Annotated in this window: 48 protein-coding genes (2 of these 48 only partly in view); 11 read left to right on the top strand and 37 right to left on the bottom strand. The window is 70.4% G+C overall.

Translation table 11 applies throughout. The features are described from left to right. The 30 genes from ACKI2N_RS24575 to ACKI2N_RS24430 all read right to left on the bottom strand — a co-directional run. Positions 1-1109 carry the 5' portion of an ABC transporter ATP-binding protein gene (locus ACKI2N_RS24575; protein ID WP_420997388.1) on the bottom strand. The gene continues 505 nt to the left of window position 1, outside the view, so only the first 1109 of its 1614 coding nucleotides appear in the window; its start codon is at positions 1107-1109; the stop codon falls past the left edge of the window. A 2-nt stretch (positions 1110-1111) separates the two neighbouring features. Beyond that, the gene (gene biuH / locus ACKI2N_RS24570) at positions 1112-1804 is read right to left on the bottom strand and encodes a biuret amidohydrolase (protein ID WP_420997387.1); all 693 of its coding nucleotides are present in this window, start codon (positions 1802-1804) and stop codon (positions 1112-1114) included. 46 nt (positions 1805-1850) lie between these two features. Continuing rightward, complete coding sequence (locus tag ACKI2N_RS24565) at positions 1851-2777, bottom strand: ABC transporter permease (protein WP_420997386.1); 927 nt, start codon at positions 2775-2777, stop codon at positions 1851-1853. After that, positions 2770-3891 carry an ABC transporter permease gene (locus tag ACKI2N_RS24560; RefSeq protein ID WP_420997436.1) on the bottom strand — a complete coding sequence of 374 codons (1122 nt, stop codon included), beginning with the start codon at positions 3889-3891 and terminating at the stop codon, positions 2770-2772. Before ACKI2N_RS24560 ends, ACKI2N_RS24565 begins: the two co-directional genes overlap by 8 nt. Before the next feature lie 67 nt (positions 3892-3958). Further along, on the bottom strand, positions 3959-5056 hold the full coding sequence (locus ACKI2N_RS24555) for a BMP family ABC transporter substrate-binding protein (protein ID WP_420997384.1): 1098 nt from the start codon (positions 5054-5056) through the stop codon (positions 3959-3961). Between the two features lie 85 nt (positions 5057-5141). Next, a complete protein-coding gene (atzF, locus tag ACKI2N_RS24550) occupies positions 5142-6986 on the bottom strand; it encodes an allophanate hydrolase (protein WP_420997383.1) in 1845 nt (614 codons plus the stop codon). A 261-nt stretch (positions 6987-7247) separates the two neighbouring features. After that, the gene (locus ACKI2N_RS24545; RefSeq protein ID WP_420997382.1) at positions 7248-8258 is read right to left on the bottom strand and encodes a cytochrome-c peroxidase; all 1011 of its coding nucleotides are present in this window, start codon (positions 8256-8258) and stop codon (positions 7248-7250) included. Positions 8259-8424: 166 nt separating this feature from the next. After that, positions 8425-9417 (bottom strand): Bug family tripartite tricarboxylate transporter substrate binding protein, encoded by a 993-nt coding sequence (locus ACKI2N_RS24540; RefSeq protein WP_420997381.1) that lies wholly within the window; start codon positions 9415-9417, stop codon positions 8425-8427. A 71-nt stretch (positions 9418-9488) separates the two neighbouring features. Continuing rightward, entirely contained in the window at positions 9489-10298 is an 810-nt protein-coding gene (locus tag ACKI2N_RS24535) for a GntR family transcriptional regulator (RefSeq protein WP_420997380.1), read from the bottom strand. Then, complete coding sequence (locus tag ACKI2N_RS24530) at positions 10295-12106, bottom strand: acyclic terpene utilization AtuA family protein (RefSeq protein ID WP_420997378.1); 1812 nt, start codon at positions 12104-12106, stop codon at positions 10295-10297. The genes ACKI2N_RS24535 and ACKI2N_RS24530 overlap by 4 nt, the downstream gene beginning before the upstream one ends. 35 nt (positions 12107-12141) lie before the next feature. Next, the gene (locus ACKI2N_RS24525) at positions 12142-13359 is read right to left on the bottom strand and encodes a CaiB/BaiF CoA transferase family protein (RefSeq protein ID WP_420997376.1); all 1218 of its coding nucleotides are present in this window, start codon (positions 13357-13359) and stop codon (positions 12142-12144) included. A gap of 354 nt (positions 13360-13713) precedes the next feature. Continuing rightward, positions 13714-14508 carry an ABC transporter permease gene (locus ACKI2N_RS24520; RefSeq protein ID WP_420997434.1) on the bottom strand — a complete coding sequence of 265 codons (795 nt, stop codon included), beginning with the start codon at positions 14506-14508 and terminating at the stop codon, positions 13714-13716. 2 nt (positions 14509-14510) lie between these two features. After that, positions 14511-15701: an ABC transporter substrate-binding protein gene (locus ACKI2N_RS24515; RefSeq protein WP_420997374.1), complete on the bottom strand. Its 1191-nt coding sequence runs from the start codon at positions 15699-15701 to the stop codon at positions 14511-14513. 100 nt (positions 15702-15801) lie between these two features. Continuing rightward, positions 15802-16644 carry an ABC transporter ATP-binding protein gene (locus ACKI2N_RS24510; protein WP_420997373.1) on the bottom strand — a complete coding sequence of 281 codons (843 nt, stop codon included), beginning with the start codon at positions 16642-16644 and terminating at the stop codon, positions 15802-15804. Then, positions 16641-17759 carry an acyl-CoA dehydrogenase family protein gene (locus ACKI2N_RS24505; RefSeq protein ID WP_420997371.1) on the bottom strand — a complete coding sequence of 373 codons (1119 nt, stop codon included), beginning with the start codon at positions 17757-17759 and terminating at the stop codon, positions 16641-16643. The genes ACKI2N_RS24510 and ACKI2N_RS24505 overlap by 4 nt, the downstream gene beginning before the upstream one ends. A gap of 30 nt (positions 17760-17789) precedes the next feature. After that, entirely contained in the window at positions 17790-18350 is a 561-nt protein-coding gene (locus ACKI2N_RS24500; RefSeq protein WP_420997370.1) for a carboxymuconolactone decarboxylase family protein, read from the bottom strand. A 178-nt stretch (positions 18351-18528) separates the two neighbouring features. After that, positions 18529-19464: a cupin domain-containing protein gene (locus ACKI2N_RS24495; RefSeq protein WP_420997368.1), complete on the bottom strand. Its 936-nt coding sequence runs from the start codon at positions 19462-19464 to the stop codon at positions 18529-18531. Between the two features lie 207 nt (positions 19465-19671). Continuing rightward, the gene (locus ACKI2N_RS24490; protein WP_420997366.1) at positions 19672-20901 is read right to left on the bottom strand and encodes an acyl-CoA dehydrogenase family protein; all 1230 of its coding nucleotides are present in this window, start codon (positions 20899-20901) and stop codon (positions 19672-19674) included. A gap of 103 nt (positions 20902-21004) precedes the next feature. Continuing rightward, positions 21005-22363, bottom strand: a complete 1359-nt coding sequence (locus ACKI2N_RS24485; RefSeq protein WP_420997364.1) for an NtaA/DmoA family FMN-dependent monooxygenase — start codon at positions 22361-22363, stop codon at positions 21005-21007. Positions 22364-22404: 41 nt separating this feature from the next. Further along, positions 22405-24114, bottom strand: a complete 1710-nt coding sequence (locus ACKI2N_RS24480) for a dipeptide ABC transporter ATP-binding protein (RefSeq protein WP_420997363.1) — start codon at positions 24112-24114, stop codon at positions 22405-22407. A 30-nt stretch (positions 24115-24144) separates the two neighbouring features. Then, positions 24145-25038 carry an ABC transporter permease gene (locus tag ACKI2N_RS24475; RefSeq protein WP_420997361.1) on the bottom strand — a complete coding sequence of 298 codons (894 nt, stop codon included), beginning with the start codon at positions 25036-25038 and terminating at the stop codon, positions 24145-24147. Then, a complete protein-coding gene (locus tag ACKI2N_RS24470; protein ID WP_420997359.1) occupies positions 25035-25997 on the bottom strand; it encodes an ABC transporter permease in 963 nt (320 codons plus the stop codon). The genes ACKI2N_RS24475 and ACKI2N_RS24470 overlap by 4 nt, the downstream gene beginning before the upstream one ends. Next, positions 25994-27628, bottom strand: a complete 1635-nt coding sequence (locus tag ACKI2N_RS24465) for an ABC transporter substrate-binding protein (protein ID WP_420997357.1) — start codon at positions 27626-27628, stop codon at positions 25994-25996. The genes ACKI2N_RS24470 and ACKI2N_RS24465 overlap by 4 nt, the downstream gene beginning before the upstream one ends. A 151-nt stretch (positions 27629-27779) precedes the next feature. Then, positions 27780-28532, bottom strand: coding sequence for an ABC transporter ATP-binding protein (locus tag ACKI2N_RS24460; RefSeq protein WP_420997355.1), 753 nt, complete (start codon positions 28530-28532; stop codon positions 27780-27782). After that, complete coding sequence (locus tag ACKI2N_RS24455) at positions 28519-29265, bottom strand: ABC transporter ATP-binding protein (RefSeq protein ID WP_420997354.1); 747 nt, start codon at positions 29263-29265, stop codon at positions 28519-28521. The genes ACKI2N_RS24460 and ACKI2N_RS24455 overlap by 14 nt, the downstream gene beginning before the upstream one ends. Then, the gene (locus tag ACKI2N_RS24450) at positions 29262-30140 is read right to left on the bottom strand and encodes a branched-chain amino acid ABC transporter permease (protein WP_420997352.1); all 879 of its coding nucleotides are present in this window, start codon (positions 30138-30140) and stop codon (positions 29262-29264) included. The genes ACKI2N_RS24455 and ACKI2N_RS24450 overlap by 4 nt, the downstream gene beginning before the upstream one ends. Continuing rightward, positions 30137-31024 carry a branched-chain amino acid ABC transporter permease gene (locus ACKI2N_RS24445; protein WP_420997350.1) on the bottom strand — a complete coding sequence of 296 codons (888 nt, stop codon included), beginning with the start codon at positions 31022-31024 and terminating at the stop codon, positions 30137-30139. Before ACKI2N_RS24445 ends, ACKI2N_RS24450 begins: the two co-directional genes overlap by 4 nt. Positions 31025-31037: 13 nt before the next feature. Further along, positions 31038-32180, bottom strand: coding sequence for an ABC transporter substrate-binding protein (locus tag ACKI2N_RS24440; RefSeq protein ID WP_420997348.1), 1143 nt, complete (start codon positions 32178-32180; stop codon positions 31038-31040). A 95-nt stretch (positions 32181-32275) separates the two neighbouring features. After that, positions 32276-33403, bottom strand: a complete 1128-nt coding sequence (locus tag ACKI2N_RS24435) for an LLM class flavin-dependent oxidoreductase (protein ID WP_420997347.1) — start codon at positions 33401-33403, stop codon at positions 32276-32278. Positions 33404-33420: 17 nt separating this feature from the next. Then, positions 33421-34296 carry an ABC transporter substrate-binding protein gene (locus tag ACKI2N_RS24430; protein WP_420997346.1) on the bottom strand — a complete coding sequence of 292 codons (876 nt, stop codon included), beginning with the start codon at positions 34294-34296 and terminating at the stop codon, positions 33421-33423. Between the two features lie 303 nt (positions 34297-34599). On the opposite strand from ACKI2N_RS24430, the gene ACKI2N_RS24425 reads away from it, so the two are divergent. Next, positions 34600-35262, top strand: coding sequence for a CGNR zinc finger domain-containing protein (locus ACKI2N_RS24425; RefSeq protein WP_420997344.1), 663 nt, complete (start codon positions 34600-34602; stop codon positions 35260-35262). A gap of 25 nt (positions 35263-35287) precedes the next feature. Here the strand turns inward: ACKI2N_RS24425 and ACKI2N_RS24420 are convergent, their stop codons facing one another. From ACKI2N_RS24420 to ACKI2N_RS24410, 3 genes are all read right to left on the bottom strand, one after another. Then, complete coding sequence (locus ACKI2N_RS24420) at positions 35288-36805, bottom strand: PLP-dependent aminotransferase family protein (RefSeq protein ID WP_420997342.1); 1518 nt, start codon at positions 36803-36805, stop codon at positions 35288-35290. 93 nt (positions 36806-36898) lie between these two features. Further along, positions 36899-37954 carry a threonine aldolase family protein gene (locus ACKI2N_RS24415; protein WP_420997341.1) on the bottom strand — a complete coding sequence of 352 codons (1056 nt, stop codon included), beginning with the start codon at positions 37952-37954 and terminating at the stop codon, positions 36899-36901. After that, entirely contained in the window at positions 37951-38994 is a 1044-nt protein-coding gene (locus tag ACKI2N_RS24410; protein ID WP_420997339.1) for a carbon-nitrogen hydrolase family protein, read from the bottom strand. The genes ACKI2N_RS24415 and ACKI2N_RS24410 overlap by 4 nt, the downstream gene beginning before the upstream one ends. Before the next feature lie 266 nt (positions 38995-39260). Here ACKI2N_RS24410 and ACKI2N_RS24405 point away from each other — a divergent pair, with 266 nt between their 5' ends. Both ACKI2N_RS24405 and ACKI2N_RS24400 read left to right on the top strand, forming a co-directional pair. After that, positions 39261-41369 carry a hydantoinase/oxoprolinase family protein gene (locus ACKI2N_RS24405; protein WP_420997338.1) on the top strand — a complete coding sequence of 703 codons (2109 nt, stop codon included), beginning with the start codon at positions 39261-39263 and terminating at the stop codon, positions 41367-41369. After that, positions 41366-42994 carry a hydantoinase B/oxoprolinase family protein gene (locus ACKI2N_RS24400; protein ID WP_420997337.1) on the top strand — a complete coding sequence of 543 codons (1629 nt, stop codon included), beginning with the start codon at positions 41366-41368 and terminating at the stop codon, positions 42992-42994. Before ACKI2N_RS24405 ends, ACKI2N_RS24400 begins: the two co-directional genes overlap by 4 nt. 12 nt (positions 42995-43006) lie before the next feature. Here the strand turns inward: ACKI2N_RS24400 and ACKI2N_RS24395 are convergent, their stop codons facing one another. Next, entirely contained in the window at positions 43007-43984 is a 978-nt protein-coding gene (locus tag ACKI2N_RS24395) for a LysR family transcriptional regulator (RefSeq protein ID WP_420997336.1), read from the bottom strand. Positions 43985-44173: 189 nt separating this feature from the next. Between ACKI2N_RS24395 and ACKI2N_RS24390 the strand changes: the two genes are divergently transcribed. Beyond that, the gene (locus ACKI2N_RS24390) at positions 44174-45376 is read left to right on the top strand and encodes a pyridoxal phosphate-dependent aminotransferase (RefSeq protein WP_420997335.1); all 1203 of its coding nucleotides are present in this window, start codon (positions 44174-44176) and stop codon (positions 45374-45376) included. 297 nt (positions 45377-45673) lie between these two features. Continuing rightward, positions 45674-46663: a Bug family tripartite tricarboxylate transporter substrate binding protein gene (locus ACKI2N_RS24385; protein ID WP_420997333.1), complete on the top strand. Its 990-nt coding sequence runs from the start codon at positions 45674-45676 to the stop codon at positions 46661-46663. A gap of 182 nt (positions 46664-46845) precedes the next feature. On the opposite strand, the gene ACKI2N_RS24380 is transcribed toward ACKI2N_RS24385, so the two are convergent. Next, a protein-coding gene (locus tag ACKI2N_RS24380) for an IS3 family transposase (RefSeq protein WP_420998560.1) occupies positions 46846-48014 on the bottom strand; the annotation gives its coding sequence in 2 pieces (ribosomal slippage) (positions 46846-47756 and positions 47756-48014; 1170 coding nt in all). A gap of 207 nt (positions 48015-48221) precedes the next feature. Then, the gene (locus ACKI2N_RS24375) at positions 48222-48917 is read right to left on the bottom strand and encodes a GntR family transcriptional regulator (protein ID WP_420997622.1); all 696 of its coding nucleotides are present in this window, start codon (positions 48915-48917) and stop codon (positions 48222-48224) included. Between the two features lie 268 nt (positions 48918-49185). Here ACKI2N_RS24375 and araD point away from each other — a divergent pair, with 268 nt between their 5' ends. The 6 genes from araD (at position 49186) to ACKI2N_RS24345 (ending at position 56527) form a co-directional block, all read left to right on the top strand. Next, positions 49186-50925 (top strand): L-arabinonate dehydratase, encoded by a 1740-nt coding sequence (araD, locus tag ACKI2N_RS24370; protein WP_420997623.1) that lies wholly within the window; start codon positions 49186-49188, stop codon positions 50923-50925. Positions 50926-50929: 4 nt separating this feature from the next. Further along, the gene (locus ACKI2N_RS24365; RefSeq protein WP_420997624.1) at positions 50930-51658 is read left to right on the top strand and encodes a ribonuclease activity regulator RraA; all 729 of its coding nucleotides are present in this window, start codon (positions 50930-50932) and stop codon (positions 51656-51658) included. A 412-nt stretch (positions 51659-52070) separates the two neighbouring features. Beyond that, positions 52071-53042: a tripartite tricarboxylate transporter substrate binding protein gene (locus ACKI2N_RS24360; RefSeq protein ID WP_420997625.1), complete on the top strand. Its 972-nt coding sequence runs from the start codon at positions 52071-52073 to the stop codon at positions 53040-53042. Between the two features lie 94 nt (positions 53043-53136). Continuing rightward, positions 53137-54141, top strand: a complete 1005-nt coding sequence (locus ACKI2N_RS24355) for a tripartite tricarboxylate transporter substrate binding protein (protein ID WP_420997626.1) — start codon at positions 53137-53139, stop codon at positions 54139-54141. A 101-nt stretch (positions 54142-54242) separates the two neighbouring features. Then, positions 54243-55181 carry a 2-hydroxyacid dehydrogenase gene (locus tag ACKI2N_RS24350; protein WP_420997627.1) on the top strand — a complete coding sequence of 313 codons (939 nt, stop codon included), beginning with the start codon at positions 54243-54245 and terminating at the stop codon, positions 55179-55181. A 320-nt stretch (positions 55182-55501) separates the two neighbouring features. Then, a complete protein-coding gene (locus ACKI2N_RS24345; RefSeq protein WP_420997628.1) occupies positions 55502-56527 on the top strand; it encodes a zinc-dependent alcohol dehydrogenase family protein in 1026 nt (341 codons plus the stop codon). Between the two features lie 34 nt (positions 56528-56561). On the opposite strand, the gene ACKI2N_RS24340 is transcribed toward ACKI2N_RS24345, so the two are convergent. Then, a protein-coding gene (locus tag ACKI2N_RS24340) for a LysR family transcriptional regulator (protein ID WP_420997629.1) crosses the window boundary here: on the bottom strand, positions 56562-56657 show its final stretch. It continues 819 nt past the right edge of the window; the window shows 96 of its 915 coding nt (coding positions 820-915); its start codon lies off the right edge, out of view — the gene reads right to left on this strand; it ends in the stop codon at positions 56562-56564.

Below are 56657 nucleotides of genomic sequence, written 5' to 3'. Positions count from 1 at the left end.
CTCATGCCGGCCACGCAGGCATTCCTGAGCGGCTCCTCGGGAATCGCGAACACGCGCCTGGCCGTCATCTCGGCGCGCGTGGCATGGTACGGCTGGCCGCCGACCCGCATCTCGCCGCGCGGCAGCGGCCGCTGGCCCACCAGGGCCTCGACCAGCTCGCGCTGGCCGTTGCCGGAAACGCCGGCCAGGCCGAGGATCTCCCCCGCGCGCACGGCAAGGCTGACGTCGCGCACCGCCATGTGGCCGCGCTCGTCGGCAATGCTCGCGCCGCTGACCTGCAGCCTGACCGGCGCGCCGGCGGCGACCGGCTTGCGCGCGGCGCGCGCGGCTTCGGCTTGCGGCCGCATGGCCGGCGCCGCGGCGCCCATCATCCAGCCCGCCAGCTGCGCGGGACCGGTGGCGGCCACCGCGCTGGTGCCGGCCTGCCGGCCCTTGCGCAGCACCGTCACGTCGTCCGCGTAGGCCATGACCTCGCGGAACTTGTGCGTGATCATCAGCACGGTCAGCTCGCCGGCGGCGGTCAGCGCGCGCATCAGCCCCAGCACCTCGTCGGCCTCCTGCGGCGTCAGCACCGAGGTCGGCTCGTCGAGGATCAGGAAGCGCTGGCGCAGGTAGAGCTGCTTGAGGATCTCCAGCTTCTGCTTCTCGCCGGCCGCCAGCGCGGATACCGGGCGGTCGAGCGGCAGGCGGAACGGCATGCGCTGCATGAACTCGGCGAAGGCCGCCCGCTCGCGCGCCCAGCTGATGCGCCAGGGCAGGCTGCCGCGCGCGAGCAGCAGGTTCTCTTCCACCGACAGCCCCTCGGCCAGCGTGAAATGCTGGTACACCATGCCGATGCCGAGCGCCTGCGCGTCGCGCGGCGAGGCGATGCGGACCTCGCGCCCGTGCGCCAGTATCTGGCCGGCATCGAGCACGCCGTAGCCCGCCAGCCCCTTGACCAGCGTGCTCTTGCCGGCGCCGTTCTCGCCGAGCAGCGCGTGGATGGTGCCCGGCGCGACCTTGACCGAGGCGTCGTCGAGCGCGCGGAACGCGCCGAAGGACTTGCAGGCGCCGATCACTTCGAGGCCGAGCGCGCGCTGCCCGCCCGATGAGGAGGAAAGGGCCGCCATGGTCAGCCGCCCAGCGTGGCCAGCAACGCGCGCGAGTCGGAGACGGTGCCGAACACGCCGCCCTGCATGGTGACCATGTGCAGCGCCGCGTCGTGGTTGCCGCGGTCGGTGGCGCCGCAGCAGTCGGCCAGCACGGTGCATTCGAAGCCGCGGTCGTTGGCTTCGCGCATGGTGGTGTGCACGCATACGTCGGTGGTGATGCCGGTCAGCACCAGGTTGGCGATGCCGCGCGTGCGCAGGATCAGCTCCAGGTCGGTGGCGCAGAACGAGCCCTTGCCGGGCTTGTCGATGACGATCTCGCCGGGCAGCGGCGCGAGTTCGTCGATGATCTCCCAGCCGCGCTCGCCGCGCACCAGGATCTTGCCGCAGGGGCCGTCGTCGCCGATGCCCACGCCGCCCTCGCCCGCCCGGCGGCTGCGCCAGCGCTTGTTGGCCGGCAGGTCGGACAGGTCCGGGCGGTGGCCCTCGCGCGTGTGGATGATGGTGAAGCCCTGCGCGCGCATGGTGTCCAGCACGCGGCGGATCGGCCCGATCGGCGCGCGCGTGAGCGACAGGTCGTAGCCCATGCGGTCCACGTAGCCGCCGTAGCCGCAGAAGTCGGTCTGCATGTCGATGATCACCAGCGCCGTGTTGTCCGCGCGCAGGTTGCCGTCGTAGGGCCAGGGGTAAGGTCTGGCGTCGATGGTTCGGGTCATGGTGTCGGCTCCGGGTTGGCTGGGATCTCGGTTCGGTTCGGCGCGCTCAGCGCGTGAGGCTCAGTTCGCCGGGCGCGCCCGCCAGGGCGCGGTCGGGGCGGCAGTTGACGGCCATGACGACGAGCGTCAGCACGTAGGGCGCCGCGTTGTACAGGTAATAGCCGCCGGTCACGCCCACCGCCTGCAGCGCCGGGCCCAGCGCGCCGGCCGCGCCGAACAGCAGCGCCGCCCACAGGCAGCGCAGCGGCTGCCAGCGCGCGAAGATCACCAGCGCCACGGCCATCAGCCCCTGCCCGCTGGACAGCCCCTCGTTCCAGCTGCCCGGATAGACCAGCGACAGGTAGGCGCCGCCGATGCCGGCGAACAGCCCGCCGAGCGCGGTGGCGGCGATGCGGATGCGGGTGAGCGGATAGCCCATCGCGCGCGCGGTCTCGGCATGGTCGCCGACCATGCGCAGCATCAGCCCCCAGCGCGTCGCGCGCAGGCCCCACTGCAGCACGAAGGCCAGCGCCACGCCGGCCAGGAACAGCACGTTGATGCGCAGCACGTGCTGCAACTGCGCCGACGCCACCCACTTGCCCAGTTCCAGCCAGGGCAGCATCGGCGCCTGCGGCGCGATGAAGGGCTTGCCGAGGAAAAAGGCCAGCCCGGTGCCCAGCAGCATCAGCGCGATGCCGAAGGCGATGTCCGACACCCGCGGCAGCGAGCACACCAGCCCGTGCAGGCCGCCGAGCAGCAGGCCGGCCAGCGCGGCGGCCAGCACGCCCGTCCACGGCGAGCCGGAAAGGCAGGAGACCGCGTAGCCGCTCATGGCGCCCGACACCAGGATGCCTTCCAGCCCGAGGTTGACGCGGCCGCCCTTCTCCGTCAGGCACTCGCCCAGGCTGACGAACAGGTAGGGCGTGCTCACGCGGATGGCGCCGCTGGCCAGCGACAGCAGCAGGATCATCCATGGCGATTGCAGGTCAGGCATGGTGCGCCTCCACTTCCGGCGAGGCCGGGCGCGCGGCCGCGGCGGCCGCCTGCAGGCGCAGGCGCCACGCGGCCAGGCGCCCGCCCAGCGCTTCCCAGGCCAGCAGGTTGGCGAACAGCAGCCCCTGCAACACCAGCGTGGTGGCATCCGGCAGGTCCAGGCGGCGCTGCAGCAGGCTGCCGCTGCTTTCGATGCCGCCGACCAGCAGCGCGCAGCCGACGATGGCAAGCGGATTCTGGCGCGCCGCGAAGGCCACCAGGATGCCGCTGTAGCCATAGCCGGCCAGCAGCGCCGCGTTGGCGCTGCCCTGCACCGCCGCCACCTCGAACATGCCCGCCAGCCCGGCGGCCGCGCCGCCGAGGATGCAGGCGATCAGGGCCAAACGCCCCACCGGCAGGCCGACCAGGCGCGCCGCGCGCAGGTTGCCGCCGGTCAAGCGCAAGGCAAACCCCAAGGTGCTGTGCCGCACCAGCACCCAGGCCGCGACGCAGGCCAGCACGCCCCACAGCAGGCCCCAGTGCACGTCCAGCCCCGGCAGCGCGCCCACCATCAGCGCGTCCGGCACGGGCGGCGTGGACGGCTTGTTCAGGCTGGCCGGGTCCCGCAGCGGCCCTTCGACCAGATGCTTGAACACCGCCACGGCAATGTACGACAGCAGCAGGCTGCCGATGGTCTCGTTGACGCCGCGCCAGTGGCGCAGCGCGCCGGCCAGGCCGATCCAGGCGCCGCCGGCCAGCATGGCCGCCGCGGCCATGGCCGGCGCCGCCGCCAGCCACGGTGCGCCGGCCGGCAGCCATTGCGGCACCACCGCCGCGGCCAGCCCGCCCAGCGCGAGCGCGCCCTCGCCGCCGATCACCACCAGCCCGGCCTGCGCCGGCAGGGCCACGCACAGCGCGGTCAGCATCAGCGGAGCGGCCCGCATCAGCGTGCTTTGCCAGGCGAAGGCGCTGCCGAACGCGCCCTGGAAGATCAGTTGCAGGGCATCCAGCGCGGGCGCGCCCTGCACCAGGAGGAACAGCGAGAACAGCGCCAGCGTGCCCGCGACCGCCAGCGCGGTGGGCAGCGCGGGCAGGACGCCGAGCATCAGGGCCGCCGGGCCGGCATGAAGGCGCATGGGCGTGCTCATGGAAGTGCTCCTTGAAGACCCGTTGACGAAGCCACGTCGACGCGCAGGTACGCCGTCAGCCCTGGCCGGCCACGCCGGCGACCAGGTAGTTCATGCTCTCGAGCACGTAGTCGGTCTGCGCGAGGCTGGTGCCGGCGGGCACGGCCACGCCGCCCTTGTTGTCCTTCAGCGGGCCCTTGAAGATGACGAAGTCGCCGGCCGTCATCCGGGCCTTGACGGCGTCGGCCTGCTGGCGCGCGGCCGCGGAGACCCGCGCGCCGTACGGCGACGTCTTCACGAAGCCGTCCTTGAGCCCGCCGCGCAGCACGTTGGGCGGCGCCTTGCCGGCCTGGGCGTCGCCCACCAGCGTCTGGTAGGGCGTGGCCCAGTCCCACTCGGCGCCGGTCAGGTAGCCCCTGGGCGCCAGCGCCGCCTGGCTGGCGTGGTAGCCGCAGCTCATCGCGCCGCGCTTCTCGGCGGTCTCGATCACCACCTTGGGGCCGTCCACGTGGCAGGTCAGCACGTCGCAGCCCTGGTCGACCAGGCCGTTGGCGGCCTCGGCCTCCTTGACCGGCATCGACCAGTCGCCGGTGAAGATCACGTGGGTGGTGATGGCCGGATCGACCGACTGCGCGCCCAGCGTGAAGGCGTTGATGTTGCGCAGCACCTGCGGGATCGGCTTGGCCGCCACGAAGCCGAGCTTCTTGCTCTTGCTCATGTGGCCGGCCACCACGCCGTCCAGGTACTGGCACTCGTCGATGTAGCCGAAGTAGCTGGAGATGTTGGCCGGGTTGCCCGGCTTCCACAGCCCGCCGCAATGCGCGAAGCGCACCTTGGGGTATCTGGCCGCGACCTTGAGCACGTGCGGGTCGAAGTAGCCGAACGAGGTGGCGAAGATCAGCGTGGCGCCGTCCTGCTGGATCATCGCCTCCATGGTCTTCTGCGCGGCGATGGTCTCGGGCACGTTCTCTTCCTCCACCACCTTCACGTTGGGCAGCTTGCGGACGATGGCGGTGGCGGCGGCCTGGGCCTGGTTGTAGCCGAAGTCGGAGCGCGCGCCGACGTAGAGCACGCCCACGGTGAGCTTGTCGGCGGCCAGCAGGGTTTCGAGGGGCAGCGCGCTGCCGAGCGCGAAGAGGCTGGCATGCTTGAGGAAGTCGCGGCGATCGGTCATGGCAGTGTGCAGTCGCAGGTCGGGTGGATCGGGGTGGGGAACGGAGATGGAGCGCGGAGGGAACGGGTGGTGCCGTGCCGGCGCGTCAGCCGCCCGGCTGCGGCGCGTGCGCCGTGCCCTGCAGGTAGGCGCGCCAGCCGCCGAAGGCGGTGATGTCGCGCGCGCCGCCGTCCTCGGCCAGCGCGCGCGGCTCGCAGATGAAACCCTTGACCTGGCGGCCGTCGGCAAGCGTCACGGTGCCGATGCCCAGCGGCGCCGGCACCTCGGCCACGAACTTGCCGAACAGGCGCAGCGGCAGCTCCCACAGCTCGAGCCCGATCGCCGCGCCCTGCCCCGGCGCCACGCGCGCCAGCCCCGGCTTGGGCGGCGTGGTGCCCGCCAGCGCGTAGAGCCGGTAGGCGGGCGCGGTATGCGCATCCTCCAGCCAGCGCGCGCCGGCTTCGCGCAGTTGCCAGTTAAGCGGCTGCCCGCGCAGGTGGGCGCCCACCACCGCCAGCGTGACGGTGGGTTCGGCGAAGGGCAGCGGCGTGTCCTCGAGGCCCGGCGCGGCCGTCGCGTCGTCGAACAGCGACTGGATCTGCGCGCCCAGCACGGCCAGCCGGTGGTCCGCGCCGCGCGGGCCGATCAGCGTGATGCCCGCCGGCAGGCCGTCGGCGCGGCGCGCGCACGGCACGGCCAGCGCGCACAGGTCGAGCAGGTTGACGAAGTTGGTGTAGCGGCCCAGCTTGCTGTTCAGCCCGATGGGATCGGCCTGCAGCGCGGCGATGGTGGGATGGGTGGGCGCGGTCGGCACGATCAGCACGTCGATCTCGTCGAACAGCGCGCGCGCCTGCCGCTTGAGGTCGGCGAGCCGGTATTGCGCGTCGAACGCGTCCACCGCGCTATAGCGGTCCGCCTTCTCGATCACCGCGGCGACCACCGGGTCGATGGCGGCGCGGTGCGTGTCGAAGAAGCCGCCGAGCGCGGCGCGCCGCTCGGCCACCCAGGGGCCGTCGTACAGCAGCAGCGAAACCTGGCGCAGCGGCTCGAAGTCCACCGCCGCGGGCGCCAGCGACAAGTGGGTGCGCAGCATGGCGAGCGTCTCGGCGAAGGCTTGCGCCGCCTGCGCGTCGCCCTCGAATTCGAGCGCGTCGGGCACCCCGGCCCGCGGCGCGCCGCGCAGCAGGCCCAGCGCCGGCACGCGGCGCGAATAGCTGTCCAGCGCATCGGGCTGCGCCATCTGCGCGAGCACGCGCCAGGCATCGGCCACGTCGTGCGCGAACACGGAAATGGTGTCCAGCGTGCGGCAGGCCGGCACCACGCCGCGCTTGCTCACCAGGCCCAGCGTGGGCTTGAGCCCCACCAGGCCGTTGAAGCCGGCCGGCACCCGGCCGGAGCCGGCGGTGTCGGTGCCCAGCGAAAACGCCACGCAGCCCGCCGCCACCGCCACCGCCGAACCCGAGCTGGAGCCGCCGGAGATGCGCCCGGGCGCCTCGAAGTGCCGCACGGCCCCGTATGGCGAGCGGGTGCCCACCAGCCCGGTGGCGAACTGGTCCAGGTTGGTCTTGCCGACCAGGATGGCGCCGGCGGCCAGCAGCCGCTCCACCGCGAACGCGGACACCGCCGGCACATAGGCGAATTCCGGGCAGGCGGCGGTGGTCGGCATGCCCGCCACGTCGATGTTGTCCTTGACCGCGAACGGCACGCCGAACAGCGGCATGCGGGCCAGCGCGCCGGCGCCTTCCCCGGCCAGGCACGCTTCGAGCTGCGCGGCGCGCGCCCGCAGGTCGGCCGCGCCGACGCGGTGCGTCCAGATCTCCGGGCGGTCGATCTCGTCGATGCGGCGCAGGACTTCCGCCACGCACGCGGAGGGCGAAAACGTGCCGCGCGCGTATCGGCCGATCAGCGTGCCGATCGGGTGCAAGGGGGTGGCTGGGCTCTGGATTTCCATGCGTTCAATCTTGTATCCAAGTTTGAACGCATTAACGCAAACGTCATGCCAAGGCCGCCCGGCCGGCCTGCGCCGCGGGCCGGAAAGCCTTGCCTGTCAATGCCTGGAGGGTAATCCACCGGTGCCGCGCACCCGGCATGCGGCGCCGCCCGGGAGGACATCCCGGGCTTCGCCATGGTGCGACAGGCCCCACGAAAGGGCATGCCGCAGCGGTTGCCGTGCACGCTGGTGCGGCGCCCGGAGGGAGCGCCGCCGCGCGCCTTACTCGAACGGCTGGGGCCGGCGGGTGCTGTCGCTCGAGGGCGGCAATATCGGCAGCACGAGCTTCGGCTGGTCGCCGGTCAGCGTCTTGAGAAAGGCCACGATATCCGCGTTCTCCGCCTCGGTGAACTTCCGGCCGAGCTGCAGGCGGCCCATCGTGTCGACCGCCTGGCCGAGCGTGTCCGCCGCGCCGTCATGGAAATACGGGTAGGTCAGCGCGACGTTGCGCAGCGTGGGCACCTTGAAGTTGAAGCGGTCGGCGTCGCGCCCGGTCACCGCGTAGCGGCCCTCGGCCGGGTTCGAGGTCTTGTACGGCTCCACGATCCCCATCTTCTGGAACGAGTTGCCGCCCAGATTGGGGCCGTTGTGGCAGGCCACGCAGCCCGCGCTCTTGAACAGCTGGTAGCCGCGCAGCTCTTGCGCGTCGATGGCGTGCTTGTCTGCCTTGAGCCATTTGTCGAAACGGGCATTGGGGGTGACCAGCGTGGCCTCGAACGCCGCGATGGCGGTGGTCACTTCATCGATGGTGAGATTGTCGTTGCCGAAGACCTGGCGGAACTCCGTGACGTACTGCGGAATGGACTTCAGCATGTCCACGGCGAGCTCGTGCGAGAACGCCATCTCGCCGGGATTGGCGATGGGCCCGCCGGCCTGCGCGCGCAGGTCCTTGGCGCGGCCGTCCCAGAACTGCGCCAGGTTCAGGCTGGAGTTCAGCACCGTGGGCGAGTTGATCGGCCCCTTCTGCCATTTGTCGCCGATCGAGGTCTTGAGATTGTCCGAGCCGCCCATGCTCAGGTTGTGGCAGGAGTTGCACGAAATGAATCCCGAGCGCGACAGCCGGGGATCGAACCAGAGCCGCTCGCCCAGCCGCACCCGCGCCGGATCGGTGACCTTGGCCGGAGCGATGGGCTGCACGGGTTCCTGCGGCGCGGCCGGCGCCGCGCCAGACAGCAGGACAAACGCCAGGCCGAGAATATCCCGGACGAGCGGACTCGGGAAAAGCCGTTTCATGGAGGACTCCGTTTTCTTGTTTGACTGGCCGGCATGCGCCGGGCGGCGCTGCGGCAAGACGCTGTGGCAAAGCGCTTCGATTAGGCGCCCGCGGCCAGCGCGGGGCTTTGACGTCAATCAAGAAAAGGGGTGGGGTCCGGGCGGGATTCGCGGCGCCGCCTCCCCCTCACTCCGGCTCGATCCCCGCCGCCTTGATCACCCGCGCCCACTTCAGGGTTTCGCTGCGCACGAACGCGGCCAGCTCTTCCGGCGACGACGGCGCGGGCTCGCCGCCCGAGCGGCCGAAATAACCGGCTGCCTTCGGGTCCGCCAGTCCCTTGCGCACCAGCGCGTTCATGCGCTCGACCACCGCCTTCGGCGTGGCGGCGGGGAAGAAGGCCGCCGACCATGCCACCATCTCGTAGCCGGGCAGGCCGCTTTCGGCCATGGTGGGCACGTCCTTGAGCACGGGATGGCGCTGCGCGGTGGTGACGGCGATGGCGCGCAGCTTGCCGCCCTGGATCAGGGTCATGGCGGGCGACACGTCGGAGATCATGAAGTCGACCTGGTGCCCCATCAGGTCGGTCAGCGCGGCGGGCACGCCTTTGTAGGGCACATGCAGCGCCTGCACGCCGGCCATCATCTTGTACAGCTCGCTGGCGATGCGGGTGGAGGAACTGCCGCTGGCGAAGGTGAGCTTGCCAGGCCTGGCGCGAGCCAGCGCGGTCAGGTCGGCCACGGTATGGACGGGGCTGTCGGGCGGCACCACCAGCACCAGCCCGCTGCGGGCGACCAGCGAGACCGGCGCGAAATCCTTGACGGGGTCGTAGGGCAGCGTCCTGAACAGCGATGCGTTGGCGGCGTGCGTGGTGTTGGTGGTGACCAGCATGGTGTAGCCGTCGGCGGGCGCGGTGGCCACGGCCTGGGCGGCGATGAAGCCGTTGGCGCCGGGCCGGTTGTCCACCAGCACGGCCTTGCCGGTCTGGCCGGCGACGGCTTCGGCCACGTAGCGCGCGCTGCTGTCGGTGCCGCTGCCGGCCGGGAACGGCACCACCACGCGCACGGGCCTGGCGGGGTAGTCGGTGGCGGCGCCGTCGGCTTGCGCGGACGGCGCGCCGGCCAGCATGAGAAACGGCAGCAGCAGGCCGGCGAGCCCGCGCGAAGGGTAAGGCTGGTGCATGTTGTCTCCTTGCGTGCCTTTGCGGCATCTGTTGGCGTTGCCTGCCGTGCCCGCGCTGGCTACCGTGCCTGTCAGCTGCGGCTGTCGGGCACGGCCAGCGCCGGATAGCGCTCGGTGAGCCGGGCCGGGAATTCCACGTCGAGGATGAAGCGGTCGCCGCGATACCAGAAGCAGCCGGCCGTGAGCACGTTGCCGTCGACGTCGAGCGTGGTGCGCACGATCTTGGCGATGGGCGCGGCAAAGCCGCAGGCCAGTTCGCGCGCGAGCGCGTAGTCGGCCGGTTCCACCGTCATGCTCTGGTGCAGCATGCCGAGGCGCTCGCCCACGGCCTCGCGCAGCAGGCGGGCGATCTTGCGGTGCTTCTCGGCGCCGCGCGGGAAGCGGTTGAAGACGGCGGAGGCCACGTACAGCTCGATCAGGCAGAACGGCTCGCCGTCGTGCAGGTGCAGCTTGCGCAGCAGCACGTACTGGTCGAGCGGCTTGCCGCGCGTGGGCAGGCCATCGGGCAGGCGCACGTCCTTGTGCTTTTCCAGGATGCGGATTTCCAGCTCGCTGCCGCCGACCAGTTCGTCGTTGATGACGGAGCGCATGCCTTCGCTGGGGCCGGGCGGCTGGCCGGTCACGTGCGTGCCGCGCCCGCGCTGGCTGCTGACCAGGCCTTCCTCGGCCAGCACGGCGAAGGCCTGGCGCACCGTGACGCGGGCAATGCCATAACTTTGCGCGAGCTGCTCCACGGTGGGCAGCTGGTGGCCCAGCGGCCATTCGCCGCAGACGATGCGATGGCGCAGCACGCTGGCCAGCTGGCGGTAGCGCGCCACGCCGCCGCCGTCCTCGGGCAGTTGCGCCGGCGGCGGCGCCGGCTGTGGCGCGGCCCGGGTCATGGCAGCAGGCCGCGCGGCACGCGCACGGGCATGGCCAGCAGGATCTGCGCCATGCCCTTGCCGAGCGGGTCGTTGCGCAGCGAGGCCATGCCGCCGCCGTCGAGCGCTTGCTCGCAGACCAGGTTGACGGCGTGGATGCCGGGCAGGTCATGGCGCGCGACGGGGCCTTTCACCAGATGGCCGAGCCATTGCGCCACGCGCTCCGGGGTGGCGCCCGCGCGCAGCCACGGCAGGTATTCGGGCCGGCGCGCCATCAGGCCGATGTTGGAGATATCGCCCTTGTCGCCGCTGCGGCCGTAGGCCAGGCGGATCAGCGGGACTTGCTCGAAGTCGGCGGCGCCCGGCGGCGCATCGGGAGCCGGCGCGGGCGCGGGCGCCGGCGCGGGCGCGGGAGCAGCGGCGGCAGGCACCGCCGCGGGCATCGCCACCGGGCGGTGCTCGCCGTCGATCAGCACGGTGGGCGACAGCTTGTCCTTTTCCAGCAGGAAGGCGTACTGCCGGATCGACGGCGAGGGGCTGGGCCGGCCGCCGCCCGAGCCGGTGGTGCCGGGCGACCAGCTGGTGCCGGCCGCGGAGATCTCGCGCGCGAACAGTTCGAGTGCGGCTTTTTCCGGGTGCATCACGGCCAGCCGCATGATGGCCTCGCGCGTGTGGCGCGTTTGCGCGTGGGGGCCGTAGCACGACTCGGCGCCCAGCACTTCGACGTGCGTGCGGCTGTAATCGCCGAAGCCGTGCGCGGCGAACAGCGCGCGCGTGCGCGCGAGGATGGCCTGCGCGGTGCGTTCGGCCTTGGCCACCGCGTCGAAGCCCACGATGGAGAGCTGCGCGTTGCAGCGAAAGCCGTCGACATAGGTGGCCGAGACCTTGTAGCGGTCGCCCGGCGCGCGCCCGCGCGCGCCTTTGACTTCGACCAGGTCCGGGCCGGCCTGCGCCAGCGTCACGGCGGTGAAGTCGCAGGTCACGTCGGGCAGCAGGTAGGCGGCGGGGTCGCCGATCTCGTAGAGGATCTGCTCGCCCACCGTGGCGGTACTGACCAGCCCGCCGGTGCCGGGCGGCTTGCCCACCAGGAAGCTGCCGTCGGCGCGGCACGCCACCACCGGGTAGCCGATATTGGGCCAGTCCGGCACGCTTTCCCAGTCGGTATGCAGGCCGCCGGTGGCCTGGCAGCCGCACTCGATGATGTGGCCGGCCAGGCTGCCCTGCGCCAGCAGGTCGTAGTCGCCGGGCTGCCAGCCGAACTCGTGCATCAGCACGCCAAGCGTGACCGCGCTGTCCACGCAGCGGCCGGTGATGACGATCTGCGCGCCCGCGTCGAGCGCCTGCCGGATCGGCAGCGCGCCGAGGTAGGCGTTGGCGCTGACCAGCTTGTCCGGCAGTGGCCGGCCCTTCTGCATGTCCTGCACGCCGGACTCGCGCAGCGCGGGCAGCAGCGGCATGACGTCGTCGCCCTCCACCACGGCGATGCGCACGTCCACGCCCTGCTCCGCGGCGATCGCGGCCAGCGCCTGCGCGCAGCCTTTCGGGTTGATGCCGCCGGCATTGCTGACCACGCGGATGTTGCGCTGCGCGATTTCCTTGAGCAGGCTTTTCATCGTCACGGTGACGAAGTCGGTGGCGTAGCCCAGTTCCGGCTTGCGCAGGCGCGCGGCGGCCAGCACCGACATGGTCAGCTCGGCCAGGTAGTCGAATACCAGGTAATCGATCTCGCCATGGCGCACCAGCTGCGGCGCGCCCACGCTGCTGTCGCCCCAGAAGCCGGAAGCGCCGCCGATGCGCACGGCGCGGCCGGCCTTTGTCCTTGCATCCATTTCGCCTGTCTCCTTTGTCGTGTTTTGCATTGCGCTCAGGCCCCGGCCGGCCCGCGCGTGCTGCCGGCGGCCATCATGCGGTCGATCCGCGCCTCGTCGTAGCCGGCCTCGCGCAGCACCTCGCGGCTGTGCTCGCCCAGCGCGGGCGCGTGGCGCCGGCTGGTGGGCGGCGTGCCCGACCATTCGCTCGGCACGGCCATCTCGCGGATGCGGCCCACGGCGGGGTGCTCGCTCTCGCGGAAGAAGCCGATGTCGCCCAGGTGCGGGTCGTCGAGCAGCGACTCGAAGGTATGCATGGGGAATACCGGGATGTCGGCCTCCTTGAGCAATTCGCGCCACTCGGCGGTGGTGCGCGTGGCCATCTCGTCGCTGACCATGCCGTACAGCTCGGTGATGTGCGCGGTGCGCGTGGCGATGGTGGCGAAGCGCGGGTCGGTGTCGAACAGGTCCGGCTTGCCGATGGCCTTGAGGAAGGTGCGCCAGTGGCGGTCGTGATAGATCAGGCAGCAGACGTGGCCGTCGCGCGTCTTGTACGGCCGCCGCTGCGGCGACAGCAGGCGCGGGTAGCCGAAGCCGCCGCGCGCCGGCACGAAGGTCTCGCCGTAGAGGTGGTCGCCCAGCACGTAGGGCACCATGGTCTCGAACATGGGCACGTCCACGCGCTGGCCGCGGCCGGTGCGCGCCTGCGCGTACAGCGCGGCGCAGATCACGCCGAACGCGTACAGCCCCACCGAGCGGTCGGCGATGGTGATGGGCAGGTAGCGCGGGATGTCGCCGCTGCCCATCGCCACTGCCTGGGGCAGCCCGCTGGCAGCCTGGATCAGGTCGTCGAAGGCGGCCTGCGGCGCGTAGCGCCCGCGCTGCGAGAAGCCGAACATGCCGACGTAGACCAGGCGCGGGTTGAGCGCGGCCAGCGTCTCGTAGTCCAGCCCCAGGCGCTGCATGGCCTGCGGCCTGACGTTGTAGGCCAGCACGTCGGCGTCCTTGACCAGCCGCAGCAGCGCTTCGCGCCCGTCGGGGCTTTTCAGGTCCAGCACCACGCTGCGCTTGTTGCGGTTCAGGCCGAGGTAGAGCGGGCCCATCTTCTGGTCGCCGGCCGGGCCGATGCCGCGCGTGACGTCGCCCTCGGGCGGCTCCACCTTGATCACGTCGGCACCCAGGTCGCCCAGCATCTGGGTGGCCGACGGGCCCATGAACACGGCGGTGATGTCCACCACCTTGACGCCGCTCAGGGCGCCCGCGGTCATCTCCATTGTCTCGCTCCGGTCGTTGCTTTAGTTCTATTAATGGAACTATAGGCGAATAAACCTGGAGCGGACAAGAAATGGAACCGCGGCGAACGCCGGACACGATGCTTGACAGGCCCGCCGGCCCTGTGCAGCGCGCCGTTTTTTTGGGTCGCGTTATCCACAATTACTGTGGATAACAGCCCCTTCGGAACCCGCAAACCCGCTTGCCGACGCCAAACCGTTCGGACTGCCTAATGTTTCAGCAAATTGACGATTCAATGTCATGGCCAAGACAGCGCGGGCCAGTCCGGGGGCGCCGCGCGCCGGCCGCGTCACGCCCGCCGGCGGCTTCCGGGGGCCCGCCGCCGCCAGCGCGCCCTATGCCGGCGCCCACCAGCGCTGCAGCCAGCGCGCGCCGCTGTCGAGCAGGAAACCCAGCAGCCCGATCACCAGCACCGTGGCCAGCAGCTCGGAGTAGGCGAGCCGGTCGCGCGTGTCGAGGATGAAGTACCCCAGCCCCGCGTTGACGCCCAGCATCTCCGCCGGCACCAGCACGATCCACACGATGCCGATCGACAGCCGCAGCCCCGTCAGCACGTTGCCGACCACGCCCGGCAGCACCACGCGCGTCAGCAGCTCCCAGCGCGTGGCGGCCAGGCTGCGGGCCAGCATGACCCAGCGCGGGTCGAGCTGGCGCACGCCGGCGGCGGTGTTGAGCAAGATCGGCCAGACCCCGGCGAAGGCCAGCAGGAACAGCACCGGCCGGTCGCCCACGCCCAGCACCATCACCACCACCGGCATCCACGACAGCGGCGAGATCATGCGCAGGAACTGGAAGGCCGGCGACAGCGCGGCATCCACCCGCCGCGCCGCGCCCACCAGCAGCCCCAGCGGCACGCCGGCGGCCAGCGCCATGGCCAGGCCCAGCAGCACGCGCCGCAGGCTCACCAGCACATGCTGGGCGAAGTCCGGCTGGCGCAGCAGTTCCGCCGCGCTGGCGAGCGTGGCGGCCGGCGCGAAGCGCGCGGCCAGCCCCTGCGCCTGCCCCGCGCCGGTGGCCGCCCACCACAGCGCCAGCAGCACCGCCAGCCCGGCCAGGCCCAGCCACGAGCGCGCCGCCAGCGCGCGCACCGCGCCGGTTGCGGGCCCGGCATCGCTGGCAGTCTGTCTCACTCTCACGCTGCAATCTCCTCCTGCCGCGTGAAGCCGTCGGCAAAACCGAAGGCCTTGAGCCCGCCCACCTCGGCCAGGCTGCGCCGCACGAAGCGGTCGTCCACCAGCTCGCGCGCGGCGCGCTGCGGATCGAGCCCGGCCAGGAACGCGCTGTTGCCTTCGATCAGCGTGCCCTTGAGGCGGCGCACCAGTTCCTCGGTATAGCTGGGATAGGGATAGGGCTGGAAATCGATGCGCTTGTCGTGCCAGTCGGCATGACGGATGGCGCCGCTGGCCAGGTAGCGGCCGCGCTCGCCGGCGTCCGGCGCCAGCACGCGGCGCAGCGCGTCCAGCGTGTGCGGCGTGTAGCGGTTGGCGCCGTCCCGGGACAGCAGCGCGGCGGCCTCGGCGCGGTTGTCCTGGGTCCAGCGCTGCGCCTTGACGATGGCGTTGACCACCTTTTGCGACCACGCCGGGCGCCGCTCCAGGTCCTGCTCGTGCATGAACACCACGCAGCAGGCATGGTTGCGCCACACGTCGCCGGTGAAGCGCAGGATCTTGCCGATCTTCATGGCCTCGGCGGCGGCGTTGAACGGCTCGGCCACGATATAGCCCTCGATCTGGCGCGCCGCCAGCGCGGGCGGCATGTCGGACGGCGCCATCACCACCAGGTTGACCTCGTTGGGCGCCAGCGCGCCGCTCTTGCGGCTCACCGGCACCAGGCCGTCCTTCTTCAGCAGGGTCTGCAGCACCACGTTGTGGATGGAATACCAGAACGGGATGGCCACCGTCTTGCCGCCCAGGTCGGCCAGCTTGTCGACCTGCGGCGCCACCGTGAGCCCGGAGCCGCCCACGTGGTTCCAGGCCACCACCTTGGCCGGCACCTGGCTGCCGAAGCGCGCCCACACCGTCATCGGCGACAGCAGGTGCACCACGTTGACCTGGCCCGAGATGAAGGCTTCCACCAGTTGCGCCCAGCTGCGCAGCAGCGTGGGCTTGTCGGCCTGGATGCCTTCCTTGTCGAAGTAGCCGTTGTTGTGCGCCACCAGCAGCGGCGTGGCATCGGTGATCGGCAGGTAGCCGATGCGCACCGGCGCATCGGGCTCGCTGGCCGCGCGGGCGTTCAGCGCGTTGAGCAGCGGCAGCGCGCCGCCGGCGGTAAAGAGCGCGGAGAGCTTGAGCAGCTCGCGCCGCGACATGGGAACCTGGCACATCGTAGACCTCGTCTGGGTTCGTCTGGCTAGTTGCTTGGCTAGTTGCTTGGCTGGTTGCTTGGCTGGTTGCGTGGATTGCTTCGTGTCATGAGGCGCGGCCTCAGACCGCGATGGTCCGGGGGTGCGGCGCCGCCGATGGCGATGCCTCCGTGTGCTGCGTGCCGCCGGCGCGCAGCAGCGCGCGCAGCGCCCGCACGATCTCCACGCGCAATGCGCCCAGCGCCTCCACCTGGGCTTCGCGCGGATGCGGCAGCGCGATGCGCCACTCGCGCGCCACGCCGGCCGGCTCGCCGGGCGCGGCGCCGAGCAGCACGATGCGGTCGGACAGCAGCAGCGCTTCGTCGATGTCGTGGGTGATCAGCAGCGTGGCCGGGCCGTACTCGCGCACGATGCGCAGCAGCAGGGCCTGCATGTCGGCGCGCGTGATCTCGTCGAGCGCGCCGAAGGGCTCGTCGAGCAGCAGCGCCAGCGGCTGGCGCGCCAGGCAGCGCGCCAGCGCCACGCGCTGCGCCATGCCGCCCGACAGCTGCGCGGGAAACAGGTGATGCGCATGGCCCAGGCCCACGGCCGCCAGCGTGCGCGCCACGCGCTCGTGCCGTTCGGCGCGCCCGAGCGCCGGCTGGCGCCGGAAATCGAGGCCGAAGCCCACGTTGTGCGCCACTGACAGCCACGGCAGCAGGCAGGCATCCTGGAACGCCACGGCAATGCGCGGATGCGGCGCGTCCAGCAGCTCGCCCTGCATGCGCACCGTGCCGTGCGTGGCCGGCTGCAGGCCCGCCAGCAGCCGCAGCACGCTGGACTTGCCGGCGCCGCTGGGGCCGATCACGGACACCACTTCGCCGGGCGCCAGGCTCAGGTCCACCGCGCGCAGCACGGCGCGGGCCGCGGCGCCGCTGCCGTAGGCCAGGGCCAGGCCCCGCGCTTCGAGCAGCGCGCCGCTCATGCGGCCGCCTGGCCGGATTGCGCCGCCTGCCGCGCCAGCTCGGTCTTCAGTTGCACCAGGCTGGGCGTGACGATGGGCAGGAAGGCCGCCTCGCGCCAGCGCCGGGCAAAACCGTCGGTGCGCCCGTGCAGGTAGCCGGCGCCGCCGCGCGCCTGCAGCTCCAGCTGCACCGCCGCCATCGCCAGCTCCACCAGCCGGATGCGCAGGCCGAACAGCGCGCGCGGCGCGGCCAGGAAATCGCCGCGCTCCAGGCCGTCGTGCAGCGCGCGGGCGGCGCCGGCCAGTTCGGCGGCGAGCGCGTCGCGTTCGCCGTCCAGCACCGAGCGGCCGCCGTCGGGCCGGCCCTGCGCCGCCGCGATGGCGCGCCGGGCCAGCCCGATGGCCAGGCCGCACTGCAGGCCCAGGAAGGCCGGCCGCACGCGCGGCAGGAACTGGTGCGCGTCCTCATGCAGCAGCCAGCCGGCGTCCAGCGCCACGCCGTCGAAACGCACCGACGCGGTATAGCTGCTGCGCAGCCCGATCAGGTCGAGGTCCGCGCTGCGCAGCACGCCGGGCAGGCCGGAGGGAATCGCGTAGACGCCGGCATGCCCGGCCGTGTCGGCGGCCGCCACCGCCACGGCGAAGCCCGCCGGATGCAGGTTGGTAGCCCACGGCACCACGCCGCCGACCAGCCAGCCGGCGTGCGTGTCGCCATCCTGCGCGCGCGCCTCCACGCTGACCTGCAGCGCCTCGATGCCGCCGAGGAATTTCATGGCGTTGGACAGCCCGGTGGCGCCGGCCAGGCTGCCGTCGAGCAGCGCCGGCAGCAGCCGTGCGGCCAGCGCGCGGTTGGGGGTGTGCAGCACGTACTCGATGAAGGCGCGCTGCCCCCACAGCACGAACGCCGCCGTCTGCGAGTATCCGGCCACCGCCGCCACCGCCTCGACCGCATCCGTGGTCGTGCCGCCGCTGCCGCCCTGCGCCTGCGGCACGCCGATGCGGAACAGTCCGGCCTGGGCCAGGCGCGGCAGCACGCCGGCCGGATCGGCGGCGCCGCTGTCCAGCCCGTCGGCATGAGCGGCCAGCCACTGCGCGAGATCGGCCGGCAGCGCGCCGGCGGATGGGGAAGAAGTCATCGGGCGTTCCTGTGGGAAATCCAGCGGAAATCAGGCCGCGCGGGGCGTCCAGCGATACGCGTCCAGCTCGGGGTTCAGCGGCGTCTGCGCCAGGCTGTTGCCGAAGTTGCACAGCGTGGCCAGGCTCACGCCCAGCACCACGTCCAGCGATTGCGCGGCCGTGAAACCGGCGGCGACGAAGGCGTCGAACTCGTCCTGCGGCACCGCGCCGCGCGTGCGGATGACGGCCCGGGTAAAGGCGGCCAGCGCCTCGAGGCGAGCCTCCGGCAAGGTGGCCTGGGCGCGCAGCGCCTCCACGGTGGCGCCGTCGATCCTGGCCTTCTTGACGGCGATGGCGGTATGGCCCGCCACGCAGAAGCCGCAGCCGTGCGTGGTGGCGGCGGTGATCTGCACGACCTCGCGCTCGGCCAGCGTCAGCGAGCTGCGGCTGTTGATCTCCGACACGGTCAGGTAGGCCTCGAGCGCCGCGGGTGCGTTGGACAGCGCGGCGATCAGGTTGGGCAGGTAGCCATTGCTGGCGATGGCGCGCGCCACGAACGGGCGGCTGGCTTCGGGGGCGGTCTCGGCGGATTGCAGCGGAATGCGGCTCATGGCGTCACATGGAAAGGGGTGGAACACCGGCCCATTGTGCGGCGCGCCGCCGCCGGCGGCCATGCGCGAGCGTCGCGATTCCCTGCTGATTCGTCTGAGTTTGCGCCCGGGCGCGCCGCCGCGGCCCGCGCGCGCCCTCCGCGTAGTCCGCGCCCTCCGCGTAGTCCGCGCGGCGCGGCTACGACAGCGACAGCCGCTGCCCCTGCCGCCGCATCGCCCCCGGCTGCACGCCGGTGGCCTTCTTGAAGGCCCGCGCAAAGGCCGCTTCCGAGCGGTAGCCCACGCGCTCGGCCGCCTGCGCGATGCTGCAGCGCCCGCCCAGCAACTGCTCGGCGACCTTCATGCGCAGCAACAGCAGGAACGCGGCCGGCGACTGCCCGCTGGCTTCGGCAAAGCGCTTGCAGAAAGTGGCGCGCGACATGTGCGCCAGCGCCGCCATGGCCTCCACCGTCCACGTGCGCTCGGGATGCCGGATCAGCGCCAGCATCAGCCCCGAGAATTCGGCGCTGCGCAGCAGGGGCCACAGGCCCTTCGCCACGTCGTCGCGCGCGGCCAGGTGGCGTACCACGTAGAAGAACAGCAGGTCGACCAGCCGCGCGATCAGCGGCGACGGCTCGCTGCCGCCGCGGCGCGCTTCGGCCACGATCAGGCCGAACAGCGCATGCGTGCCCGCCAGGTCGCCGTCGCCCTCGCCGTCGCGCGCGCGCAGTACCAGGTAGTCGGGAAACGGCGCCAGCAGCGCCTCGCTCAGGCCGGGACGGAAGTCGAAGAAACCGCAGGCCAGGCCGGTGGCCGACTGCGCGGGCGGGATGTCCACATCCAGCGGCAGCATCGCGCTGTCCGCCAGGCAGGCCTGCGGCTCGGCGTGGGGACCCAGGTGATGCGGGACGTCGCGCAGGAAGAACACCGCGTCGCCGGGCTGCAGCCGCGCCGGCGCCGCCGCGCCGGGCAGGTGCAGCCAGCATTCGCCATGCAGCACCACGTGGAAGCCCGCGCGCAGGCGCCCGGCCACCGAAGCGCGCCAGGTGCCGCAATACTGCCCGAGGTGAAACAGGGTGGTCTCGAGTTCCAGGCTGCTCAGAACCCAGTGGACCACGCGATCCGTGTGGTTCATGGCGTGCAACGACGTGCGCCGCGCCGGGAGACGCGGCCAATGTTGCGGACATTAGCGCAGCCGGCGGAAGGCGCGGAAGGAAAAAATCGGCATTTGCTTATGCAAAAAACAGCACCGGGCGCGCCGCGCACGCCGGGCGCTCCCGCCATGTGGCGCGGGTTGCCCACGCGCCCGTCTTCCCTTCCCTCTCCTTCCTCCCTGCGCGCCTCAGGCTGCCTTGGCGCCGACCGACCAGTAGAAGGTGGGCGCGGTGCCGTTGATGGCATGGTCGCCGAGCACGCGCGCCTTGTAGATCACGGGATTGTGCGAGGCCAGGGTGCGCGCGTTGCGCCAGTGGCGGTCCAGCCGCCGGTCTTCCAGCAGCGCCGAGGCGCCGCCCACGTCGAACAGGCGCGTGGCGGCATGCAGGACGGCCGGCACCACGCTCACCTGCGCCTGGGCGGTCTCCAGCTCGACCTGGTTCAGCAGGTCCACGGGCAGGCGGCCGTCGCGCACGCGGATGCGGTCGGCCTCGCCCAGCGTGCGGGCCACGGCCCGCACCGCGGCGGTGGCGGCAAACGCCGCGGCCGAGAGCTCGCCCACCACCTGCTGCACCAGCGGATCGTCCGCCGGCACCGCCCCCGCGCCATGGCTGAAGACGCGCTTGCGCGGGCGGACGAACGCCACCGCGTCGCGCACGATGGCGCGGGCGATGCCGGCCAGCGTGGCGAGGTGGGTCAGCTGGAACACCGCGGTCATGGGCGTGGGCACGGCGCGCGAGTACGAGAACACCTGGTCGTCCTCCACCCGCACGTTGTCGAAGCGCGTGGTGCCCGAGGCGCTGAGCCGCTGGCCGAAGCCCGCCCAGTCGTCCAGGCACGTCACCCCGCCGGCGCGGGCGGACACCACCACGAAGGTCTGGTGGTTCTCGGGCACCGGCCCTTCCCGGCTCGCGGTGACCTGGATCCAGTCGGCATAGAGCGTGCCGGTGCTGTAGAACTTTTCGCCGTCCAGGCGCCAGGCGCCATCGTGGCGGCGCAGGGTGGTGCCCAGCTTGCCCAGCGCATGGTCGCCGCGCTCGGTGGTGGCGTTGCCGAAGATGGCGCCCTCGGCGATCTTGCGCAGCCATGGCGCGTGGCGCGACGGATCGACCTCGGCATAGAGCCGTTCGACGAAGCCGAAATGCGAGCGCAGCGCCTGCGGCAGGTTGGAATCGGCCTCGCCCAGCTCGATCAGCAGGTCGAACAGTTGCTCGACGGACGCGCCCAGGCCGCCGTGGACCACGGGCACGCGCAGCGCGCCGAAGCCCGCCTCGCGCAGCCAGCCGATGGCGTCGTGCGCGAGTTCGCGTTCGTGGTCGCGGCGCGCCGAATCGACGGCGATGCGGTCGAAGACCGGGCGGAAACGGGCGGACAAACGGGCGGACAGTTCCGCATAGGTAGGAGTGGTGTCAGGCATTGGGGGACCTTGCTTGGAAAAGACCTGCCGCGAAGCGGGAAGCGGGAAGCGAAAAGTGGGAAGCGAAAAGCGGGACAGGAGATACGTACGGCATCCGGCGTGCTCAGGCCCACGGGCGCAGGCGGCGCGCCGCGTGGGTGTCGGGAAGATGGGCGGCGCGGCCGAACAGCTTCTGCCGCAGCGTGCCTTCGGCGTAGTGCTGCTGCATGAGGCCGCGCCGGCGCAGCACCGGGACCACGGCGTCGGCGAATTCGCCGAACCACTCGGGCGTGACGACCGGGATCAGGTTGAAGCCGTCCACCCCCGCCTCGACCCAGTTCGCGATGGTGTCGGCGATCTGCTCGGGGGTGCCGGCCACGGCCTTGTTCAGCCGCTGGCGCATCACGTCGCCGAAGCGGGCGCGCTTGTCCGGCGCGGCGTCGATGACCGCACGTATGCCGCCCTGCATGTACTCGGTCCTCACTTCGTCGAGCGGCGTGTCGGGATCGATCGCGGACAGGTCGAAGCCGATGGTGCCCGAGGCATGCGCCAGGTAGCCGGGCTCGCTGCGCCAGTGGAGGAATTCCTCGTAGCGGACCCGCGCCTCGGCCTCGGTGCTGCCGATGACAGGATGGATGCTCACCAGGTACTTGAGGTCGCCGGGCGCGCGGCCCTGCCCGGCCAGCCGGCGGTTCAGGTCGGCGATGTCCGCGCGCGCCGCGGCCGGCGTGATGGCGGGCAGGAAGGTCAGTTCGGCGTGGCGCGCGGCAAAGCCGCGGCCCGCGGGCGAGGCGCCGGCCTGCGCCAGCAGCGGCGTGCGCTGGGGCGAGGGCTGCGGCAGGTGCGGCCCTTCCACGCGGTAGCGCGGCCCCTCGTGGTTGATGGCGTGGATGCGGGCCGGGTCGGCATAGATGCCGGCGGCCACGTCGGCCGCCACGGCATCGTCCTGCCAGCTCGCTTCCCATAGCTTGTAGACCACCTCGGCATATTCCTCGGCCCAGGCGTAGCGCTCGTCATGGCTGGCCAGCGCCGGCTGGCCGAAGTTGCGCGCCGCGTTGTCCAGGTAGCTGGTGACGATGTTCCACCCCACCCTGCCGTCGGTCAGGTGATCGAGCGTGGAGAGCTTGCGCGCGAACGAGAACGGATGCTCCTGCAGGATGGAGCTGGTGACGATGAAGCCAAGGTGCTCCGTCACGTATCCCAGCGCCGACACCAGGCTGGCCGGGTCGTTCGACGGGAACTGCATGCCCTCGCGCGCGGCGGTCGCCCAGCCTTGCCGGTAGGTGTCGTAGACCCCGACCGTATCGGCCAGGAAGATGGTGTCCAGCCCGGCGCGCTCGGCGGTCCGGGCCAGCTTCACCCAGGGATCGAGCCGCGAGAAATTCCGCTGCGACTGCGCTTCGGGCCGGCGCCATTGCCCGTGCGTCTGGTGCGACGGCGTGACATGCGTGAACGCGTTGTAGATGATCTTCCGGCCTGCCATGTTCGTGTTTCCCTTCACGTCTTTCGCGTCCTTCGCGTCTTTCATGCCGCGGCCGGACGCCTGCCTGCGCCGCCGGTGGACCTGTGCAGCGGCAATACCGCCTCCAGCAGCCGGCGCGTGACCGGGTGCCGCGTGTGTTCGTGCAGCGCGCCGGCGTCGAAGGTCTCCACGATGGCACCGCGCTCCATCACCGCCACCCGGTCGCACAGCGACTCGATGACCGCGAGGTCGTGGCCGATGAACAGAAAGGTCAGGTTCAGCTCCGCGCGCAGATGGCGCAGCAGGTCCAGCACCTGGGCCTGGATCGACACGTCCAGCGCCGAGGTGGGCTCGTCCAGGATCACGAACTCCGGCCGCGTGGCCAGCGCGCGCGCGATGCCGATGCGCTGGCGCTGGCCGCCGGAGAATTCGTGCGGATAGCGCTCCAGGTGCGCCGCGGCCAGGCCCACGCGCTCCAGCGCCTGCACCGCGAGGTCACGCGCGGCGCGCGCGTTGGCGGCAACCTCCAGCCGCGTCAGCGCGTCGGCCAGTTGCGCGCCGACCTGGCGCCGCGGGTTCAGCGAGGCGCCGCTGTCCTGGAACACGAACTGCACGCGCCGGCGGAACGCCTTCAGGGCCGGGCCCTGCAGCCGCGTCACGTCGACGCCGTGCGCGCGGATGGTGCCGCCGGACGGATCGATCAGCCGCGCGGCCAGGCGGGCGAGCGTGGACTTGCCGGAGCCGGACTCGCCGATCAGCCCCAGGATCTCGCCGCGCCTGACGCGCAGGTCGGTGGGCCGCACCGCCGCGACCTCGGTCCCCTTGCCCCAGAAGCCGCCGCCCAGGCGGAAATTGCGCGACACCTGCTCGAGCACCAGCACCGCGCCGGCATCGCGCGCATCGGCCGGGGCGCCGGCGGCGGGCGGCTGCGCCGGCGCGAGCGGGGTCACGGGCGCCGCGGCCAGTTGCCGCTGCGCGCGCCGGATCTCGGCGGAGTCGGGCACGGCCCGCACCAGCGCGGCGGTATAGGGATGCGCGGGCGCGTCCAGCACATCGCGGGTGGGGCCCTGCTCGACCACGGCGCCGGCGCGCATCACGGCCACCCGGTCGCTCAGGTACGACACCACGCCGAAATCGTGCGTGATGACGAGCAGCGCCGTGCCCTCCTCGCGGTTGATGTCGCGCAGCAGGTCCAGGATCTGCTTCTGGATGGTGGGGTCGAGCGCCGTGGTCGGCTCGTCGGCAATCAGGAGTTTCGGGCGCCCCATGACGGCCATCGCGATCATCACGCGCTGGCGCATGCCGCCCGACAGCTCGTGCGGATAGGCGCGCAGCACGCGCTGCACGTCGCGGATGCCCACGCGCCCGAGCCACGCCGCGGCTTCGCCGCGCGCCGTCGGCGCATCCAGCCCGAGCCGGAAACGCAAGCCTTCGGTCATCTGCTCGCCGACCCGGAACGACGGATCGAGCGAGCTCAGCGAGTTCTGGAAGATGATGCCGATGCCCGCCCCGCGCACGCCGTTCAGCGCGGACTCGGGCAGGCCGAGCAGTTCGCGCCCCTCGAATCTCACCGAGCCGCGCGCGCGGCTGCCGCGCTCCGGCAGCAGCCCCAGGATGGCGGCCGCGGTCACGCTCTTGCCCGAGCCCGATTCGCCGACCACCGCCAGCACCTCGCCGGCGCCGATGTCCAGGTCGATGCCGTGGATCACGCGCTGCGGGCCGCCGGCGCCGTCGAACTCGACTTCGAGATGTCTGATGGATAGTAGGTTCATCGCCTTGTTCCCGGCACCGGACCCGGCGCGTCAGCCGCGCGGGTCCAGCACGTCCCGCAATCCGTTGCCCAGCCAGTTGAATGCCAGCGCCAGTGCCACGATGACCAGCGCCGGCGCGGTGGCGACGTGCGCCGCGCCCAGCACCAGCACCTGCGCGCCCTCGGCCACCATGCGGCCCCAGTCCGCGTCCGGCGGCTGCGTGCCCAGCCCGAGGAAGCTCAGGCCGGCCTGGAACACGATCATGCCGCCCGCCAGCGTGGTACCGTACACCACGGCGGCCGTCGCCACGTTGGGCAGGATCTCGCGCAGCAGCACATCCGGCGTGGTCGCGCCGCAGGCGCGCGCCGCTTCCACGTATTCCTTGTCGCGCTCCGCGCGCACGCCGGCATAGACCACCCGCGTGAGATACGGCGTGGCCGAGAACACGATGGTCAGCGCCACGGCCCAGATGCCGGGCCCGAGCGCGGTGGCCAGCCCGATGGCCAGCAGCACCATCGGGAAGGCGAACAGGATGTCGATCACGCGCATGATCAGCGCCGACCAGCGGTTGCGGTGGTAGCCGGCCAGCAGCCCCAGCGCCAGGCTGAGCACCACGGCGACCGCCACCGGCGGAATGCTGGCCAGCAGCGCGCGGCGCCCGCCCCACAGCAGGCGGCTGAAGATGTCGCGCCCCTGCGCGTCCAGGCCCAGCCAGTAGCCGGGCGTGCCCGGCGCGGCCAGCCGCAGTTGCGGCTCGGCCACGTTCGGATCGTGCGGCGCGAGCCACGGCGCCGCGCCGCTGACGAGCAGCGCCAGCACGATCACGACCAGCCCGAGCAGGGCCAGCCGGTTGGCAAGCAGGCGGCGCCAGCGGCCGCGCGCGGCGGGACGGGGCGCGTGCTGGCCGCCTTCGGCGGCGGCCGCGTTGGGGGCTGCGTAGCTCATGCCGGCCCGCCTCCGTTGCGCAGGCGCGGATTGAGCAGGTCCAGCACCACGTCGGTGGCGAGGTTCACGGCGATGAAGCAGCCGGTCACCAGCATCACGCCGGCCTGGATCATCGGGTAGTCCTTGCCGGCCGCGGCGTTGTAGAGCTGGGTGCCGATGCCGGGCCAGTTGAACACGTTCTCGACGAAGATCACGCCCGACAGCAGGTAGCCGACCTGCAGGCCAGTGATGTTGATCACCGGCGACAGCAGGTTGCGCCCCAGGTGGCGGCGCAGCAGGAAGGACCTGGGCAGGCCTTGCGCGCGGAACGTGCGCAGGTAGTCCGAGCCCATGATCTCGATGACCTGGGCACGCACCAGCTGGGCCAGGATCAGCATCGAGATCACCGCCGCGGCGATGGCCGGCAGCACGAGGTGATGCAGCAGGTCGAGCCAGTCCTGGTCGCCGCGCATGTCGTACATGCCGGAGACCGGGAACCATTGCAGCCGCACCCCGAACACCCAGATCAGCAGCAGGCCGGACCAGAACACCGGGAAATTGTGGCCGACCTGGATCACCAGCATGGCCGCGCCGTCCATCCACGAGCCGCGCTTCAGGCCGCTGAGCACGCCCACGGCCACGCCGCCGGCCAGGCACACCACGACCGCGGCGGCCGCCAGCAGCAGCGTGTTGCCGAAGCTGCGCGCCAGCACCTCGAACACCGGCGTGCGCAGCACCAGCGAGGTGCCCCAGTCGCCCGCCATCAGGTGCTCCAGCCACAGCCCGTACTGCACCAGCACTGGCTTGTCCAGCCCGTACTCCCTGCGGATGGCGTCTATCGATTCCTGCGGCAGCGAGCTGGCCAGCGCGTTGGTGATGGGGTCGCCGTCGCCCGCGTGGGCGATCAGGAAGACCAGCACCGACACCACCAGGAAGATCGGAATGGCCTGCAGGAAGCGGTAGACGATCGCGCGCGTCATTTCTTCAGCCAGACCTTGCCCAGATCGTAGAAGTTCTGCGCCGGCACGTTGAAGCCCTGCACGTTCTGGCTGTTGGCGAAATGATTGCGGAAGGTCACCAGCGGCAGGAAGGCGGCGTCGCGCTGCGCCAGCGCGTTGGCGGCCTTCCACGCGGCGACCGCCGCGCGCTCGTTGGTCTGCGTGGCGGCCTTGGCGATGGCCGGCGCGATGGCCTGGTCCACCACCTTCTCGCCGCCGCCGCGCGTGACCACGTAGCCGTCGAAGGCCAGCTTCAGCCAGTACGGCGTGACGAAGCCCCACTCCATCGTGAACAGGCCGGTGTCCGGCGAAAGATTGGCGAGCTTGCTGGTATAGGTCAGCCACTCCTGCGAGATCACGTTGACCTTGATCCCGACCTTGCCGAGGTCGCGCTGGATCCATTCCACGGATGGCTGGTTGGCCACGTCGGTAATGATGGTGAAGTGGACGTCGCCCTCCTTGTAGCCCGCCTTCTTCAGCAGGTCGCGCGCGCGCGCCGGGTCGTAGGCGAAGTCCTTCTGCGCGGCGTCGTAGGCGGTGTTGCCGATATTGAAGATGCTGTAGGACGGCACCGCGCGGCCCTTGAAGATGGTGCGCGCCAGCCCTTCGCGGTCGATCGCCAGCAGGATGGCCTGGCGCACCGCCAGCTTGCTGGTGAATTCGTTGCGGAAATTCCAGCCCAGGAAGAGCTGCCCGGCCGTGGTGCTGTCGCGCACCGTGTAGCCGCTGCCTTCCAGCCCGTCCGCGGCGTCGGCCGGCACGCGCGTGAGGATGTCGATCTCGCCCGAGCGCAGCGCCGCCAGGCGCGTGGCGTCGTCCGGGATCGGGCGGAAGATGATGCGGTCGAGGTAAGGCCTGGCGCCCCAGTACTTGTCGTTGCGCACCAGCACCGTCTTTTCGCCATGCACGCGCTCGACGAACTTGAACGGCCCGGTGCCGGTGGGATGCAGCGCCAGCCCGTCCTGGCCGTACTTCTTCAGCGCGGCCGGGCTGAAGATGCCCGACACGTAGTTGCCTTGCGGCAGCAGCCGCGGGAAATCGACGAACGGCGCCTTGAAGACGAACTGCACCGTGTGGTCGTCGACGACCTTCACTTCCTGCAGGTTGCCGTAGACCGGCTTCATGGTGGCCGCGGCGCGCACGTCGTAGAACTCGAACGACGGATCCGTGTAGCGGCGCACGTTGAACTGCACCGCCTGCGCGTTGAAGTCGGTGCCGTCGTGGAACTTGACGCCCTGGCGCAGCTTGAACGTGAAGGTGCGCGCGTCGTCGCTGACCTGCCAGCTCTCGGCCAGCGCCGGCACCAGCGGCGGCGGGCCGTCCTTGGCCGGCCGGGAGAGGTCTTCGGCCACCAGCGACTCGTAGATATGCTTGTCTACGCGGTAGGTTTCCCACGAGTACTGGCGGTTCGGGTCGTAGACCGTGGGCTCCTGGTACTGCCCCACCACCAACGTGCCGCCCGAACGCGGCGCCGGCTGCGCCTGCGCGCCGCCGTGCGCGCTCCAGGCCACCACGCCGGCAAGCAGCGCCGCCGCCAGCCGCAGGCCGCCGCGCCGGCGGATCTCCGCGCCTGAACGCGGAACAGAAGGTGAAACACGTCCAGGCACCGTCATCGCAGTCTCTTGGTATCGATCTTGAGGAACGGAAATTCTATGGGCGCGCGGCGCAAACGCGAACGACGCATTTCGCATGTCGTCATAGCAAACGGGCGGCGAGGCGGCGGGCCCGGCGCGCGCGCATGGTGCGGGATGGCGCGCGCCGCGCTCAGGCGGCGTGGCGCCCGCCGAGATAAGCCGCCAGCACGGCGGGGTCGGACGCCACCTGCGCGCCCGTGCCCGCCAGCACGATGCGGCCGTGCTCCAGCACGTAGGCCCGGTCGGCCAGGGCGAGCGCCTCGCGCGCATTCTGCTCGACCAGCAGGATGGTCGTCCCGGCGGACCGGATGTCCGCGATGATGTCGAAGATCGAGGCGATGATGCGCGGCGCCAGGCCCATCGACGGCTCGTCGAGCAACAGCAGCCGCGGGCGGGCCATCAGCGCGCGGCCGATGGCCAGCATCTGCTGCTCGCCGCCGGACAGCAATCCGGCGAGCTGCTTCTCGCGCTCCCTCAACCGCGGGAACAGCGCGTAGATCCGTTCGATGTCGGCGCCTACCTGCGCGTCGCGGCGCAGGTAGGCGCCGATGCGCAGGTTCTCCGCCACGCTCAGGTTGGGCACCGTCTGACGCCCCTCCTGGACCAGGCTGACGCCGCGCGCGACGCGCCGCTCGACCGCGAGGCCGTCGAAACGCGCGCCGTCGAACGCGATCCGCCCGGCCGTGGCCGGCACGAGGCCCATCAGCGCCGACAGGACGGTGGTCTTGCCGGCGCCGTTGGCGCCGATCAGGGCAACGATCTCGCCCTCGCGCACCGCCAGGCTGACGTCGTGAACGACGGCCAGCGCGCCATAGGCGACCGACAGGCCTTGCACCGAAAGCATGGCCGCGGGCGGGGCCGCCTCGCCGTCACCGCGCTTCATGGCGCACCTCATGCCGCACCTCATGCCGTACTCCCAGATAGGCTTCGATCACCGCGGGGTCGCTCTGCACCGCCGCGGGGAGGCCCGACGCGATGGTCTGCCCGGCGTTCATGACGACCACGAAATCGCTCACCCCCATGATCAGGTCCATGTCGTGCTCCACCAGCAACACCGTGATGCCCTGCGCGCGGATGTCGCGCAGCAGGCTTTCCAGGTCCCGCTTCTCGGTCGGATTCATGCCGGCCGCGGGCTCGTCGAGGATCAGCAGCGACGGCTCGGCCGCCAGGCTGCGGGCGATCTCGAGGCGGCGCTGATGGCCGTATGACAAGGCCTGTGCCGGCCAGTCGCGCGCATGGAACAGGCCCAGGCGCTCGAGCAGCGCGTGCGAGCGCTGCTGCGCCCCTTTGCCGCCCTTGCGCTCGGCCCCGATGCGCACGTTGTCCAGCACGCTCAGGTCGGCAAACAGGCGGATCTGCTGAAAGGTGCGGCCGATGCCGAGCCGGGCGATGCGGTGCGGCGGCAGGCCGCGCAGCTCGACGCCGTTGAAGCGCAGGCTGCCGCTGTCGGCCTGGTAGAAACCGGTCACCAGGTTCATCAGGCTGGTCTTGCCCGAGCCGTTGGGTCCGATCACCGAGGTGATGGTCCCCGGCGCCACGTCGAACGACAGGCCGTCGAGCGCGGCGACGTTGCCGAAGCGCTTGCGCGCGTCGCGGACCGACAATACCGGGCTCATCGCGGCACCTCCGCCGTGGCGGGCTGCGGCGCGCGCCGGCGCAGGCGCCGCGCGGCCTGCCCGCCGATCGACAGCATGCCGCGCGGCAGGAACACGATGGCCAGCAGCAGGATCAGCGCCATCAGGATCTCGCGCGCCTGCGCGGAGAACCGCAGCACCTCGGGCAGCACGGTAAACACCGTCGCGCCCGCGATCGCGCCCCCCACCTGGCCCAGGCCGCCCAGCACCGCATAGGCGACGGCGTCCAGGCTGCGCTGCAGGCCGAAGTCGTTGGGACCGATGAACGAATTCATGTGCGCCGCCAGCGCCCCGGCCAGCCCGCACACCGCGCCGCTGAACACGAACACGGCCAGGCGCACGCGCGCGACGTCGATGCCCAGCGACTGCGCCGGCATGTCGTCCAGGCGCGTGGCTTCCATGATGCGCCCCCAGCGGCCGCCGCGCGCCGCGAGCACGATGACCACCAGCGCCGCGAGCACGGCCACGAGCTCAGGCAAGGTGGTCTTGACGGGAATCGTATCCAGGCCCAGCGCGCCGCCGGTCACGCTGTCCCAGTTGAATGCGATCACGCGGAACACCTCGGTGAATGCGAGCGTGCCCAGCGCGAAGTAGTCGCCCTCGAGCCGGAGCACCGGGGTGCCGAGCAGCAGTGCCACCAGCGCCGCGGCCAGCGTCCCCAGCCCGATGGCGGCCGCGAACGGCAGGCCGGTGTGCAGGCTTGCCAGCGCCGATACGTAGGCGCCCATGCCCATCAGGCCGCCCGTGGCCAGCGAGAAGCGGTTGACGCTGAGCATCAGGTACACGCCGATGCCGAGGATGGCGTTGACGAACACGAGCGCGATGACGTTTTCGTAAGATTGCAGCCAGCCGATCATGCGCGCTGCCTCGTTGCGGTGCCGAACAGGCCGGAAGGCCGGCACACCAGCACCAGGAAGATCGCGCCGAACGCCACCGCGTCGCGCAGCGACGACTGCAGGTACGCCACGCTGTAGACCTCGGTCAGGCCCAGCACGAGGCCGCCGATCGCCGCGCCCGGCACGTGGCCGAGGCCGCCGAGGATCAGCGCCGAAAGACCCTTGAGCAAGATGTTCTCTCCCATGAACGGGGACACGGCGTCGTAGAGCACGCCGAGCTGCACGCCGGCGGCGCCGGCCAGCGCGCCGGTGATGAAGTACGTCAGCAGCCGCAGCCGCGCCACCGGCACGCCGACCAGTTGCGCGACGCTGGGCTTGAACGCCATCGTGCGGATCGCCAGGCCCGCGCGCGTGCGCCGCAGCACCCAGGCCAGCACCGCCATCAGCACCACCGCCGCGACGATCACCGCCAGTTGCAGGCTTTGCACCCGCACCGCGCCGAGCTGCCAGACCTGCCCGGTCCAGGGCGTCGGCGGGAAGCGCCGCACCTGGGTGCCGAACACCTCCTGCACGATGGCGATGAGCAGCCGCGACAGCGCAAGGCTGGCGACCAGCCCCATCCAGCGGTTCGCGCCGCGCCGCGCGAGCGGCCCGAAGACGATGAGTTCGCTGAGCAGCGCGATGCCGCCCGCGATGGCCATCGCCGCGAGAAACGACGGCAGCAGCGGCCAGTGCAGGGCCAGTGTCAGCTCCAGCCCGGCAAACGCGCCCACCATCAGGATCGAGCCCTGGGCCAGGTTCAGGACGTTCAGCACGCCGAACAGCAGCGTGAAGCCGACCGCGAAGACCGCGTAGGTGGCGCCGAGCGCCACGCCGTTGATGGTCTGCTGGAGGAAGACTTCCATGTCCGCGCCGCCTTTACTTCGCCTCGAACGGCACGAACCGCCCGTTCTTGCCGACCAGGATCTTCGGCTGCACGGTCGGATCGCGGTTGGCGTCGAAGCCGATCGGGCCGAGCACGCCCGGATAGTCCTTGATGCCGGCCAGTTCCGCGCGGATGCGCTTGCTGTCGCCAGACCGCGCGCGCCGGACGGCTTCCACCAGCAGCGACGCCGCGTCGTGGCCGTACGCCGAGTAGATGTCGGGCGGGTGCTTGTAGCGGCTGGCGTAGCTGGCGATGAAGGCCTTGCTGACCGGATTGTCCAGCTCGCTGAACCAGGCCGTGCCGACGATCACGCCCTCGGCGCCGGCGCCGCCGAGCTCGAAGAACTTGGTCGAGATGGCCGACTGCGTGCCGACGAACACCACCTTCTGCGCAATGCCGAGCTGGCGCGCCTGCCGCACGATGCCGGCGGCTTCCTCGGCCAGCGCGCCGATCACGATGAGATCCGGGTTCTGCGCCTTGATCTTGGTGAGCTGGGCGGCAAAGTCGACGTCGCCGCGCTGGAAGGTCTCGGTGGCGACGATGGCAATGCCGTTGTCCTCCAGCGCCTTCTTCTGCACGCCATAGGCGGACTTGGTCAGCTGGTCGTCGATGCCGTAGATCTGCGCGGCCCGCTTGACCCCGTAGCGGCCGATCACCGTCTTGAGCACGTTCGGCGTGACGTTGTCCTCGGGCGGGCTGACGCGGAAGATGTAGTCGCCCAGCTTGGTGGTCAGGCCCGCGGCGGTGTTCGACGACGCCACCACCGGGATGCCGGCCTTCTGCGCCAGCGGGTCGGCCGCGTAGGCGGAGGTCGCCAGCGTCGGCCCGAGGATGGCGGACACCTTGTCCTGCGCGATCAGGCGCTGGAAGATATTGACGGTCTGGTTGCGGTCGGCGCCGTCGTCGTAGTGGATCAGTTCGAGCTTGAGGTCGCCCAGCTTGCCGCTGGCGTTGGCCTCGTCGACCACGAGCTGGATGGCGTTCTTCTGCTCGATGCCGTACAGCGCGGCGGAGCCGCCCGTCGTGGTCTGCACCAGGCCGATCTTGACGACTTCCGCGGCCGCGCCGGCCGGCATGGCCGAGATGGCCAGGCCCAGCACGCCAAGCGCGAGGAGATGTTTCTTGAGGGGCAACATGGGGGGCTTGGTCCTGGATCTTGTTGCGGAACGATGGATAAGAGGGATAAGAGGGGGAAAGCGGAGAAGGAAAAACCCGCGGCGCGCGCCCGGCATCACGACTGCGCGCGCCACGCCGCGTCGCGGTCGCGCGTCCAGGCGGAGGTCACGCCGGTGTCCGCGCGGCGGTCCACGGGCAGGTGCGGCAGGACCAGCTCCGCGAAGCGGTATGCCTCCTCCAGCAACGGCATGCCGGACACGATCAGCACCTCGATGCCCGCCTCGCGGTATTCCCGGATGCGCGCCAGCACCTGGGAGGGGCTGCCGATCAGCGCGGTGCCCGGCCCGTGGCGCACCAGGCCGATGCCCGACCACAGGTTGGGCGCGATCTCGAGCGCCCGGATGTCCTTCGGCTTCTTGCCGCCATGGAGCGCCGACATGCGCTGCTGGCCGACCGAATCGATGCCGGCGACATAGGCCTGCGCGCCTTCGATCGCGGCGTCGTCCATGTGGTCGTACAGATCCTGCGCCGCGGCCCACGCCTCGGCCTCGGTCGGGCGCACGATGACGTAGAGGCGGATGCCGAAGCGGATCTTGTCGGCGCGGCCGTGCGCGCGCGCCAGTTCGCGCACCTCGCGGATCTTGCTGTCGGCCTGCTCCACCGTCTCGCCCCACGACAGGTAGGTGTCGATATGCTTGGCCGCGACCTCGTGCGCCGCGCGCGACGAGCCGCCGAACCAGAGTTCGGGAACGCGCCCGCCATAGGGCGGCAGCGGCAGGCCCGCATCGACGACATGGATATGGCGCCCCTTGAAGGTCACCGATTCGCCGCGCAGCAGGCCGCGCAGGACGGTGAGGTATTCGTCGGTGTAGGCGTAGCGCTCGTCGTGGCTGAGATGGACGCCGAACTGCGCCATCAGCCTGGCGTCGCCATTGACGATGTTGATGCGCAGGCGTCCCTTGGAAAACTGGTCGAAGGTGGTGATCATCTTGCCCAGCAGCGTGGGCGAGAGCAGCGGCGGATGCGCGGCGATGAGATGCTGGAACTGGTCCGTGTAGGGAATCAGCGATGCCCCCTGCACCCACGCATCGTGCGTGCCGGTCGCCAGCAGCGCGCCGGTGAAGCCCAGGTGGTCGACAGCCCTGGCCAGCTGCTGGAAATACGGGTAGCTCAATGTGCGCGCGCCGTCGGCGCGCCATGGGTAGCGGCCATCGGGGCCGGTCAGGTACCACAAGACTTCCATGAAATTCGTCCTCGCTGTCAGGCCGCCGCAAAGGCGGGGTATTTCTCGGTCACCGTGTCGGCGACGTCGATCGGTTCAGGGATGAGCCCAAAGCGGGCAAAGATGTCGGCATGGCGCTGCTGCTCCGCCAGGAAGCCGGCGTCCGGCACGTGCACGCCCCAGGGGCGCGCGGCCAGCGCGGGCAGCCATTGCACGGCGCTGTTGCCGTTGACGCCGTCGAGCAGGCGCGCGGCCGCTTCCGGATCGGCCGCCGTCAGCCGGTCCGAGTCGGACAGCGCGTCGACCAGGGCGCGCACCGCGGCGGGCCGTTCGTGCAGCACGTCCTGGCGGCCCCAATAGACGGACCGGTTCGAGAATGCGTTGCCCGGCCGCGCGACGATGCGCACCGGCACGGCCTGCTCGATCTGCCCGAGCAGCGGGTCGGTGGCGACGATGGCGTCGAGCAGCCCCGCGACGAACGCATCCCTGGCCGTGGCGGGCGTCAGTTCGACCGCGTTCACCTCGCGCCAGTCGACGCCGGCCCCGTCGAGCTCGGCGGCCAGGAACTGGGTGTGCCAGGAGACCGGCATCAAGGCCACGCCGCGCCCCCTGAGATCGGCCAGCGCGCGCACCGGGGAATCGGCGCGCACCACCAGCCCGCCGCGCTCGTGCCGCGGCTCCGACATGCCGAAGGCGGCGACGTCCAGCCCCTGCGCCTTGGCCAGGATGGGCGGCGTCGCGCCGGTGCCGCCGAGATGGATCGCCCCGAGCCGGATCAGCGGAATCGTGACCGCGCCGGCGCCATAGACAAAAAAGGAAAGTCCTTCCGCGCGCAGCGCGGCGACATGCTCTTGCCGCCTGGCAAGAATCGACAACGAAGGATTCTGGGGGTGCGCCCCCACGACCAAGGCCATCCGTGACACCTATCGAAAGCAGCAGGAAGAAACGGCGCCGCAGACCGGCGCCGAGCGGGAAGCCATGACGCCGGGCGATCCTTGTCATGGGTTAAACTCATGACAGAAAGTCTACGCACAAGGCACTTGGCCAACAAGCGCGCATTTCGAATATGCATATCCGGTGCCGCCTCCGCACAGCGGGAAAGCACGGAGAGAGCGTGGGAAGAACGCGGGAAGAACGCGGACGGAGCATAAGCCTGTGCTTTTTTTTCGGAGACGTAACTGCGATGATATGGACCCCATCCATTGCGACGACCTGCCATGAACGCACCTGAACTGACCATGCCGGGGGAAGCCGCCGCCGCGGCGCCCGCGCGGCCAGTGACAAAGAAGGAGTTGACCCTCAAGTTCCGCGGCGGCGTCGCCAGCCTCTATCTGGTGGAGACGCTGGGCGAGTGGACCGGCCGGCAATACGAGCGCATCCACAGCGCGCGCCGCTGGGACGAGTGGCTGCGCGGGGCCGGGCTGCCGAAGCCGCCCCAGCGGGCCACCGAAGACGAACTGGCGCGGATGCGCGAGCTGCGGCGCGCGATCTATGGCGTGGTGCAGGCGGTGCGCGCCGGCCGCGCGCCGGCGCGCGGCGATATCGAGGCCATCAACGCCTTCGCGCGCGAAATGCCGCCCCCGCCCCAGCTGTCGGGCACCGGCGACAAGAAGCGGCTGGGCAGCCCGATCACCCACGCGCAGGTGCTGGGATTGATCGCGCAGGATGCGATCGAGCTGCTGACCGGCGATCTGCGCCACCGGATACGGGCCTGCGCGAGTCCGGTGTGCCCGGTCCTGTTCGTCGACAAGTCGCGCCGCGGCGACCGCCAGTGGTGCTCCGCCGCGTGCGGCGCGCGCAAGGCAACCGCCAGGTACCGGCTGCGCCTGGCCGGGCAGGAATTCGACGAGGAGTCGGCGTTCTGCGTCGAGCGCCACTGAGCGGGACGCGCGCCGGACGCCCCGCTTACCGCGCGGCCGCCATCTGGCCGGCGAGCTGCCCCAGCCGCAGCAAGCCTTCGCGCGCCTTGGGCGAGTCGGGCACGCCGCAGTTCATACGGATGAAATTCTTGTAGTCTCCCTGGGGCGAGAACAGAACGCCCGGCGCCACGCCCACGCCGAGCCCGACGGCGCGCTCCTGCAGCTCGAGCGCATCGACCTGGCCCGGCAGTTCGACCCAGAGCAGGAAGCCGCCGCTGGGCAGCGCGAACGAAGTGCCCTCCGGGAACACGCGCGCCACGCTCTCCGCCATCCGGTAGACCTGCGCCTGCATGGCCCGGCGCGTGCTGCGCAGGCGCTTGGCCATGCCGCCGCTGGCAAGGTACTCGGCAAGTGCCAGCTCCATCACCTGCGGCTGGCCGATGCTCGATACCCGCTTGAGAAACGCGATCTGCTCGCTGAAGCGCCCGCCGTCGACCCAGCCGACGCGCATGCCGGGCGCGATGGTCTTGGTGAGCGACGCGCACAGCATCACCAGGCCCGATTCGTCGAAGCCCTGCGCGGCATGGCATTCGCCGGCGAAGTGCAGGTCGGCGAAGGTCGCGTCCTCGATGACCGGGATCTGGCAGCGGTTCGCCAGCTCGGCCAGCTGGCGCTTGCGCGCGAGCGGCATGGTGGCGCCCGACGGATTGCTGACGGTGGTGGACAGCAGCACCGCGGCGATCTTGCCGTTTTCCACGGCGCGCGCCAGCGCGTCGACATCCATGCCGTCCCGGTTCGCGCTGACCACCGGCCGCGCGCGCAGGCCCAGCATCTGCAGCGTCTGCAGGAAGCCGTAGTAGGCGGGCGCTTCCACCGCCACCGTGTCGCCGGGCTTCGTGACCGCGCGCAGGCATAGCTGGATGGCTTCCACCGCGCCGTTGGTGATGGTCACGCGGCGCGGGTCCACGCTCGCGCCCCACTCCACCACGCGGCGCGCCACCTGCTGGCGCAGCGCCAGCGAGCCGGGCGCGAAGTTGTAGTTGCCGATCAGCGCCGGCGTCTTGCGCAGCAGGTTGGCGATGCCGGTGGCCAGGCGCCCGCACGGGAAGAACGACGCATCGGGGATGGCGGCGCCGAAGGGAATCAGGTCCTCGCGGTAGGCCAGCGCCGAGGCCGGGCCGGTGGCGGCGATATACCGCGTGACGGCGGCGCTGCCGGATATCGGCTCAGGGCGCGCGATATCCGGCAGCCGCGGCGCGACATAACAGCCGCTCTGCGAGCGCACGACCACCCACCGTTCGTCTTCGAGCTGCCGGTAGGCTTCCTGGACCGTGTTGACCGAGAGCTGCTTCGACCGGCTGAGCGCGCGCACCGAAGGCAGCTTCTGCCCCGCCGCGAAGACGCCCTCGAGAATCTGCTGCTTGAGCTCCTCGGCCAGGCGCGCGTACAGCGTGGTGCGCACGGCGCCCGCCCGCTTCGGCGCCGCTGCGGCCCGCTCCGGCCGCTCCGGCTGCCCCGCCGCGGGTGCCGCCCTGGCGTGCTTGTGGTTCGCATTGGCGCTCATGCCAGGTTCCTCGCGTTGCATTCACGGCCCGGCATTGGCGCGGGCCCGGCAACGATTATCCCCGACCGGAACCGTTGGCGCCCACGTGCCGCCTCAGGCGCCCGCCGCCATGGCGCGCGCGACGGACACCATGGCGCGCGCGGCCAGTTCCGCGTCGTGCGGCGCCACGTCCAGATGCGTGGTGGCGCGGATGAAATTGTCCCCGAGCGCGCGCACGCGCACGCCTTCGGCCAGGCATCGTGCGGCGAATGCCTCGGCCCGCAGGGCGGGCGCGTCGAAGGTGAAGCGCAGGATGTTGGAGTCCGGCCGCGGCGGGTCGAAGCGGAACAGCGCGCTGGCGGACAACGCGCGCCAGATCGCCCGCGCGTTGGCGTGATCGGCCTGCAGCTGCGCGACGTGGTGCTCCAGCGCGTACAGGCCGGCGGCGGCCAGCACGCCCGACTGCCGCATGGCGCCGCCCAGGCGGTACTTCCATTGCCAGGCGTCGCGGACGAACGCCGCGCTGCCGCACAGCACCGCGCCCACCGGGCAGCCCAGTCCCTTGCTGAGGTCGATCCAGGCGCTGTCCCAGCCGGCCGCGTAGTCGGCGGCGGCGATGCCGGTGGCCGCGCTCGCGTTGAGCAGCCGCGCGCCATCCAGGTGGCACTTCAGGCCGTGGGCGCGGGCGGCGTCCCGCACCTCCCGCAACTGCGCCAGCGGCCACACCGCGCCACCCGAGAAGTTGGTCGTCTGCTCGACGCACAGCAGGGCCGAGCGCGGCGCCGTGCGGGTGCGCGGGCGGATGCCGTCGACCACCTGCCGCGCCGCGAAGATGCCGTGGGGACTCGGCAGCGCGCGGATCGACACGCCGGCCAGCGCGGCGGCGCCCGCCGCCTCGGTGCCGTAGATGTGCGACTGATGGTCGCAGATCACCTCGTCGCCGGGCGAGGTATGCACCAGGATGGCCACCAGGTTGCACATGGTCCCCGACGGCATGAACACGCCCGCTTCCTGCCCCAGCAGGCGGGCCACGTCGGCGCACAGCCGCAGCGTGGTCGGATCGTCGCCGGACTGCTCGTCGCCGACTTCGGCCTGCGCCATCGCGGCGCGCATGCCGGCGGTCGGCCGGGTCTGCGTGTCGCTGTAGAGATCGACGAGGCGCGGCTTCATGCGGCGCCACCCGCAACCGCTTCGTCGGCCAGGAGATCGGGGCCGGCCGGCGGCAACGGCGCGAGGTCGTGGAACGCCGCCGGCTCCAGCGCCGCGCGGTTCACCTGCAGCGTGAAGACATCGAAGCGGTTGTAGTTGCCCACCACGTCATGGAATTGCTTGGGCACGATGCAGTCGTCGAGGTCGATGTCGGCATAGACGATGCCCTCTTCGTCCTGCAGGGTGTCGCTGATCACCGCGCCGGTCGGGCCGATGATCATCGAGACGCTGCGCGGCGCGCTTTCCACCAGCGCCCGCGCGGCGGGCTCGCCGCGGCAGACCAGGTCGGCGGCGGCGTCGCTGAAGAAGCCGGAGGCCACGATGGTGAAGCACTTCGCCTCGAAGCTGTGCGCGCCCGAGCGGATGCGGATCGCCGCGGCGAGGTCGTAGCGCTCCTTGCTGCCGGCCGGATGGGTTGGCCAGCACGGCGAATAGGAGGCGACGTGAATCTGCTCGCCCTGCGCCATCAGGCTGTAGCGCGCCAGCGGATTGGTATTCTCGCCGCACACCAGCGCGCCGACCTTGCCGACCGGCGTGTCGACCACGCGCAGGCCGCTGCCGTCGCCGTTGGCCCAGGTCAGCTTCTCCCAGTAGGTCGGCACCAGCTTGCGGTGGCGGTTGAGCAGGCTGCCGTCCGCGCCGAGCAGCAGGTTGGTGTCCCAGATGCAGCCCACGCTGGCCCGGGAGGCCTCGTTGATGCCGAGCGAGACCACCACGCCGTGCGCGCGCGCGGCGCGGCGGATGCGGTCGATGGCCGGGTGGTCGATGGTCACCGCGCTCTTGGCCATGCGCACGAAGAACTCGTGGTTCTCCACCGGCGCGCGCACGCCGGACCATACCGGAAACGCGCACAGGTGGGCTTCCGGGAAGGCCACGATCCTGGCGCCGTGGTCCGCGGCCTCGGCGATCAGCGCGCAGGTCTTGTCCACCGTGGCGTCGAGGTCGAAGTAGATCGGGGAAACGTGGCAGGCGGCGGCCTTGAACCGGCTGAGAAGGGACATCGGGAAGCTCCGGGGAAAGCGGCCAAGTTTGCCGGCGCGGCCGCCGCTTGAGTAGAAGCAGTTGGGACGATCGGCATGCCATACAGTTGGCAGCCAAGCAGCAGGCACGTGGCGCCGTTGCGGGCAGGCGGGGCGTGGTGGCGGCGCGGCGCCACATATCGCCATAACTTAATAATCCATCTTTATTTTTCATTGGCCTTTGTTAATGGCCATTTTTATCATGCCGGCATGAACTCCGAAACTTTCGAACACGCCGGGAGCGTCCTGTGACAACGTGGGCAATTGGTATTGATATTGGGGGCACCTTTACGGATGTCGTCGCGCTGGACTATGGCGCCGGCAAGCTGCACAGCCTGAAGGTGCTGACGACGCACGGCGATCCCGCCCAGGGCGTGGCGGACGGCGTGGGCCAGCTGATCCGCTCGTGCGGCATCCGCGCGGAGCAGGTGACCCGCGTGGTGCATGCGACCACGCTGTTTACCAACGCGCTGATCGAGCGGCGCGGCAGCGTGACCGGCCTGCTGGCCACGCGCGGCTTCAAGGACGTGCTGGAGATCGGCCACGAGCGCAAGTACGACCTCTACGACCTCGCCATCGAGCCGGCGCCGGCGCTGGTGCCCCGCAGCCTGCGCGCCGAGATCGGCGCGCGCGTGGACGCCCGCGGCAACGAGATCGAGGCGCCGGACGCCGGCGAAGTCCGCCGGGTGGTGGCGGGCCTGGTCGAGAAAGGCGTGGAGTCGGTCGCGGTGTGCCTGCTGCATTCGTATGCCAGCGCCGCCCATGAGCAGCTCGTGCGCCAATGGATCGAGCGCGATTTCCCGGGCCTGCACGTGACGCTGTCGTCGGACGTGGCGCCGGTCATCCGCGAGTTCGAGCGCAACTCCACCACGGTGGCGAACGCCTACATCAAGCCGCTGGCCGAGCGCTACCTCGACGCGCTGGCGTCACGGCTGAACGCGCTGGGGCTGCCCGCCGGCATCCTGATGATGCTGTCCAACGGCGGGCTGTCCCATATCGAGGAGGCCAAGCGCAATCCCATCGAGCTGCTGGAGTCTGGACCGGCGGCCGGCGCGATTTCCGCGGCCCACTACAGCCTGCGCGACCGGCAGGCCAACCTGCTCGCCTTCGACATGGGCGGCACCACCGCCAAGCTCTGCCTGGTCGAGCACGGCAAGCCGTCGATCGCGTTCGGCTTCGAGGCGGCGCGCCGCAAGCGCTTCGCCGAGGGCAGCGGGCTGCCGATCCGCATCACCACCATCGACCTGATCGAGATCGGCGCGGGCGGCGGCAGCATCGCGCACCAGGACCAGCTGGGCCTGCTCAAGGTGGGCCCGCAGAGCGCGGGCTCGGAACCCGGCCCGGCCTGCTATGGCCTGGGCGGCACCGAGCCGACCGTCACCGACGCCAACCTGGTGCTCGGCTACCTCAACCCGGACTACTTCGCCGGCGGCACCATGTCGATCGACCGCGACAAGGCCGCGGCGGCGCTGGGCCGCGCCGGCGAGAGCCTGGGCCGCGACGTGACCGGCGTGGCGTGGGGCATGCATGACATCGTGGCCGAGAACATGGCCGGCGCGGCGCGCGTGCACGTGGCCGAGCGGGGCCGCGATTCGCGCGACTTCGTGCTGCTGTGCACGGGCGGCGGCGGACCGCTGCATGCCTACTACGTGGCGCAGAAGATCGGCGTGAACACCATCATCTGCCCGCCCGCCGCGGGCGTGGCCTCGGCCTACGGCCTGCTGGTCGCGCCGGCGCGCGCCGACCGCTCGCGCACGGTGAGCTTCCGCCCGGCGACCGACTCGCTGCAGACGCTGGAAGACGCCTTCGCCGCGCTGGAGGCGCAGGCGCGCGGCTCGCTCGACCAGCTCGCCGGGACGTTCGGGCCGGTCGCGCTGGCCCGCCACGCGGATGGCCGCTTTGCCGGCCAGGGCTTCAACCTGTCGGTCGCCCTGCCGGCCGGACCCTACGCGGCGGCAGGCGGCCGCACCGAGCAGGAAGTGCGCGCGGCGCTGGTGGCGGCTTTCGAATCCGGCTACCGCGAGAAGTTCGGCCGCACCCCGCCGGACGTCCCGGTGGAGCTGGTCAACCTGCGCGTGACCGGCGAGGCGCCGCCGCGGCAGGCCTTCGCCGCCCAGGCGCTGCAGCGCGGCGAGGCGCCCCGGCCCAAGGGCTCGCGCCAGGTCTATTTCAAGGAAGCCGGCGGTTACGTGGAAACCCCGATCTTCGAGCGCAGCGCGCTCCAGGTCGGTTTCTCGGTCGCCGGGCCGCTGCTCGTGGAGGACGCCAGCTCGTCGCTGGTGGTCGGGCCGAAGGGCCATGTGGAACAACTCGCGAGCGGCAATCTGGTGATCACCATTCAGGAGCAGGCAGCATGACAAGCGCCACGCAAACCCACAGCGGCAGCGTTGCCGCGGATCCGATCTTTCTCGAAGTCTTCTGGACGCGCGTGCGCTCGGTCGTCAACGAGGCCGCCAAGCTGATCGTGCGGACTTCGTTCTCGACGCTGTCCACCGAAGCCAACGATTTCGCGGTGGTCATCACCGACTCCCAGGGGCGCGCGCTGGCCGAGAACAGCGGCAGCATCCCGTCGTTCATCGGCACGCTGCCGCGCACGGTGCAGGCGGCCATCGCCCGCATCGGCGCGCAGGCGATGCGCCCGGGCGACATCTACATCACCAACAACCCGTGGATCGGCACCGGCCACCTGAACGACGTGTGCCTGGTCAAGCCAATCTTCCACCAAGGCGCGCTGGCCGGCTTCGCGGCGACCGCCGGCCACGTGCCGGACATCGGCGGCAAGATCCGCTCGGTCGACGCCCGCGAGCTGTTCGAGGAGGGTTTCCACATCCCGATGATGCACCTGCTGCGCGAAGGCAAGGCCGACGAAACGCTGCTGTCGCTGATCCGCACCAACGTGCGCACGCCGGAGCAGACCGTGGGCGACATCTGGTCGCAGGTGGGCGCGGTCGAGCTGATCTCGCGCCGGCTCGACGAGATCCTCGCGGAATACGCGCTGCCGGGCATCGACGACCTCGCCCACGCGCTGTTCGAGCGCAGCGAGGCCGCGATGCGCCAGGCCATCGCGAAGCTGCCCGAGGGCGAATACCGCTACGAGATGGAAACCGACGGCTTCGACCAGCGCTTCCGCTATGCCGTGGCGGTGCGCGTGAAGGACGGCGAGATCGAGTGCGATTTCGCGGGCACCTCGCCGCAGCAGCCGCGCGGCATCAACTGCGTGCTGTCGTACACCAGCGCCATGACGGTCTATGCCATCAAGTGCCTGCTGCTGCCGGACCTGCCCAACAACGACGGCCTGTTCCGCCCCATCCGCGCCGTGGCGCCGGAAGGCAGCATCCTGAATCCGCGCTCGCCCGCGCCGGTGGGCGGACGCTCGTGCACGGGCCACTACGTGCCGACCGTGATCTTCGGCGCCATGTACCAGATCCTGCCCGACAAGGTCATGGCGGGCGTGGGCTCGCCGCTGTGGATCGCCAACCTCAGCGGCACGCGCGACGACGGCAAGCCCTTCGCCACGGTGCTGTTCTACAACGGCGGGCTGGGCGCGACGGCCGGCAAGGACGGCGCTTCGGTGATGTCGTGGCCGAGCAATATCTCGCCCACGCCGGTCGAGGTGGCCGAGCGCGATGCGCCGCTGTTCTTCAAGTACAAGACGCTGCGCGAAGGCTCCGGCGGCGCGGGGCGCTTCCGCGGCGGCCTGGGCGAGGAGATCTGCTTCGTGAGCCGGCACGGCACGCCGCTGTCGATCGTGTTCCTGACCGAGCGGCTGCAGGTGCCCGCGCCGGGCCTCGGCGGCGGCGCGTCCGGCGCGTGCGGGGAAGTGCTGATCAACGGCCGCGCCATCGACTCGCGCCGGCCCCAGGTGCTGGAGCCGGGCGACGAAGTCATCCTGCGCACGCCCGGCGGCGGCGGCTACGGCCCGCCGCAGGCGCGCGACCCGCGCCTGGTGTCATACGACCGGGAGCACGGCTATACGGCCTGAGCCAGGCTCCGGCTAGGCCGTCTTCGCGGCGCTCTTGCGCGAGCGCCGCTCGCCGGGCGCCTCGATCATCGCCACGCCATCGGGCAGCGGATGTTGCCCGATGGTGTCCAGGATCACATCGAGCATGCGCTGCGAACTGGGCGACAGCGAGCGCAGCCGCCGGGTGATCAGGCAGATCTCGCGCGACAGCACCGGCGCGCGCAGTTCGCGGAACGACAGCTCGGTGAAGCCCGCCACCTTGGCCGCCAGCGCCGGCACGATCGAGAAACTGCCGCCTTCGCTCAGCACCGCGAACAGCGAGGTGGTGCTCGAGATCTCGTCGTGGCTGCCCTGGAACACCGGCCACTGCCCGGCGTTCTGCGCCAGGAACGTGCCGATGCCGGTATCCGCCGTGAAGGCGACGAAATCCTTCGCCTCGAGGTCGGCCCAGCGCAGCGGCCCGGTCCCCGACGCCAGCGGATAGTCGGCGCGGCACACCACGCCGAAGCGATCCTCCAGCAGCGGCGCGTAGTTCAGGTCGTCGAAGCCCTTGTGCTTGCTGGTGATGGCGAAATCGAGCTCGCCGTCGATCACCATCTGCTCGACCTGCTCCGCGCCGGCGTCGCGCAGCGAGAAGGTGACGTTGGGATATTCCTGCCGGAACGTGGCGATCGCCTTGACCAGGAACTGATAGATGACCGAGGCCGCCGCCGCGATGCGGATGTGGCCCTGCTGGCCCTGCGCGAACGATTGCAGGTCGGCGATGGCGCTGTCGAACTCCTTCAGTATCTTGTCGGCCTCTTCCTTGAAGCGCATGGCCTCCTGGGTCATGACCACGCGCCGCGTATTGCGGTCGAACAGCTTGAGGCCGACCGCTTCCTCGAACTGCTGGATGGTGGCGGTCAGCGCCGACTGCGTGACGAACAGGCGCGCCGAGGCCGTGGTGAAGGAGCCGGCGTTGGCCACCTCGACGAAGCAGCGCAGGTGGCGCAGGGAGATATTTCTGTTCATGGGGAAGAGGGGCGCCACGGCGCGCGCATGGACGGGCATCGACAAATATGCGGCCGATATTATATCGCTGAAAACGAACAATCAACAAAAACTAATAATTTGTTCCGAATACCTCGCGGACTTAGACTGCAAGCCATGGAGCCGCCGCAAGGTCCGGCAAGCCCAGTCCCCAAGACCCAAGGAAACAGCATGTCCATCATTGCCGCGCGGCTGAACCGCATCAAGCCGTCCCCGAGTTCCATGGCGGGCCAGCGCGCCCGCGAGCTGCGCGCCACCGGCCGCGACATCGTCGGCCTGACCTCGGGCGAGCCCGATTTCGACACCCCCGCCAACGTGGCGGAGGCCGTGGTGCGGGCGATGGCGGCCTCGAAGACCAAGTACACGGACGTGGGCGGCACGCCCGAGCTGAAGGCGGCCATCCGCGAGAAATTCCGCCGCGACAACGGCCTGGACTACGCGCCCGGCGAGCTGATCGTGGGCACCGGCGCCAAGCAGATCATCTTCAACGCCATCATGTGCACGGTGGCCGCGGGCGACGAGGTCATCGTGCCGGCGCCGTACTGGGTCTCGTACCCGGACATCGTGCTGCTGGCCGGCGGCACGCCCGTGTTCGCGCCCTGCCCGCCCGAAAACGGCTTCAAGCTGCGCGCGGAGGATCTCGAGCGGGCCATCACGCCGCGCACCAAATGGCTGATCCTGAACGCGCCGAACAACCCCAGCGGCGCGGTGTACTCGCGCGCGGAGATGCAGGCGCTGACCGACGTGCTGGTGCGGCATCCGCATGTGTGGGTGATCGCGGACGACATCTATGAGCACCTGATCTACGACGGCCGCGCATTCGTCACGCCGGCCCAGGTCGAGCCCGCGCTGAAGGCGCGCACGGTGACGGTCAACGGCGTCTCCAAGGCCTATGCCATGACCGGCTGGCGCATCGGCTACGCGGGAGCGCCGGCCGAGCTGATCAAGGCCATGGTCAAGCTGCAGTCGCAGAGCACCTCGAATCCGTCTTCGATCGGCCAGGCCGCGGCGGTCGAGGCGCTCAACGGCCCGCAGGATTTCATCGCCACGCGGCGCGACATCTTCCAGGCGCGGCGCGACCAGGTCGTGCAATGGCTGCGCGCCGTTCCCGGCCTGGCCTGCCATGTGCCGGAGGGCGCGTTCTACGTGTTTCCGTCCTGCGCGGGCGTCATCGGCAGGAAGACACCCGGCGGCCAGGTGCTGCGGACCGACGAGGATTTCATCCTCTACCTGCTGGAGTCGGAAAACCTGGCCGTGCTGCAGGGCGCGGCCTATGGCGTGTCGCCGTTCTTCCGCATCTCCTATGCGACCTCGCTGGAAGTCCTGGAAGAAGGCTGCAGCCGCCTCCGGCGCGCTTGCGAGCGGCTGCTGTAGCCGGGCCGCGGACAACGGCGAACTTATCGCCAGCGGCGATTAGTTCATCGAAAGTTTTCAGTAGTACTCATTAGTCAAACTCCCTAGAATCGACCTGGCTGATGAAGCAATCCGGTGCCGGCCGCCCCTCCCCAGGCGGCCGGCACGGGAATTGCGCGCAGATGGTGTTGCCCAAAAAAGAGAGCGGCCGCCCGGATTCGCGGGAAGGCCGTCTCAAGATACTCCAGCACTTCTTTCCAGTTCCTAACCCCCTCCGGGCTTGATGGACAGCCCGGGCCGCATCACGGAGAGAAAGTCATGTTTGGAAAGATTGCCCCCCTGCTAGTGGCGCTGGCCTGCGCAGGCTGCCTCGCAAACGCCGCTGCCGCCGCGGAGGCGCCCGCCGACTATCCCAACAAGCCGGTGAGGATCATCGTCCCCTATCCGGCGGGCGGCTCCACCGACCTGCTGGCCCGCGTGCTGGGACAGAAGGTCGGCGACCAGATCGGCCAGACCGTGGTGGTCGAGAACCGCCCCGGCGCCAGCGGCAACATCGGCGCCAGCTACGTCGCCAAGTCGCCGGCCGACGGCTACACCCTGTTCCTCGGCACCTCCACGGCGCTCGCGGTGAACCCGAGCCTGTACAAGAACCTGCCCTACGCGCCCGACAAGGACTTCTCCCCGATCATCCTCGCCACGCTGCTGCCGAGCCTGGTGGTGGTCGGCAACTCGGTGCCGGTGAAGACCATGAAGGAGCTGCCGGCGTACCTCAAGGGCAAGGCGTCGCAGGTCGCCTACGCCTCCTCCGGCAACGGCACGCCCGCGCACCTGGGCGGCGAACTGTACAAGAAGACCGTGGGCCTGCCGACGCTGGCGCATGTCCCATACAAGGGCGGCGTGCCGGCCCTGACCGACCTCGTGGGCGGGCAGACCACGGTGATGTTCGCCATTCTTCCGGAAGCGTATCCGCTCGTGAAGGAAGGCAAGCTGCGCGCGCTCGCCGTGACCACGGCAAGCCGCCTGCCCCAGCACCCGGAACTGCCGACCGTGGCCGAATCGGGCGCGCCGGGCTACGAACTGGTGGGCTGGTATGGCTTCCTGGCGCCGGCCGGCACCCCCGCGCCCATCATTGCCCGGCTGAACAAGGCCTTCGACAACGCCCTGAAGGACGAAGAAGTAAAGACCAAGCTGGTCGGCATGGGCTTCGAGATCGCCGGCGGGCCGCCGGACCTGCTGGCGAGCAAGATGCGCAGCGAAACCGCGAAGTGGAAGAAGGTGATCAACGACTCGCACATCACGCTCGATTGAGGGTGGGGTGCTGGTCAAAGGCTTAAATTCAAAGGTTTAAATTCAAAGGCCACTTCAAAGTTAAAGTCAACTTCAAAGTCAAAGGCCACTTCAAAGTCAAGATCAACTTCAAAGTCAAAGGCTTTCGCTCCCCCGGAGCGACCTACTTTCTTTTTTCCGAAAAGAAAGTAGGCATGTGGTGGTCAAGTAATCGTGGACACTTTTCTGGCCACTTCCACCTTTAAATTCTCGTACTCGGCTGGCGGCATGTTCATCGCGGCCGAGTGCAATCTCTGTTGGTTGTAGAAGAACAGCACGTAGTTCGTGATGTCCGCCTGTGCCTCCGCGCGGTCGCAGTAGATCCGGTCGCGGATGCGCTCGCCCTTCAGGCTGCAGAAGAAACGCTCGACGACCGCGTTGTCCCAGCAGTTGCCCGCCCGACTCATGCTCGGTGTGATCCCTTCCTCGCGCAACAATTCCTGGAACGCATGGCTGGCATACGGGCTGCCCTGATCCGAGTGAAACATCAGGCCCTCGGCCGGCTGCCGGCTCGACAGCGCGATTCTCAGTGCCCTCACCACTAGCCGCGTGTCGGCCGAATTCGAGTAAGCCCAACCCACCACCCGCCGCGAGAATAGGTCCATCACCACGGCCAGGTACAGCCAGCCTTGCTGCGTCCAGATGAAGGTCACATCTCCAGCCCACACCCGGTTCGGTTGCGCGACGGCAAACTGCCGGTTCAATCGGTTCGGCGCTATGGCCGAGGACTTCCCGCCCTTCGAGTAATAATGCTTGCGAGCCTTCCGGACCGCGACCTGGGCTTCCCGCATCAATCCTCTGGCTCGATGGCGTCCGACAGCATGGCCTCGTCTGCGCAGCTCCTGCGACATGCGGCGGCTGCCGTAGCTTTGCCCACTCGTCTCATGAATCGCCTGGACCTGACCCATCAGCGCCTCACGTTGGGCACGCGGCTTGGCTTGCCGGGCCTTCCACGCGTAGTAGGTGCTGCGCGGCATGCCCAGGGTCTCGCACACCACCGCCACCGGCCAGACCTTCTCCGCCTGTTCGATCACTTCGTATTGCGATCGAGTTCCTTGACGAAGAAGGCCGTGGACTTTTTTAGGATGTCACGCTCCCGCTCCAGCCGGGCCACTTGCCGCTCCAGATCCCGGATGCGGCGCTGGTCGGGCGTCAAGCTCGTCGGGTCACTTGTGGTCGGTACCGGCTTCGCCTGGCGATTGCCAATCCAGCGACGAAGCGCTGTCTCACCAATGTCCAGTGCCTTGGCGGCATTGGTCACTGAATACCCCTGCTCTAGCACCAAGTTCACTGCGTCGGCCTTGAACTCGTCGGAGAAATCTCTGCGTCCCATCATCACCTCTCTAGTTGACCGGAAGTCTACCTTTTGAAGTGTCCAGGATCATTAGACCACCACATGCCTACTTTCTTTTCGGAAAAAAGAAAGTAGGTCGCTCCGGGGGAGCGAAAGCCTTTGACTTTGAAGTTGACTTTGAATTTGAATTTAAGACTTTGACTTTGAAGTTTAATAAAAATCCAAATACAAAAACCTTTAACCCCTCTACTCCAAATAATCCCCATACCGCTCCCGTATCTCCTCGAGATTGGCAAGCGTCCCCGACAGGTGCCGCCGCAGGCTGACCTGCGCCGCTTCCGCATCCCCCCGCGAGATGGCATCGACGATGGCGGTATGGTCAGCCACCACGGCATCGGCCTTGCCGGGAATCGGCAGATGCAGACGGCGCAGGCGGTCCAGGTGGCCGCTCTGGCGGCGCACCAGCAGCCACAGGTCGGGCACCTGGGCCGCCTCGTACATCTGGCGGTGGAAGGCCTGGTCGAACTGGGCGAATTCGGCGAAGTCCGGGGCGGCGAGCAGCGCCTGCTGGCGCGCCACCATCAGGCGCAGGCGCTCGACCAGCGCCGGGTCCGGCGCCGCGGCCAGCGTGCGCACGATCTCCACCTCCACCGAGCGCCGCAGGAAATGCGCCTGCCGCGCCAGCGCGATGCTGATCGGGCTGACCACGGTGGCGTGCTGGGGGAAGATGTCGACGAGGCCTTCCTCGCTCAGGCGCATCAGTGCATCGCGCACCGGCGTCTGGCTGATGCCGTACTGCGCGGCGAGATCCGTGCGCGACAGCACCGTGCCGGGCGTGAGCGTCATCGAGATGATCAGGTCCCGCATGTGCTCGAACACCTGCGGCGCGGCGTGGCGCGTGCGGTCGAACTGGAACTGGATCTGCGCGGCGGTGGCTTCCATCTGGCGGCGGCGGTCTTTCTCCGGTGGTATGCGAATCCGGAATATCAGGTTTGGCGAAAAGCGGGGGTGCAGCGCGGCGTGCTGTGGTGCACTTACGCTCTGGCGTGCGCGCGGCGCAGCCGTGGCAAGGGCCCGCTGCCCCGCATTCTAGAGCAAACGTTCGCGGTTTGACACACTAATATATTAGTGCTTTAATTGGCCGCACCGATATCAGATGTCGTACCTCTGCTGCCGGCGGAGGGCCCATAACAACATCCAGGAAGAGACAATGACGTCCCGAAAGAAGACGCCCGAGACATTGCGCAGCGCGCGCTGGTTCGCGCCCGACGACCTGCGTTCCTCCGGCCACCGCTCGCGCATCATGCAGATGGGCTACGCGCCCGAGGAATGGCTGGACCGCCCGATCATCGCGATCATCAACACGTGGTCCGACATCAATCCCTGCCATTCGCATTTCAAGCAGCGCGTGGACGACGTCAAGCGCGGCATCCTGCAGGCCGGCGGCTTCCCGATCGAGCTGCCCGCCATCTCGCTGTCCGAGAGCGCGGTCAAGCCGACCACCATGCTGTACCGGAACATGCTGGCGATGGAGGCCGAGGAGCTGATCCGCTCCCACCCGGTCGACGGCGCCGTGCTGATGGGCGGCTGCGACAAGACCACGCCGGGCCTGTTGATGGGCGCCTCCAGCGCCGGCGTGCCGGCCATCTACGTGCCGGCCGGGCCGATGCTGCGCGGCAACTACAAGGGCAACGTGCTGGGCTCCGGCTCGGACGCGTGGAAATACTGGGACGAGCGCCGCGCCGGCAATATCAGCAAGACCGAGTGGATCGGCATCGAGGGCGGCATCGCGCGCAGCCACGGCACCTGCATGACGATGGGCACGGCCAGCACCATGACGGCCATCGCCGAGACCATCGGCATGACGCTGCCGGGCGCGTCGTCGATTCCGGCCGCCGACGCCAACCACATCCGCATGTGCTCCGAGTCGGGCCGCCGCATCGTCGACATGGTGTGGGAGGACCTGACCCCGGCGCGCATCCAGACGCGCGCCTCGTTCGAGAACGCCATCGCCGTGGCCATGGCGATGGGCTGCTCCACCAACGCCATCATCCACGTGATCGCCATGGCGCGCCGCGCCGGCTGCGAGATCGGCCTGGAAGACTTCGACGCAGCCAGCCGCCGCGTGCCGGTGATCGCCAATATCCGGCCCAGCGGCGACAAGTACCTGATGGAGGACTTCTTCTACGCCGGCGGCCTGCCCGCGCTGATGAACCGCATCCGCGACAAGCTGCAGCTCGGCGCGCTGACCGTCACCGGCCGCACGCTGGGCGAGAACATCGCCGGCGCCGAGGTCTACAACGACGACGTGATCCGCACGCCGGAGAACGCGCTCTACCAGGAAGGCGCGCTGGCCGTGCTCAAGGGCAATATCGCGCCGGACGGTTGCGTCATCAAGCCGAGCGCCTGCGAGCGCCGCTTCTTCAGGCACACCGGCCCGGCGCTGGTGTTCGACGACTATCCGTCGATGAAGGCGGCGGTGGAAGACGAAAACCTCGACGTCACCGCCGACCACATCCTGATCCTGCGCAACGCCGGGCCGCAGGGCGGCCCCGGCATGCCGGAATGGGGCATGCTGCCGATCCCCAAGAAGCTGGTCAAGCAAGGCGTGCGCGACATGCTGCGCATGTCGGACGCGCGCATGAGCGGCACCAGCTACGGCGCCTGCATCCTGCACGTCTCGCCGGAGTCGTATATCGGCGGCCCGCTCGCGCTGGTGCGCAGCGGCGACCTGATCTCCGTGGACATCGACCGCCGCAGCATCCACCTCGAAGTCTCCGACGAAGAGCTGGCGCGCCGCCGCGCCGCGTGGGTGCCGCCGCCGCCGCGCTTCGAGCGCGGCTATGGCTGGATGTTCTCGAAGCACATCCGCCAGGCCAACGACGGCTGCGACTTCGACTTCCTCCAGACCGATTTCGGCGCGCCCGCCGGCGAGCCCAGCATCTACTGACGCCATGACCGAAGCCAGCCCACTCAGCCAGCAGACCCGCGACCGGCTCAAGGCCGTCAGCACCGCCACGCTGTGCACCGCGCTGTTCAAGCGCGGCCTGCGCAACCAGTTCATCCAGGACGTGCATCCGCTCAACCCGGCGCACGGCAACATGGTGGGCGAGGCCTTCACGCTGCGCTACATCCCCGCGCGCGAGGACCTCAACCCGATCACCGTGTTCCTCGATCCCGGCCACCCGCAGCGCCAGGCCGTGGAGCAGTGCCCGCCGGGCGCGGTGCTGGTGATCGACAGCCGCAAGGACGCGCGCGCGGCATCGGCCGGCTCGATCCTGGTCACGCGCCTGATGCAGCGTGGCGTGGCCGGCGTGGTCACCGACGGCGGCTTGCGCGATTCCCCCGAGATCGCGCAGCTCGCCATCCCCGCCTACCACCACCGCCCGTCCGCGCCGACCAACCTGACGCTGCACCAGGCCATCGAGATCAACGGCCCGATCGGCTGCGGCGACGTGGCCGTGTTCCCCGGCGACGTGATCGTGGGCGACGCGGAAGGCGTGGTCGTGATCCCGCGCCACCTGGCCGCGGAAATCGCCGCCGAGGCGGTCGAGATGACCGCGTTCGAGGATTTCGTCACCGAGGAAGTCAACAAGGGCCGCTCCATCATCGGCCTCTATCCGCCGACGCAGGAACAGAGCCGGCTGGATTTTGCCGCCTGGCGCGAGAAGACCGGCCGCTAGGCGGGGCAAGACACAAGAAGAGAAGAACACGAACAAGGACACACAGCGGCCGACATCGTGGCGCAGGCCTGCCGGACACCCTCGGCCTGCTCCCCTCTCCCGCTTGCGGGAGAGGGGCCGGGGGAGAGGGCGGGGCTGGCGAATGCCGCCGTGCTGGAAAAAAGCCATCGGCTTCGTTCCTTGCCGCGATGCTGGACAACACCGCTGGCTCTGCTTGATGTGGCTCCTGGCCGAACCGCCCCTCTCCCCGGCCCTCTCCCCGTGAGGGGAGAGGGAGAACACCTTGCTTGGGCTAGCTCTGGCGGTGTGGGCGCAGTTCGGGCTTCGTTCGTTGCCCCGGGGTTGCTCGCCATACGCCATACGCAGCACCACGCGCAGCACCATTAAAAAAGCCGCAAAGGCAGGAGACATCATGCACCGCATACCCCGCGCCATCCTCGCCGCTGCCGTGCTGGCAGGCGGCACCACGGCACACGCCGCCGAGCCGAACTACCCCGCCAAGGCCATCACCATCGTCGTGCCGGCCTCGCCCGGCGGCGCCATCGACCTGGTGGCGCGCCTGGTCGGCCAGAGGATGACCGAGGACTGGGGCCAGCCGGTGGTGGTGGACAACCGGCCCGGCGCCACCGGCATCATCGGCACCGACCTCGTCGCCAAGGCTCCGCCCGACGGCTACATGCTGGCGCTGGTGGCCAGCAGCCACGCCATCAACCCGAGCATGGTGAAGAAGCTGCCGTTCGACACGCTCAAGAGCTTCGAGCCGGTGGCGCTCACGCACGTGGTGCCGCTGATGCTGGTGGTGTCGCCCTCGCTGCCGCCGAAGACGGTCAAGGAGCTGATCGCCTACGGCAAGGCCAACCCGGGCCAGTTGTCGTTCGCCTCGAGCGGCTCGGGCGGGGCGCCGCATTTCTCCGCCGAGCTGTTCAAGAGCATGGCCGGCATCGACATGGTCCACATCCCCTACAAGGGCAGCACGCTGGCCCACCCCGACCTGACCAGCGGCCGCGTGTCGCTGATGTTCGACACGGTGGCCGCCATCGGCCCGCAGGTGAAGGCCGGCAAGGTGCGCCCGCTCGCGGTCACCACCGCGAAGCGCTCGTCGATCGCGCCGCAGGTGCCGACCATGGCCGAGGCCGGCCTGCGCGGCTACGAGACCAGCACCTGGGGCGGCGTGCTCGCCCCGGCCGGCACGCCGCGCGCGGTGGTGGACAAGCTCAACGCCGAGATCAACAAGGCCTTGGCCGCGCCCGACCTGCGCGAACGCCTGCTGCATGCCGGCATCGAGCCGGCCGGCGGCACCCCGGCGCAGTTCACCAGCTTCCTGCAGGTGGAAATGGGCAAGTGGGCCAAGGTGGCGAAGGATGCCGGCATCCAGCCCGAATAAGCCGTGAGCGGCGACAGGTGACGGCAGGCAAGGCAGGCAAAGGCAACGAGCGGCCGGCGTGCCGCACAAGGCAATACCCACGGAGACAGACCACATGCGTCCCTTCCCCACTCCCTCCCCGCGCCGCCGCGCGCTGCTCGCCACCCTGGCGGCGCTGGCCGCCGGCGCCTGCCTGCCGGCCGCGCAGGCCCAGCCCGGCGCTGCCTGGCCGGCCAAGCCGGTCACCATCGTCCTGCCCTTCACGCCCGGCGGCGGCACCGACATCGGCACGCGCCTGGTGGCGCAGCGGCTGTCGCAACTGTGGGGCCAGCCGGTGCTGGTGGACAACCGGCCCGGCGCCGGCGGCAATGTCGGGCTGGAGCTGGTTTCCCGCGCCAGGCCCGATGGCTACACGCTGGTAGCCGGCAACGTGGGCACGCAGTCGATCAATCCCACGCTGTACAAGAAGCTGAACTACGATCCCGGCGCGCTGGTGCCGGTCAGCCTGATGGCCGAGCTGCCGTTCGCGCTGGTGGTCACGCCCGGCCTGCCGGCCAGGACGCCGAGGGAGCTGGTGGCGCTGGCCAAGGCGCGGCCCGGCAAGCTGACCTATGCCAGCTCCGGCACCGGCGGATCGCCGCATTTGTCGGCCGAGATCTTCAAGATCGTCACCGGCACTGATATGCTGCACGTGCCTTACAAGGGCGGCGGCGCCGCCATGAGCGACCTGATGGCAGGCAACGTCGACATGCTGTTCGCATCCATCCTGGAAACCGCCGGCCACGTGAAAGCCGGCAAGCTGCGCGCGCTGGCGGTGACCAGCACGGTGCGCTCGCCCGCCATGCCCGACGTGCCGACGCTGGCCGAGGCCGGCATCGGCGGCGCCGAGTCGGGCTCGTGGGTAGGCCTGCTGGCGCCGGCCGGCACGCCCAGGGAGATCGTCGACAAGATCGCCGCCGGCGTGCAGCAGGTGGTGGCCATGCCGGCGGTGCGCGAGCAGCTGGTCGCGCAGGGCGCGATCCCGGCCGGCAGCACCCCCGCGCAGTTCGCCGCCGTGATCGCCGCCGACCGCAAGCGCTACGCCAGGGTCATCATCGACAACAAGCTCAGCGCGGACTGAACGCGCGCACGGCAACGACAAGGCAGACTACCGCTTTCAGCAAGACGGAGCCGCCGCGGCTCCGCTCAAAACAACCCGACGACAACAAGGGATCTCTTCTCATGAAACACCGCCTTCTCCAGCACGGCCGCCTGCCGGCCGCGCTCGAAGCCAGCCTGGCCGAGCACTATGACGTCCACCCGCTGTGGGCCGAGACCGACCCCGCCGCCTTCCTGGCCGCCCACGGCGGCGAGTTCGTGGCGATGACCACGCGCGCCGCCAACGGCGTGGACGCCGCCATGATGGCCGCCATGCCGGCGCTGAAGGTCATCTCCAGCTTCGGCGTGGGCCTGGACAAGATCGACCTGGACGCCGCCCGCGCGCGCGGCATCGCCGTGGGCTACACGCCCGACGTGCTCAACGACTGCGTGGCCGACACCGCCTTCGGCCTGCTGATGGACGTGGCGCGCGGCTTCAGCGCAGCCGACCGCTTCGTGCGCCGCGGCGAATGGCCCAAGGGCCCGTTCCCGCTGACCACGCGCGTGAGCGGCAAGCGCATGGGCATCATCGGCATGGGCCGCATCGGCCGCGTGATCGCGCGGCGCGGCCTGGGCTTCGACATGGAGGTGAGCTACCACAGCCGCCGCCCGGTGGCCGACCTGCCCTACCGCCACGAGCCGTCGCTGGCGGCGCTGGCCGAGTGGGCCGACTTCCTCGTCATCGCCACCGCCGGCGGCGCGGAAACCCGCCACCTGGTCTCGGCCAGCGTGCTCGAGGCGCTCGGGCCGCAGGGCTTCCTGATCAATATCGCGCGCGGCACGGTGGTGGACGAAGCCGCGCTGGTGGACGCGCTGGTGCACAAGCGCATCGCCGGCGCCGGGCTCGACGTGTTCGAGCACGAGCCGCAGGTGCCGCCCGCGCTGTTCGCGCTGGACAACGTGGTGCTGCTGCCGCACATCGCCAGCGGCACCAACGAAACCCGCGTGGCCATGGCCGACTTGGTGTTCGAGAACCTGCAGAGCTTCTTCGCCACCGGCGCGGTGAAGCGCGAGGCGACCTGACGTAGAACGGGCAGGTCCGCGCGCCGGCGCGGACCTGCCGCCGCACGCGCAAGTGTGCCCGCGACGCACCGTGAAAAGTGTTATCGGGGTCCGCGAAGAATGCCGCGCGCGCTGACCGGCGCCAGCCCCGCCCCGCCCCGCCCCTCCGGCAAGTCTGGCACACGGCACTCCCACGGGCGGCCTTCCGCCGATCTCTCCTGCCGTCCCGCGACCTTCGTTTGCGGACCCCGACGTCCGCATATTGCGGACCCCGACCCCGCTTGATGGGGCTGTCGGCGCGGACCTAAGATTCCGCCACCCTCACTCAACGGTAGTCCTCCATGAACAGCACCATGCATCGCTGGGAAATCCCCTCGGCCGGGATCGGCAAGCTCGCACGCAACGAAGTCCGGCGCCCGCAGCCCAAGGCCGGCGAAATCCTCGTCGAGGTCGAAGCGGTCTCCCTCAACTATCGGGACCAGGTGATCGCCGAGGGCGGCATGGGCGCCAACCTCGTCTTCCCGTTCACGCCGGCGTCGGACATGGCCGGCCGCGTGGTCGCGCTGGGCGAAGGCGTCACGCGCTTCGCCGTGGGCGACCGCGTCATCTCGACCTACATCACCGGCTGGATCGACGGCGCGCCGCTGTCCTGGGCCGACTCGCCGACCCAGGGCGGCCCCATCAACGGCATGCTGTCGCAGTACGTGGCGACGCCGGCCGACTGGTGCGTGCAGGCGCCAAAGTCGCTGACGCCGGAAGAAGCCAGCACGCTGCCTATCGCCGGCCTGACCGCATGGATGGCGCTGGTGGAGCTGGGCAACCTGCACGCCGGCCAGACCGTGGTGGTGCAGGGTACCGGCGGCGTGTCGCTGTTCGCGGTGCAGATCGCCGCGGCCAACGGCGCGCGCGTCATCGTGACCAGCAGCAGCGAAGACAAGATCGCGCGCGCCATCGCGCTCGGCGCCACCCACGGCATCAACCGCAGCGCCACGCCCGACTGGCAGGACGCCGTACGCGCGCTGACCGACGGCCGCGGCGCGGACCACATCCTGGAAATGGCCGGCGGCGACAACCTGCGCCGCTCCCTGCAGGCGGTAGCGCCGGGCGGGCGAATCTCCGTCATCGGCCTGCTGGAGTCGGACGAGGTCAGCCTGCCGATCATGCCGCTGCTGGGCTCGCGCGCCTCGATCGTCGCGGTCGCGGTCGGCCCGCGCCGCGTGCTCGAAGACCTCGTGCGCATGGTCGACGTGCACGCGCTCAAGCCGGTGATAGACGCGACCTATTCTTTCGCCGAGGTGCCGCAGGCCTTCGAACACCTCAAGCGCGGCGCGTTCGGCAAGATCGTGGTGACGGTGCGCGAAGCATAAGCGCGGGCGGCAGGCGCGGGCGCCGGGCCTTGCGTCAGGCGGCCGGCCGCGGCGCGCCTGGCTGCTGGTGCGGGAACAGGTTGGCCACCAGGAAATCGATGAACACCCGCAGCTTGAGCGCCGGGTGCTT

Source organism: Cupriavidus sp. 30B13, from assembly GCF_049059565.2.
Lineage (GTDB): Bacteria > Pseudomonadota > Gammaproteobacteria > Burkholderiales > Burkholderiaceae > Cupriavidus.
Note: the sequence above shows the minus strand (reverse complement) of the source record. Positions and strands in the feature narration are given on the sequence as shown.

What these genes read in the sequence shown, in the direction of transcription:
- ACKI2N_RS24485 (WP_420997364.1), bottom strand. Translation starts at nt 22,363, where the DNA reads ATGGCAGGCCGGAAGATCATCTACAACGCGTTCACGCATGTCACGCCG.
- ACKI2N_RS24430 (WP_420997346.1), bottom strand. Translation starts at nt 34,296, where the DNA reads ATGGCCTTGGTCGTGGGGGCGCACCCCCAGAATCCTTCGTTGTCGATT.
- ACKI2N_RS24555 (WP_420997384.1), bottom strand. Translation starts at nt 5,056, where the DNA reads ATGACCGATCGCCGCGACTTCCTCAAGCATGCCAGCCTCTTCGCGCTC.
- ACKI2N_RS24425 (WP_420997344.1), top strand. Translation starts at nt 34,600, where the DNA reads ATGAACGCACCTGAACTGACCATGCCGGGGGAAGCCGCCGCCGCGGCG.
- ACKI2N_RS24445 (WP_420997350.1), bottom strand. Translation starts at nt 31,024, where the DNA reads ATGGAAGTCTTCCTCCAGCAGACCATCAACGGCGTGGCGCTCGGCGCC.
- ACKI2N_RS24560 (WP_420997436.1), bottom strand. Translation starts at nt 3,891, where the DNA reads ATGCGCCTTCATGCCGGCCCGGCGGCCCTGATGCTCGGCGTCCTGCCC.
- ACKI2N_RS24420 (WP_420997342.1), bottom strand. Translation starts at nt 36,805, where the DNA reads ATGAGCGCCAATGCGAACCACAAGCACGCCAGGGCGGCACCCGCGGCG.
- ACKI2N_RS24535 (WP_420997380.1), bottom strand. Translation starts at nt 10,298, where the DNA reads ATGACCCGGGCCGCGCCACAGCCGGCGCCGCCGCCGGCGCAACTGCCC.
- ACKI2N_RS24460 (WP_420997355.1), bottom strand. Translation starts at nt 28,532, where the DNA reads ATGAAGCGCGGTGACGGCGAGGCGGCCCCGCCCGCGGCCATGCTTTCG.
- ACKI2N_RS24415 (WP_420997341.1), bottom strand. Translation starts at nt 37,954, where the DNA reads ATGAAGCCGCGCCTCGTCGATCTCTACAGCGACACGCAGACCCGGCCG.
- ACKI2N_RS24345 (WP_420997628.1), top strand. Translation starts at nt 55,502, where the DNA reads ATGAACAGCACCATGCATCGCTGGGAAATCCCCTCGGCCGGGATCGGC.
- ACKI2N_RS24385 (WP_420997333.1), top strand. Translation starts at nt 45,674, where the DNA reads ATGTTTGGAAAGATTGCCCCCCTGCTAGTGGCGCTGGCCTGCGCAGGC.
- ACKI2N_RS24365 (WP_420997624.1), top strand. Translation starts at nt 50,930, where the DNA reads ATGACCGAAGCCAGCCCACTCAGCCAGCAGACCCGCGACCGGCTCAAG.
- ACKI2N_RS24515 (WP_420997374.1), bottom strand. Translation starts at nt 15,701, where the DNA reads ATGTGCCAGGTTCCCATGTCGCGGCGCGAGCTGCTCAAGCTCTCCGCG.
- ACKI2N_RS24410 (WP_420997339.1), bottom strand. Translation starts at nt 38,994, where the DNA reads ATGTCCCTTCTCAGCCGGTTCAAGGCCGCCGCCTGCCACGTTTCCCCG.
- ACKI2N_RS24480 (WP_420997363.1), bottom strand. Translation starts at nt 24,114, where the DNA reads ATGAACCTACTATCCATCAGACATCTCGAAGTCGAGTTCGACGGCGCC.
- ACKI2N_RS24350 (WP_420997627.1), top strand. Translation starts at nt 54,243, where the DNA reads ATGAAACACCGCCTTCTCCAGCACGGCCGCCTGCCGGCCGCGCTCGAA.
- ACKI2N_RS24500 (WP_420997370.1), bottom strand. Translation starts at nt 18,350, where the DNA reads ATGAGCCGCATTCCGCTGCAATCCGCCGAGACCGCCCCCGAAGCCAGC.
- ACKI2N_RS24360 (WP_420997625.1), top strand. Translation starts at nt 52,071, where the DNA reads ATGCACCGCATACCCCGCGCCATCCTCGCCGCTGCCGTGCTGGCAGGC.
- ACKI2N_RS24465 (WP_420997357.1), bottom strand. Translation starts at nt 27,628, where the DNA reads ATGACGGTGCCTGGACGTGTTTCACCTTCTGTTCCGCGTTCAGGCGCG.
- ACKI2N_RS24400 (WP_420997337.1), top strand. Translation starts at nt 41,366, where the DNA reads ATGACAAGCGCCACGCAAACCCACAGCGGCAGCGTTGCCGCGGATCCG.
- ACKI2N_RS24565 (WP_420997386.1), bottom strand. Translation starts at nt 2,777, where the DNA reads ATGCCTGACCTGCAATCGCCATGGATGATCCTGCTGCTGTCGCTGGCC.
- ACKI2N_RS24525 (WP_420997376.1), bottom strand. Translation starts at nt 13,359, where the DNA reads ATGGAGATGACCGCGGGCGCCCTGAGCGGCGTCAAGGTGGTGGACATC.
- ACKI2N_RS24455 (WP_420997354.1), bottom strand. Translation starts at nt 29,265, where the DNA reads ATGAGCCCGGTATTGTCGGTCCGCGACGCGCGCAAGCGCTTCGGCAAC.
- ACKI2N_RS24530 (WP_420997378.1), bottom strand. Translation starts at nt 12,106, where the DNA reads ATGGATGCAAGGACAAAGGCCGGCCGCGCCGTGCGCATCGGCGGCGCT.
- ACKI2N_RS24390 (WP_420997335.1), top strand. Translation starts at nt 44,174, where the DNA reads ATGTCCATCATTGCCGCGCGGCTGAACCGCATCAAGCCGTCCCCGAGT.
- ACKI2N_RS24440 (WP_420997348.1), bottom strand. Translation starts at nt 32,180, where the DNA reads ATGTTGCCCCTCAAGAAACATCTCCTCGCGCTTGGCGTGCTGGGCCTG.
- ACKI2N_RS24355 (WP_420997626.1), top strand. Translation starts at nt 53,137, where the DNA reads ATGCGTCCCTTCCCCACTCCCTCCCCGCGCCGCCGCGCGCTGCTCGCC.
- ACKI2N_RS24470 (WP_420997359.1), bottom strand. Translation starts at nt 25,997, where the DNA reads ATGACGCGCGCGATCGTCTACCGCTTCCTGCAGGCCATTCCGATCTTC.
- ACKI2N_RS24395 (WP_420997336.1), bottom strand. Translation starts at nt 43,984, where the DNA reads ATGAACAGAAATATCTCCCTGCGCCACCTGCGCTGCTTCGTCGAGGTG.
- ACKI2N_RS24540 (WP_420997381.1), bottom strand. Translation starts at nt 9,417, where the DNA reads ATGCACCAGCCTTACCCTTCGCGCGGGCTCGCCGGCCTGCTGCTGCCG.
- ACKI2N_RS24545 (WP_420997382.1), bottom strand. Translation starts at nt 8,258, where the DNA reads ATGAAACGGCTTTTCCCGAGTCCGCTCGTCCGGGATATTCTCGGCCTG.
- ACKI2N_RS24495 (WP_420997368.1), bottom strand. Translation starts at nt 19,464, where the DNA reads ATGAACCACACGGATCGCGTGGTCCACTGGGTTCTGAGCAGCCTGGAA.
- ACKI2N_RS24505 (WP_420997371.1), bottom strand. Translation starts at nt 17,759, where the DNA reads ATGACTTCTTCCCCATCCGCCGGCGCGCTGCCGGCCGATCTCGCGCAG.
- ACKI2N_RS24450 (WP_420997352.1), bottom strand. Translation starts at nt 30,140, where the DNA reads ATGATCGGCTGGCTGCAATCTTACGAAAACGTCATCGCGCTCGTGTTC.
- araD (WP_420997623.1), top strand. Translation starts at nt 49,186, where the DNA reads ATGACGTCCCGAAAGAAGACGCCCGAGACATTGCGCAGCGCGCGCTGG.
- atzF (WP_420997383.1), bottom strand. Translation starts at nt 6,986, where the DNA reads ATGGAAATCCAGAGCCCAGCCACCCCCTTGCACCCGATCGGCACGCTG.
- ACKI2N_RS24375 (WP_420997622.1), bottom strand. Translation starts at nt 48,917, where the DNA reads ATGGAAGCCACCGCCGCGCAGATCCAGTTCCAGTTCGACCGCACGCGC.
- biuH (WP_420997387.1), bottom strand. Translation starts at nt 1,804, where the DNA reads ATGACCCGAACCATCGACGCCAGACCTTACCCCTGGCCCTACGACGGC.
- ACKI2N_RS24435 (WP_420997347.1), bottom strand. Translation starts at nt 33,403, where the DNA reads ATGGAAGTCTTGTGGTACCTGACCGGCCCCGATGGCCGCTACCCATGG.
- ACKI2N_RS24510 (WP_420997373.1), bottom strand. Translation starts at nt 16,644, where the DNA reads ATGAGCGGCGCGCTGCTCGAAGCGCGGGGCCTGGCCCTGGCCTACGGC.
- ACKI2N_RS24490 (WP_420997366.1), bottom strand. Translation starts at nt 20,901, where the DNA reads ATGCCTGACACCACTCCTACCTATGCGGAACTGTCCGCCCGTTTGTCC.
- ACKI2N_RS24475 (WP_420997361.1), bottom strand. Translation starts at nt 25,038, where the DNA reads ATGAGCTACGCAGCCCCCAACGCGGCCGCCGCCGAAGGCGGCCAGCAC.